A 57,671-nucleotide genomic window follows, 5' to 3' on the forward strand; every position below is an offset into this window, starting at 1 on the left:
CTTCGGGCGAAGCTTTGAATTTAAGCCCCAGTAAACGGCGGCCGTAACTATAACGGTCCTAAGGTAGCGAAATTCCTTGTCGGGTAAGTTCCGACCCGCACGAAAGGCGTAATGATTTGAGCGCTGTCTCAACAATGCCCCCGGTGAAATTGAAATACCAGTGAAGATGCTGGTTACCTGCGCCAGGACGGAAAGACCCCATGGAGCTTTACTCCAGCTTGGTACTGGGATCCGGTGCTGCATGTACAGGATAGGTGGGAGACAGTGAAGGGAGAACGCCAGTTTTCCCGGAGTCAATGTTGGGATACCACCCTTGTGGCATTGGGTTTCTAACCATCCGCCGTAATCCGGCGGTGGGACAATGCCAGGCGGGGAGTTTGACTGGGGCGGTCGCCTCCGAAAGGGTATCGGAGGCGCTCAAAGGTTCCTTCAGGATGGTTGGAAACCATCCGAAGAGTGCAAAGGCAGAAGGGAGCCTGACTGCGAGAGCGACGGCTCGGGCAGGTACGAAAGTAGGACTTAGTGATCCGGTGGTATGAAAGTGGGATTGCCATCGCTCAACGGATAAAAGCTACCCTGGGGATAACAGGCTTATCACTCCCAAGAGTTCACATCGACGGAGTGGTTTGGCACCTCGATGTCGGCTCATCGCATCCTGGGGCTGTAGCAGGTCCCAAGGGTTGGGCTGTTCGCCCATTAAAGCGGTACGCGAGCTGGGTTCAGAACGTCGTGAGACAGTTCGGTCCCTATCCGGCGCGGGCGTAGGATATTTGAGAGGAGCTGTCCTTAGTACGAGAGGACCGGGATGGACCGGCCGCTGGTGGATCTGTTAGGCCGTCAGGCCTATGGCAGAGTAGCCAAGCCGGGACGGGATAAACGCTGAAGGCATCTAAGCGTGAAGCCCCCCTCAAGATGAGATATCCCATCGCAAGAGTAAGACCCCTTGAAGACGACGAGGTAGATAGGGCAGAGGTGGAAGTGCAGTAATGTATGGAGCTGACTGTCACTAATCGGTCGAGGGCTTAACCAGGAAGAGGGAAGGTTTGGATGGATTTCAATATGTGGTTTTGAGGGTATATGAAAACAAAGTACGATTAATTATTAACCGCAGAGAAGATTCTGCGGTTTTTTTATGCATAAGAGCCCGCATCAGAGAACGTTGCTGCCAAAGCAGCATGCGGGCCGCGCGGATTTAAAGAGCTCTGTGCTCCCCGCCTTTGAGAATATAGTCCATATATTCCCTTTTGACATCCGGATAGAGGCGGCTGACAGTGATTTCCATGTCATTTGTCATGTAGAATCCTTTTTTCGTTATTTTTTTAACATGCATAAAATTAACAATAAACGAGGAAGAAACCTTTGCGAATGAGCTGTTTTTTAAAATAGGGGCAGATATCCGGTCAAAGCTTTCGCGAAAGGTAATACTGAGGATATTGGTTCCATCATCCAGATGATACAGGAGGCGATGGGAATGGTATTCGATATATACGATCCGGCTGGTCTTAACGGAATAAAGGCCATCCCGCGTGCGTATCGAAAACGCGCTGTTCTGTGTTTTGTAAAGGCGTGTAAACACCTTATCCAGTACGGGAAACAGACTTTGGCGTCCGATTGGCTTTAGCAGATAATAAAAGGCTTCCACACTGTAAGATTGTACCGCATAATCGGGAGAGGATGTGATATATATGATAACAGCTTTCTCATCCTCCTGACGGATTGCGGCGCCGAGCTCAATGCCGTCTGTTTTTCCTAATATGATGTCAAGAAGATAGATGTCAAATGCATGCCTTTTAATATGCAAAGCCAGTTCTTCCGGGGAGCAGAATGGGGTAAAGGAAAGTTCCAGCTCGGAATGTTCCAGGGCATATTGGCTGATAAGCATTTTTAGCTGGCTAATGGCAACGCCATCGTCGTCACATGCAGCAATTCTGTACATAATTTTCCTCCGGCTTTATTTAGGAATTTGATTGTTGCTGTCGAATATTGTATATAGGACAAATTAAGTGAAATGGAATATAATATAGGTGAAAACCACCCCAAAGTGTTAAAAATAGTGTAAAATAGAGTCATGCTCACCATTGACTAATGTATATATTTTAATGTAAGACCCGTCAGTTGTCAAAAGTATTTTTATAAAAAATCGAAATAATAAAGTCGAAATTTACGGAACGGAGGCGGATAAGGTTTGAAGTGGGAGAAGGGATCGGAGGGTGGCAAAAGCGGAATAGAGAGGGTCAGAGCGGCAAAGAAAAGACGGCAGGACAGACATGGTTTGAGATCCGCTAAAACAGGAAGGATATTCCTGTATCTGCTTGCCGCTGCCGGATGCTGTGTGACTGCGGGACTGGCCTTTGGGAGAGGTACGGTTGAGGCCGCTTCGGAGGGAGCGTTGCTGCCACAGGCGCCTGGGACTGTAAGGGAGAGCGGGGAAGAGGATACTCCTAAAGGGCCCGGAAAAGAGGATGCGTCCACCGGGAGCCGTCTGGGCGGGGAATGGCTTTATATGGGAGATCTGGAGATTGCCGCGTATAGTATGACGGAGAAAAATCTGACATTTTCCGGGAAAAAACCGCGGGACGGAGTTACCCTGGCAGCCGATTTTTCGCAGTTTGAGCTGGGCGATCAGGTCAGGATCGGGGATTCGGTTTATGTGGTAGAGGACAAGGTCGGAGATAACGCGACGGAGGATATTTGCGTTTATTTTGAGAGCAGCCAGGACGCGCGGATGTTTGGCAGGCAGATTCAGCCTGTCTACCGGAAGAGAGCGAATGCGCCGGAGGATACGGAGTCTCTGATAGGGCGGTTCGAGGTGACAGGATATTGTAGCTGTGATATCTGCTGCGGGGAAAAAGAGGAGAAGCTGACAAAGAGCGGGACCGTCCCGCGCGCCGGATATACGGCTGCGGCGGATCCGGATGTTCTGCCCCTGGGAAGTTACATCCGGATCGAGGATACGATTTATCTCGTTGAGGACACAGGGCGCGAAGTGAAAGGCAACGTGATTGATATTTATTTTGATACACATGAGGAAGCTGTAAATTTTGGAAGGCAGAAGCATTATGTGTATGAAGAGAATAATTATGAAGAAAATCGAACCGCTTCGCAAAGCGATAAAAAGAGTGACAAAAAGAAAAAATAGGTGTTGACATTTTGGCCTATTCGAATTATAATATTATTGTTGTGTGAAACAGTATTCCTCGATAGCTCAGTCGGTAGAGCACGCGGCTGTTAACCGCGCTGTCGTAGGTTCGAGTCCTACTCGGGGAGTTTTTTCATTCTATGTTTTGAAAGGTTGCATAATATTGGACCTTTAGCTCAGTTGGTTAGAGCAACCGGCTCATAACCGGTCGGTCCTGGGTTCGAGTCCCCGAAGGTCCACTCTTTCTCAACCGGCAGTAATGAAAGCTTTACATCAGGCAACACAATTGTATATCTGGCCCGATGGCTCAGTTGGTTAGAGCGCCGCCCTGTCACGGCGGAGGTCGTGGGTTCGAGTCCCATTCGGGTCGCTGACATCGGTGCGTCGCAGGACGCGTGGATGAAACGGGGTCTTAGCTCAGCTGGGAGAGCATCTGCCTTACAAGCAGAGGGTCATAGGTTCGAGCCCTATAGGCCCCATTTTTAAAATTTCATACAGGCGGGTATGGTGGAATAGGCAGACACAAGAGACTTAAAATCTCTCGGAGGCAACTCCGTGCCGGTTCAAGTCCGGCTACCCGCATCATAAAAGGATCCATCAGAAGTGATGGATCTGTTTTTATGCGCAGGCCCGCATAAAGAAGTTTGCTGTCAAGAAAGCATGCGGGCCGCGCGGCGGGCAGTGGGGTGTTCTATGAAATCTTTAATACGGATTTTGTCACAATCACGTCGCTGTCATTTCCCAGTATGCCTTTCAGAATCACATCGCCTGCTTTCACCGGGGCAGTCAGCGAAAGCCCCCGGATTGTCTCCATAGCGGCAAAGATCTGATCCTTGGGGATCGGATTTGTCAGGCGCACGCTGGCCAGGGGAAGTTCTCCGTCCTTTACCAGAACGGATGTGGCAATATTTCTCCGGGGATCGGTCAGCTCCTGCCTTACATAAGCCTCGCCTTTGGGGCATGTATGCCCGCTCACAGAGGTCAGGACGCCGTCGTTTATCTCTGCCTGGATTTCGCATCCATTGGGGCAGATAATACAAGTAAATTCTCTTGTCATTCTACACTCACCTCCAGTTTGCTAAGGGAATGGATCCTGTCTGCTTTGACTATGAACTGTATCATCTCTGCAGGGATCGCTTTCTTCATTTTCTGAGAAGCAACCTCCTGCCCGTCCTGGCGGACTACGATGCGGCAGTCCTTTATCATCGTCCGGACACGCAGGGAAAGCTTGAAATCCTGTCTGCCGCTGACTTTCTGGGGGATGGTATGGCCGATGCGGGAATCTGCCGTCACCTCAATGGAGCAGGCGGAAAGCGTTCCGTCCGACACATAGAGGGCCGCGGAGTCTGCCAGCTTTTCCGCTTCCATGGAGACAAAATCAACCAGATCGTGTACATGAAGCACATTGCCGGCGGCAAAAATCCCTTCCGCGCTGGTCTGGAAATGCTCGTCTACCACCGCGCCTTTTGTCCGGGGATCCAGAGCCACGCCTGCGTCAATGGACAGCTCATTTTCCGGTATCAGGCCAACGGAAAGAATCAGGGTATCACAGGCATACTCCTTTTCCGTGCCGGGAATGGGCTTTAGATTTTCATCTACCTGGGACACCGTTACCCCGGTCAGCCGCGTATTCCCGTGTATTTGGGTCACGGTGTGGCTTAAATACAGCGGGATCTGATAATCATTTAAACACTGTTCAATATTCCTGGGAAGGCCGCTGGGAATGGGCTGTACTTCAAAGACTGCCTGTACATGGGCCCCCTCAAGAGTCAGACGCCTCGCCATAATCATACCGATATCGCCGGAGCCGAGAATCACGACCTCTCTGGCAGGCATCCGGTTATAGAGGTTCATGTACGCCTGGGCCACTCCGGCGGTAAACACGCCCGCGGGCCGCTCTCCCGGAAGGCAGAGAGCCCCTCTTGTCCGCTCTCTGCAGCCCATGGCGAGGATGACTGCTTTGGCTTGATATTGCGTCAGGCCGTCTCTGGACACGGCTGTGACGATTTTGTCCGGGGATATATCCAGTACAGTGGTCTCTGTCAGAAAGGGAATCTGACAGGCTTTGACTTCCTCGATAAAACGTGCGGCGTATTCCGGCCCGCTTAAGGTCGTATGAAAGCGGGAAAGGCCGAAGCCGTCATGGATGCACTGGCGGAGAATTCCCCCCAGATGGCGTTCCCGCTCCAGAATCAGGATATCTCGGATCCCCTTTTTATGTAATTCCACGGCTGCCGCGAGTCCGGCCGGTCCGCCGCCTATGATCACCACATCTTTCTTTTCCATGCTTAAGCCTCCTTTCTCACTTTTCCAAAGAGTACCTGGGAACCCTGACGGGCGTACACGATCTCTGTCTCTTTTTTCCCGAGCTCTTCCTCAATCATCTGCTCCAGCCGCATCTGGCAGTAGCCGCCCTGGCAGCGCCCCATCATGGAGCGGGTGCGGTATTTGATTCCCGCCATGGTGCTGACGCCGAGGCAATTGTGAATGGCCTGTAAAATCTCCGCTTTGGTTACCTTTTCACAGCGGCAGATAACCTCGCCGTAATCAGGGTTTTCCTCAATCAGCCTTGCCTTTTCTTCCAAGGACAGGCTCTCAAAGCGCACGATGCCTTTGCGGCAGGGATTAAAGTCCGGTTTTTCACGCAGCGTTTCCCGTTCCTTCATGAGGCTGACCGCATGGCGGGCAATGGGCACGGCTGCTGTCAGACCGGGTGATTCGATCCCCACCAGGTTGACGGCATGGGGGGCCAGATCATCGCGGATCTCAATCTTAAAATCCTGAATCACGCCGTTCTCATCCACCCATTTGGGCAGAATTCCCGAATAATTGCGGATATAATCCGCCTTATGAATGTGCGGCCAGAGCCGGGAAGCGCTGTCAGCCAGATAATCCATATTTTCCTGGGGAACCCCGTAATAGGTAAAATCGCTGACCATTTCGGCATTGGGGCCTACGATCACATTCCCGTCGATGGTATTCGTCACATGAATCCCCATATATGTGTTGCTGGGAACCGGATACACCGGCATGGGCAGGAGCGGGCCGGTGCGTTTGTCCAGAATAATGTAATCCCCCTTAGAACCGATGACATGATAGCCGGTGATCCCCAGCATATCCGAGATTTTCTTACAGCCAAGCCCGGCGGCATTTATGACCCAGCGGCAGGCAAACTCTCCTCCGGATGTGGAGATCAGGTAATGGCCATCCGGGTTTTGCCGGATATCTGTGACCTCGCTGTCAAAGAAATACTCCGCGCCGTTTTGGCACGCGTTCTCTGCCAGCGCGACCGTATACTGGAACGGATCGAGGATTCCGCTCTGCGGGGAGAACATGGCAAATTTTCCAACAACCGCGGGAACCAGCTCGTGAAGCCGCTCTTCATCAATAAGCTCCAGCCCGGACGCGCCGTTTTTCTCCCCCTGCGCCAGCGTGCGCTTTAAGGTTTCCATGTCCTCGTCGGTGTTGCCGACCAGCACCTTACCGCACCGCTGAAACGGAAAGTCCAGCTCCTTTGCCAGCTCGCCCATCATCCGGTTGCCCTCAACGCAAAACATTGCTTTAAGTGAACCGGTATCGTAGGCGAAACCGCCATGGACCACAGCGGAATTGCGGCCGCTGGTTTCGTAACACACGTCTAGATTTTTCTCCAGGACGCCAATCCGCAGATCATATCTGGACAGTTCTCTGGCGATAGCGCTGCCAATGACGCCGCCGCCAATTACTAATACATCATATAAAGGTTTCATCTGTATACACTCCTTTAAAATTCATCCTATGAATATATTCATATAGTAGCACTTATTACGGGATAAATCAATATACAAACGAAAAAATGTATAAGTTATAGGATGAATAAATGAAACTCCACAGAAACACCGCTTCCGCCCGGAGAAAAGCGCAGCGGACGCGGGTTTTCTGTTGAATAGAATCTGTTACGGGCTACGTTACCGGCGGCCTTTTTGTAATATTATTTTGGCCTTCAATATAACGGTTTTCATTATATAGGAGATGAAAATACATAGCCTGCTGCGCATCCACGCCACGTCCTTCCTTAACCGCTTTGAAAATGGCCCGGTGGGACAACAGAGTCTGTTCATATTCGGTGCTTTCCACTTCCCGGGCAAATACAGCGATCCCTTTTCCGATCACAGGCACCAGATTTGACATGACGCTGTTGTGGCTGCAATTGGCAATTTGTTCATGGAAGCGGATATCGGCTTTGGCATAGTCCGCGCGCCTGGCGATCAGCGTTTCTACTTCCAGAAGGAGATCTTCCAGCTTTTGTAGATCCTCCTTTGTGGCGTTTTGCGCGGCAAGGGCGGCGATAGGGGGTTCCAGCATGAGCCGGATCTGGATCAGATCCCTGGTCAGCTTTTCGTGGTTTCCTGCGAGGGAAAATCCAAAGGGGTCGTCGGCGACGCCCTGCTTTTCTGACAGAAAGATTCCGGAGCCCTGGCGGATGACTACGATATTTCTGGATACGAGGATACGGAGGGCCTCCCGCACGGTATTTCTGCCGGCCTGCAGGATTTCGGAAAGTTCTGTCTCGGTGGGAAGCTTGTCCCCTGGCGCGTAGTTTTTTTTACGGATCAGGCCGATCAGCTCCTCAGCCGCCTGTTCGCTTCGGGTGAGAGGGCGGCTGTCTGTGTATTTGTCCATGTTTTGTCCTCTTTCATTCATATTTAATATTATTATGTCATGATACCAGGGTCAAAAGGTCTGAAATCCGATGCAGGCTCGCTTGGAGGAGGATTTTTGAACCTGGGACCCGCCGAAAACATGAAAAAGGAGGCCGAGCGGGGCGGATTTTTCATGTTTTTGAGGATTGCGGGAGCACAAAGTGCGGAGCAATCCGGTATCAAAGGCGTAAAGAGACCTTTTGACCCCGACATCATGTCATATTATATCAAGGAGCTCGTTGCGGTTCACGGCGGCGCTCAACAAAAGCGTCTGTCCCGGAAAGGGACAGACGCTTTTGTTAAATGCGCAGGGCCCATGCGGAGAATATGCCGCCAAAGGGCCGTACGGGCCATGTGAGGCGCAGGGGAAGCTCTTCTCCTGCGGGAATGATTTAGTTAGCGTGCTGAACCAGAGAGCGGAAGAAATTAGCTGCAACGGCTGGATTGCATACAGCGCTGCTTCCGCCCAGAGCGTCGGCCTCGGGGTGGAACTGAACACCCAGGGCAAAGGTGTTGGCCTGATATTCCACGGCCTCGATCACATCGTTCGGCCCGTAGGAAACCACGGTCAGCCCCTGGCCTACGCGGCCGGGATTGGCAACCTGGTGATGCCAGGAGGCCACGTCCATTAAGTAAGAATCGCCTGCAATGTCCTTCATCCATTTGGCATTGTCGCCTATGATGATATCATGACGGGCCCAATTGGGGCGGTTGCGGTGAACTTTATACTCGTCGCCGGTGGTTCCCAGATAACTGGGCAGATCCTGAATCAGGCCCCCGCCGCATACAACGTTGAACATCTGCATACCGCGGCAAATGGCCAGCATAGGCTTGTTGGTGTTTACAGCGGCTTTGATCAGATTATAGTCAGAAGTATCGCGCCAATCGCGGTATTCTGTGTTGTCCTCCAGCAAAGCGCTGTGCTCTTCGCCGTAAAGGTCAGGGTTAATATCCTCTCCGCCGGTAACGACAATACCGTCCACACGCCTCAGAGCGTCCACTGCATTGTCATAGCCGGTAATCTGGGGAAGATGGGTTACAACGCCGCCTACATTGCGGATAATATCCTGGATATCTACATAGTCATCCGGATCGCCGCCCCATGAGATACCGATAACCGGCCTGTCCTGGGCATAGGCTACTAAATTTTCAAAGAAGGTCAGGCAAATATCCACATCGCACAGAGCGGCGGATGGATTGTTCTCATAGACAGCCAGAGCGCAGTCATTCTCCGGATGGAACTGAACGCCCATGCAGTAGGTCTGTCCCTGCTTTTCCACGCCCTCGACGATGTCCAGGCCGTCTACGGTGCTCTTAGCTACCAGGGTAAGGTCTGTTCCCGCCAGATCCTGGGGAGACAGGCCCTGATGGTGCCAGGAGGATACATTATCAAGGGTCGCGCCGCCTACAACATCATAGAGCCAGCGGGACTGGCCGGTCAGGATATCCACAGAGTGGCGGGCATATGTACGGTTGGGGGCCTCAGGAGGCATCCGGTGTACGTCCCCGACACTCCTGCCGTTTGCTGCATAGTAGTTGGGAATATCCTGTATGAAGCCGCTGCCGGAGACGATACTCATCATCTGCATTCCGCGGCATGCGGCAAAGGTCGGAACATCGTTGGCAAAACAGTAGGCCATCAGAGTGTAGTCGGAAATATCCCGCGTGGCATTGATATCCTCGCCGTTGTTGGCCTCAGTCTGGGGCACGGCGTAGAGAGAGGGGCTGATATCCTCGCCGCCGGTAAAGAAGATACCGTCAATCGCCTGCATTACGCTGGCTGCATTGCTCCTGGACAGATCCTTGGCTTTGATCTGGTCAGCATACTGCTGCTTGAGCATACCGGAAGCGTTGAGGAATTCTGCGCTTACTTTGCCTTCCGCATCGTAACCTACCACGTTGCTGACTACCTGATCAAGCTCCACAGGGATACCGCCGGCAGCCCGGATCACAGCCTTGAAGGATTCATAATTCTGAGTATTGCTCTTCCAGGTGATGCCGATATAGGGCTTGCCGATCAGGCCGGAGGCGCCGTTTACCATCTGCTGGAACTGGGAGGCGCTCACTGTGGCCGCTGCATTGTAATTGATGCCGGCCGTCATGCCGGAATCCACAGCCATGGCGGAGTAATCGTCGGCATTGTCAAGAAGTTCCCTGGGAACCTGTACAAGCCGCAGCAGCATAATAGCCGCGTCCAACTGGGTCGCCGGGGCATCCGGATTAAAACAGTTGTTATCCGTGTTATCGATTAGTCCGTTTGCATAAGCAAAATTGATGTATCCCTCATAGGCGCTGCCTTCGGCAACATCCTGGAATACACTGGCTCTTTGCGCTGCCGCTGCCGCCTGCTCCGTCTGTCCGGTAGTGTCAACCAGAAGCTTGACCAGTTCAGCACGGGTCAAGGCGTCGTCGGAAGCATAGGTAGTAATCCCCAGGCTAAATACCATACAGGTCGCGATAATCAGGGAGATTACCCGGCGGAATATGCCTTTTTTCATGTCAGTGCTCCTTTCTTTGTCCTTAAAGGTGTAAGTGTTAGCTGCACAGCCGGCCTGAATGCAGCTCAAGCCCGCGCTGGCGCATCCGTGTACCGCAGCGTCCGCTTCATCCAATGATGCCAGCGCCCGCATTGTCCAGCCGCCCTGCGGGGTGAAAATCCAATCTGCGTCATGTGGTAAAAATGAACGTGCAGTACATGTTAGATGTGCATAGTATATCATTTTTCGGGATTAAAAACAATCATATTAGTATATTTGGCAGATGGTTCATTATATTTCAATAACAGTTCAGAGCGTCTGTTCTGCGGCATAGTACGGCTTTTTGTCCCTACATTCATTATAGATGCTGCGCGTGTTTTCGGAGGCCGGCGAATTCTTGCGAAAAACCGGTTGAATGTTTTCCATGTTTTATGATAAACTTATATGGCATGTATTTTTTACCAATGCCCTGTGGGAGGAAAACATGAAGATAACAGAAAAAAGAGCAGGTGAAAACGCGCGGATCTATGCAAATCGTATGATATTGGATAATATCGTCAATCTGGAGCTTCCGCCGGGCGTCGGGCTCAGTGAGAATGAGCTGTCTGTTCAGTTGAAGCTGTCGCGGACGCCGGTGCGCGAGGCGCTGATCGAGATGGGGCGTATCGGCATGGTGGAGATTATTCCCAAGAAGGGGAGTTTTGTGACCAGGATCGACTATGATTTTATCGAAGAAGCGCGGTTTATGCGGATGTCCCTGGAAAATTCCGTGATGGATCTGGCGTGCAGGGAGGGGATTTCGGCCGGGGCTTTGAGTAAGCTGGAAGAAAATCTGGAACGGCAGAAAAAGGTCGCCCAGCCTCTGGAGGATGTCGCTTTAATGGATTTGGATAACGCATTTCACAGGCTGCTTTTTGATTCGGTCAACAAGGGCCGGGTGTACGCGGTTCTTCAGAGCCAGATGGTGCATTTTGACCGGCTTCGCAATTTGTCGTTAAGGACATTAAAGGTAAAGGCCGGCATTACGGTCAATGACCATGAGAATATTTTATATGCGCTGAAAAAAAGAGATTGTGAGCTGGCGGAGATGGTGATGACCCGCCATCTGACAAGGCATCAGGTGGAAAAGAAGGATTTATGCGCGCTTTATCCGGATTATTTTTTATAGCGGGCTGATCAGGGAACATGTTCCTGATATTTATAGAGGATATTTGAAAATGACAGTGAAACTTTTAAAGGCGGCGTCTTCGCAAAAAGACGCCGCCTTTTCGCCCCGTCCGGCGCGGGCGCGCCTTGCGGGGGCAGATAAAGGATGGTTTTATGAACGGTTACATGGTTACGACAACCTTCATATAGAGGCTGGGATTTTTCTCGATATCGCGGATGGTTTCAGGCGCTTCGCCGATGGTGATGGTTTTGGTGAGGATCTTGGCCATGTCCACTTTCTTTGAGCAGATCATGTCGATCGCTTCCTCAAACTCATTTGCGCTCGTGCGGGCTCCGCGGATATCGATTTCCTTGCGGGTGATGATGTCCGTGGGAAGGGAGGTTTCGGTCTTGGGCCATCCGGTCAGGGTGATGCGCCCGGCGTGGCTGACATAATCCAGGGTGGAGCGGACCGCCGCGTTGGCGCCGCTGCATTCCATTACCTGCTGGGCCATGACGCCGCCGGTGATTTCCCGGATGCGCTCTTCGGGATTTTCCTCTTTGGAGTTGATCACATATTCAATCCCCAGCTTTTTGGCAAAGTCAAGCCGCTCCTGCACCAGGTCAAGAAGGATGGCGTGGGCGCCATAGGCTTCCGCTACCATGCCTGCAACCAGGCCGATGGGGCCGGCGCCGATAATGGCGCAGTATTCGCCGGCTTTCAAGCCGCCGCGGTGAATGCCGTGCAGGGAGATCGTGAGGGGCTCTGCCATAGCGGCGTCCGTCCAGCTCATGTCATCCGGCATTTTGATCAGCATGTCCGCGGGATGACAGAAGTATTCCGCCATACCGCCCTCGCGGTGTACGCCCAGTACCTGCAGGCTGGTGCAGCAGTTGGTGCGGCCGATGCTGCAGGGGTAACAGTCTCCGCAGTAAATATAGGGATCCAGGATAACCTTGTCTCCAACCTTTAACCCTTTCTTGTTGTCTGCCGGGATTTCCTCGATAATTCCGGCCAGCTCGTGGCCGATGGTACGGGGGTAGGTCACCAGGCCGTTGGTTCCGCGGAATGCGCCGATGTCGCTGCCGCAGATACCGGCGCTCATGATGCGGATCAGCGCTTCGCCGGGCTGCGGAACCGGTTTTTCACGCTCCATGATGGAAATTTCCCAGGGTTTTGATAAATATACGGCTTTCATTTTCATTCCTCCTGTGTACTTTCTATTTGAACATTATGCCGTCTGAGTTCTCAAAGGTTCTCAAAGGTCAGGACGATCTTGCGGATGGACGGATCGCGGCTGTCAACGAAGTCAAATGCCTCCTGCGCTTTGGTGAGCGGGAATGTGTGGGACACGGAACCGCTCAGATCAAGTTTTCCGGCCTCAATCAGCTCAATAGCTCTGCCGAACATCTTATTCTGGAGCCTGGAGCCGCGGACATCCAGCTCTTTGGAGGTGATCAGGAACTGGTTGATCTCAATGGGGTCAGTGGAGAAACCCATGACCATCACTCTGCCGGCATTTCCTGTTGCTTTTAATAATGAGAGAAGGGAATCTTTGGCCCCGGAGGCGTCGATGGATACGGTAGAGCCGTGGCCGCCGGTGTATTCCTTCACTTTTTGTTCCAGATCTTCTTTGAGGACATTGATTGTGTAGGCGGCGCCGTTTGCCTTTGCCGCTTCCAGCTTGTTGTCTGCAATGTCCGCAACGATAATGTGGCTGCAGATTTGCCTTGCGATCTTTAAGACCGTGCTTCCCAGTGCGCCGGCTCCCAGAATGAGCAGCATGTCGTCCTCTGCAAGCTGCGCGCGGGAGCACGCCTGAATGGAGATGGTGGTCGGCTCGATCATCACCGCATCCTCATCGCTCAGCGAGTCCGGAAGCAGGTAGCAGTCATTCTCAGGAACGGCGATATATTCGCGGTATCCTCCGTCAATGTGTACGCCGCGTACTTTCAGATTATCACATACATTGCCCCTTCCGATCCGGCAGGGATAGCAGTCGCCGCAGCTTGTTACCTGGTTGATGATCACACGGTCGCCAACCTTTAAATGAGTCACGTTCGTTCCGGTTTCTTCTACCCTGCCTACCATTTCATGGCCGATAATCCGGGGATAGGTGGCGGCGGCGTTGGTACCATGGTAGATACCCACATCGGAACCACAGATGCCGGCGGCGGTCATCCGGACCAGCACATTGTTTACATCATCAATAGCCGGTTTGTCCACATCAATGATTTTTAATTGGTTGGGTTCTGCAATTTGTACAGCTTTCATAGCAAATAACACTCCTTTTCTATATAGAATTAGCAAAACGGAAAACATCTTCCATACAAGACAATCTTGCATTTTTTTTTATAAATGTCAATAATCTGAGGTTAAAAAAAATAAAACTGTGAAAGTGCACAAAAACAATTTTGAATATTTGTGAATTATTCAGTATTTATAAATCTCTGCCTGTATGGTACCATACAAGTATCGTACTAAGCAGCGTCAAAAAAATAATCTAAGGAGGATTACAAGATGAGAAAACTGAAAAGGCTTGCAGCAATTGGTGCGGCGACCGTTCTGGCGGCAGGGCTGCTGGCGGGCTGTGGCGGCGGCGGTTCTTCTGCCCCGGAGACACAGGCGGCAGATAATGGGGACAGCGCGCAGGGCGGCGGAAGCGGAGACGGCGCAGGCGTTGAAAAGATTGACCTGGTATTCAGCCACATCAATGCGGAGACCCACACCTGGCACAAGATGGCAGTAAAGTTTAAAGAGCTGATCGAGGAGAAATCCGGCGGCAATATCACCGTTACGATTTATCCGAACAATCAGCTTGGTTCTGAGATTGAGACGGTACAGTCCGCTATTGCCGGAATGGGCGACTGCGATATTGTACTTACCGGCGAGTCCATGCAGACCTATGTGGAGGAGCTTGGCATCATCGGCATGCCGTATGCGATTACCAGCGACGAGCACATGGAGGCTGTTTTAAACGGCGATGTCGGCAAGGAGCTGGATGAGCTTATGCTTGGCGCGGGGCTCAGGAACTTAGGCGCAATTCGCCGCGGCCCGCGTAACGTAACCGCTAATAAAGAGATTCACACGCCGGATGACCTGCAGGGCTTTATCATCCGTACGCCGGAATCCAGTATGACCATGGCTGCGTTTGAGGCAATGGGCGCAAAGCCGACTCCCATGGCTTTCTCTGAGATCTTTACTTCCTTACAGCAGGGCGTTATCCACGGCCAGGAGAACCCGCTGGCGAACATATATGACGCTTCTCTGTTTGAGGTGCAGGATTACGTGATTGAGACAGAGCATCTGCGCGCATGGGTGTACATGGCTATTTCTGAGGGAAGATTCAGCTCCTTCTCACCGGAGGCGCAGGCTATGATTCAGGAATGTGCAACGGAAGCCATCAACTACGAGCACGAGCTGTTCCTCGAGGAGGAGGCTACTTTGAAATCCACTCTGCAGGAGAAGGGCATGACCTTTATCGAAGTGGATCAGGCTCCCTTCAAAGAGAAAGCGGTTGCAGGGGTTCTGAATGTGCTGACAGATAAGCAGAAAGCGATCTACGAGAAGATCGTGGCTGCAGATCCGCAGGCATAAGATACGTTGTATCCGTATATACAGGTTCTGTGAACTGATGTCGATGCCGGTTTCCTGAGTTTTGGGAGCCGGCATGGATTTTATCAAAACCTGTAAAACCCGTTAGGAGGACGGCACATCGGGGCGTCCTCAGAGATTTAGGAGGAAATATGGACAAGATCATCAAAATATATAAAGAGATCATGACCGGCATAGGTATCGTTGGCCTGGTTGGCTTCATTGCCAGCGTTCTGATCCAGGTTGTATCCAGGACCTTTCTTCCCACGGCCCCCAACTGGACAGAGGAAGCGGCCCGTTTTCTCTTCATCTACATGGTTTCATTTGCCGGGAATGCGGCGGTGCTGAATAACGAATATGTAAATGTGGAGATGCTGGTGGAAAAGCTGCCAAAGTCGCTGCAGAAGATGCTGAATCTGGCGATTGCGGCTGTGCTGTGCGTATTTGCCGGTTTTATATTCATCAAATGCGTGATGGGTCCCAAGGGGCTCCTGGCAGTGACGCCTCCCGCCATGGTTTCCACGGCTCTGACCATTCCCATGCGATATATCTATGCTGCTGAGGTTGTCTTGTTTGGCTGTTATGTGATCAGCTTTATCATGAGAATCTACATGATGTTGACAGAGAAAAAAGAGGGGTAGGATATGGTAGCATTATTATTTATTAGTTTCATCGTATGTCTGGCCTTGGGCGTTCCGGTTGCCTTTAGCCTGGGTATTTCTTCTCTGCTCTATTTTATCGGAAACAATATGTCCCTGTACATGTTCGCACAGCGTTTTTTTGCAGGACTGAATTCATTTACCCTGCTGTGTATCCCGGGCTTCGTGTTTGCCGGCGCGCTGATGAACCAGGGCGGTATTACAGAGCGTCTGATCGGTTTTTGTAATAAGATTGTGGGCCACATCACAGGCGGCCTTTCGATTGCCAATGTAGCTGCATCGATGCTGTTTGCCGGTATTTCCGGAACGGCCCTTGCCGATACGGTAAGCGTGGGAGGAGTGCTTATCCCGGCTATGAAGAAGGAAGGCTATGACGCAGATTTCTCCTGCGCCGTGACGGCTGCCTCATCGTGTATCGGCCCCATCATCCCGCCGTCGGTTCCCATGATCATGGCAGCCACCATGACAGGGCTTTCGGTGTCAAAGATGTTCGTGGCCGGTATGATTCCCGGTATCCTGATGGGCGGCGGCATGATCTTTGTTTCCTGGTACATATCCAAGAAGCGCCATTATCCAAAGGCAGAGAGGCGCGCCACATTGAGGGAAATCCTTTCCTCTGCAAAGGAATCTTTTTTTGCCATCCTGATGACGCTGATCATCCTTTCGAGTATCATCGGCGGTATCGTGACTCCGACGGAGGCGTCTATCCTGGCTGTGGTTTATGGTATTTTGGTAGGATTCTTTATCTACAAGGAGCTGACATTTAAGCGCCTGCTTGACTGCATGAAGTCCACGGTTACCTCCAGCGCGGCTATTATGGTTCTGGTAGGTATGGCGAACGTATTTGCGTATATCCTGACCAAGGAGCAGATCCCGCAGATGGTGGCGGACGGTATGCTCGCCCTGACCCAGAACAAGTACATCATCCTGATTCTGATCAATCTCCTGCTGATCTTTGTGGGGATGTTTATGGAGACTATCGCGGCTATCCTGATCCTGTTCCCGGTTCTTCTGGGACTGGTTACACAGGTGGGCGTACATCCTATCCAGTTCGGCGTTATGTGCGTGCTGAATCTGGTGCTTGGCCTTTGTACTCCTCCGGTAGGCGTGTGCCTGTTTGCCGCTACCAATATCGGGGAGACGAAGCTGACCGGCGTTATCAAGGAGCTGGTTCCGTACCTGATTTCCAATTTTGCCGTGCTGATTCTGGTAACGTTTGTTCCGTTCCTGACAGCCGGAATCGCCGAGATGATTCTGGGCGCGGGCTGATGAGACGGATATTGATGAATGAAATCGCCTTTGGCGGTAAAGACTGATTATAAAGAATAAGGAGGAAGACGCAATGAAAATGACATTCCGCTGGTTTGGGGAGAACAGTGATTCCGTAAAGCTGAGCCAGATCAGGCAGATTCCGGGCATGACCGGCCTGATGGGGTTCCTGGATTACAAGGCGGCAGGCGAAGTGTGGACAGAAGAGGAGATCAAAGCTTACATTGACAAAGTGCATGAAGCGGGCCTGGAGTGCGAGGTGATCGAGAGCGTAAATGTCCATGAGGATATTAAGATGGGCCTGCCCAGCCGCGACAAGTACATCGAGAATTATAATATCACCATCCGCAATCTTGCAAAATACGGGGTAAAGGTTATCGTGTACAATTTCATGCCTGTCTTTGACTGGCTGCGCACAGATCTGGCCCATCCGATTCCGGAGGACGGCTCCAACAGCCTCTATTTTGATGAGAAGGATTTAGGAACCATGGGCCCGGTAGAGATTGTAAGGAAAACCGCGGCGGACAGCAATGGCTTCACCCTTCCGGGCTGGGAGCCGGAGAGACTGGCGGAGCTTGAGAACACCCTGAAGCAGTATGAGGGCATGACGCCGGACAAGCTGCGCGAGAATTATAAATATTTCCTGGACGCCGTGATCCCGGTATGTGAGGAAGTGGGTATCCGCATGGCATGTCACCCGGATGATCCGGCATGGCCGATCTTTGGTCTTCCCCGTATCGCTCACAGCAAGGAGCAGTTTGACTTAATCTGCGGGCTTCACGATTCGCCTGCAAACGCGCTTTGCCTGTGCACGGGTTCTCTTGGATCGAATGAGAACAACAATGTTCCGGAGATTATCCGCCACTTTGGCGAAAAGAACCGTATTGCCGCCCTGCATGTGCGCAACGTGAAGTTCCTTGACGGATATCACCACTTCCGCGAGGCCAGCCACCTGTCCAAGGACGGGGATCTGGATATGTTCGCTATCATGAAGGCGATCTACGATACGTGTCCGGATGCATATGTCCGCCCGGATCACGGAAGAATGATCTGGGATGAGGTGGGCCGTCCGGGATATGGCCTTTACGACCGCGCTCTGGGCGCAACGTACTTAAACGGCCTTTGGGAAGCGATTGACCGGCTGTCCAGATAAACCGTAATGATATGTAAAAATGGAGGCAGACATGAAACTCAGCTTAAATGGAATAAAAGACGCCGCCGCGTGGAAGGCGGCCGGCATATCCCTTCCGTCCTATGACGTGGAGAAGATCGCTGCCGACACCAGAAAAGCGCCCGTGTGGGTACACTTTGGGGCCGGAAATATTTTCCGTATCTTTATCGGCGGCCTGGCAGATAAGCTGCTCGGCCAGGGAGATATGGATAAGGGCATCACCTGTGCGGAAACCTTTGACTTTGACGTGATTGATAAAATATATGATCCGTATGACAACCTGGTTCTCGCGGTTACGCTGAAGGCTGACGCGTCTACGGAAAAGCAGGTGATCGGTTCTCTTACGGAGGCGATCAGGGCGGTTTCCGGGGATCCGGCTCAGTGGAACCGCTTGAAAGAGATTTTTGTAAATCCCGGGCTTCAGATGATTTCCTTTACCATTACGGAAAAGGGATATGCCCTGACAGGGCCTGACGGCAGCTTCTTCCCCTTTATCCAGGCTGATATCGAAAATGGCCCGGAAAAGGCCGGATCAGCTATGGCCGTGGTCTGCGCCCTTCTTCTGGAACGCTATAAGGCCGGAAAGCTGCCTCTGGCAGTCGTGTCCATGGACAACTGCTCCCACAACGGGGAAAAGCTTCAGAGCTCCATTATTGCCATGGCTAAGGAGTGGGAGAAAAAAGGATACGTGGACGCGGGATTTGTGGAGTACCTGTCAGACGAGAGCATTGTGTCCTTCCCCTGGTCCATGATCGACAAGATCACCCCGCGGCCGGCGGATTCCGTGTGTGCGGAGTTAAAGAATCTGGGCATAGAGGATATGGATCCGGTGATCACCTCCAAAAAGACGTATATCGCCCCCTTTGTCAATGCCGAGGGACCGCAGTATCTGGTAATTGAGGATAAGTTCCCCAACGGGCGTCCGCCCCTGGAAAAAGCGGGCGTCTATATGACAGACCGCGATACGGTTAATAAAGTGGAGAGAATGAAGGTTACAACCTGCCTGAATCCGCTCCATACAGCTCTGGCCGTATATGGCTGTGTGCTGGGCTACACGCTGATTGCAGATGAGATGAAGGATCCGGAGCTGAGCCGGCTGGTGCATGAGATCGGCCCGGTGGAAGGCATGCCGGTGGTGACGGATCCGGGTATCCTCTCCCCGCAGGATTTCGTAGATGAGGTTATTAAGGTAAGGATCCCCAATCCCTTTATGCCTGATGCGCCCCAGCGTATCGCCACAGACACCTCCCAGAAGGTGGGCATCCGTTACGGCGAGACGATCAAGGCGTATATGGAGAAATACGGCGACGCCAAAAAGCTGAAAGCCATTCCGCTGGCTATCGCGGGCTGGTGCCGGTATCTTTTGGGCGTGGATGACGAGGGAAAGAAGTTTGAGCTCTCCCCGGATCCCATGGCTCCGGAGCTGGTAAAGAAGCTGGAAGGCGTTGTGGTTGGAAAACCGGAGACGTATCAGGGGCAGTTAAAGGAGATCCTTTCCAATGCCAATATCTTTGGCGTTGACCTGTACGAGGCAGGTATCGGCAGCCTGGTTGAAGACATGTTTGTGGAAGAAATCGCAGGGCCTGGCGCGGTGCGGGCTGTTTTGAAGAAGTATATAACTGCATAAATTGAAAGATACCCCCGTTTCCCCTTGCAGAGAAACGGGGGTTGTTCGATCCGATCATAAATCATCTGCTCACTCTTTTTTATCCGAATTCTTCTGTTCCCGGTTCAATACCTTTGAAAATTTGTTTTCCTTCCTCCAACTGCTCGGCGAGATACCAAATACGTTCCGAAAGGCCCTGGAGAAGTGAAGCTGGTTCGGGTAGCCGACCATTCGGGAAATCTCGTTGATGGGCATTTCGGAAAACTTTAACAGCTCGGCGGCGCGGTTCATGCGGTAGTAGATCAGAAACTGCTGCGGCGTCTGGTTTAAGGAATCCCGGAAAATCTTTCCCAGATAGCTGCGGTTGAGATTGCAGAAAGCGGCAATGTCTTCCACCGTGATGGTATGGCTGTAATTCTGCTCTATGAAGCTGACGGCCTCGCGGATGTAGAAATCCTTGAGCTTTCCCACGGTGATTTCTTTGTGGTTGGCCGAGGACTGGATCAGCAGATCCACAAACAGGTAGAGATGGCCGATTTGGTAGAGAGAGGTGTTTTTCTGGTTCTGTACAAGGGACATGATCTCATCTCTTAAGCGGGCGGCCAGTTCCTTGCGGTTGTAGCGGTAAATGGGTTCGTCAAAGCCTAAGCCTGCTGTCTCAATGAATTCTTTGGCGCGGATTCCGTCAAATTCAATCCATGCATACTCCCAGGGGTCCGTCTCGTCGGCATGATAGGTGTTGATCTGGCCGGGACAGATTAAAAAGCCCTGGTTCCGCCTGAGCTGGTAGGCGTGGGTCACGCCCTGGCTGTCAGTGGAAAGAAGCGTGCCCTTTCCGGAAAGGATAAAGTGGAAGAGATAGTGGTTGCGGGCTGCGGGGCCATAGGAGTGAAGGGGCGCGCAGCGTTCCCATCCGTATTGGTAGAGGGTCATATCAATGTAACGTTCATTTGGAAAGATATTAAAAATCAGATCTGACATGGGAAAGCTCCTTTCTCTGTCAGGGCAGCGGGGGATACCGCCTGTTATGAGGTTTGTGGAACATATCAGGAAAGCGTATGAGCCGCTTATGAAACGTTAAGGAACGGCGCATATACCATTATTGTACCACACCTTACGTTTTTTGTACATATGAGGCATTTTGATATATGGAGGCACATTAGATATATATACCTGATTCGTCAATATTGATATAATCCTAAATAAATCAAGGGGTATTACATAAAATATCCCTAAATTTAACCACAATTGGCCAATGTGGAACAGCTTTTTACCACCTTTTTTGTGATATTTGATGTTTTGTACCTTAAGACATTGATAAAAATGTCACATAGAAAAAATCCATAAAATTAAGGAGGGCGTTTTGTGAAAGCTTTAAAAAAAGCAGCTGTAATTTCGCTGTCAGCAGGCATGGCGCTTGGTTTGACAGCGTGCAGCAGCGGGACATCGATGGATGGGAAAACCCACCTGACATTCCAGATTTGGGATGTGGCTCAGCGCGACGGAATGCAGCAGGTATGCGACGCGTATACAGCGAAAAATCCGGATGTTGTGATTGAAGTGCAGGTTACAAGCTGGAGCGAGTATTGGACGAAGCTTGAGGCTTCGGCTATCAGCAATCAGATGCCGGATATTTTCTGGATGCATACGAATGAGATTTTAAAGTATGCGGACTATGGAAAACTGGCGGATTTGACGGATCTGTATGATGATGAGAGCAAGACGTATTATACGGATCATTTTTCCGAGACTTCGCTGGGCAATATTCAGGGAAGCGACGGCAGATATTACGGCGTTCCCAAGGATAAGGATACAGTCGGGCTGGTTTATAATAAAGAGATGTTTGACGCTGCGGGTGTTGATTATCCCAACGAGGAGTGGACGTGGGATGACTTGACAGAGGCCTCTCAGAAGATTTATGACGCCACCGGAAAGTACGGATATATGGCTTACGGCGACGATCAGCTCGGCTACTGGAACTTTGTGTACCAGAAGGGGGGGTGCATTCTGACAGAGGATAAGGAACGGGGCGGTTTTGACCAGCAGCCGACCATTGATGCAATGAAGTTTTACATAGGGCTTCAGAGCTATGACTGGTGCCCGGATCAGAATTACTTTGCGGAGACGTCTCCCGGAACCGCGTTTTTCTCAGAGCAGGGCGCAATGTTTTTCGAGGGTAACTGGAATGTGCTCAATGAGATGAAGAACTATCCGGAGATGGCCGGAAAGTGGGATGTCGCGGTTCTCCCGAAATGCCCGGATCCGGCAAGCGGAGACGGCCGGGCCACGATTTCCAACGGCCTGTGCTATGCCACAAGCGCTGCGGGCAAGAATCTGGAGATTGTTAAGGATGTCCTCAAATTCATGGGTTCTGAAGAGGGACAGAGGATTCAGGGCGAATCCGGCGCAGCGATCCCGGCGTATGAAGGGCTTGAGGAGACCTGGGTAAAGGTATTTGATCAGTTTGACTATGTGCTGGATGTCGGAAAGTTTGTCGATATGTTCGACTATGCGGTGCAGAGCGTCAACAATGCGCACCGCCCTGTATGGAAGACGCAGGTTACGGACGCGCTGCTTAAGATTTATGCCGGCACGTACACCGTTGACGAGGGCCTTTCCGTGATACAGGAGGCTATCAACACGGCTGGCGACGATGATTAGAAAGGAAGGTATGCGGTATGGCAAATACAGGCACAAGTATGGCAAGTAAGCATGCCCGCGACGAGAGCATGTGGGGATACATTATGGTTGCGCCGACCATCATTGGTCTGATCGTGTTAAACCTGTATCCGTTTTTAAATACACTGATTCTGAGCTTTTCAAAGACAAAACCCTTTGGGCTTTACGAGCTGCGGGGCGTTCAGAACTATATCAAGATGTTCCAGAGCCCGGAGTTCTGGAGGGCGAACTGGAATACGATTTATTTCTGTATTCTGACCGTGCCGGTGGGAATTTTCCTGGCGCTGGCCGTGGCGGTTATGCTGAACGCCAAGATTAAGGGAAGAACCGCGTTCCGCGCGATATTCTTCCTGCCCATGGTTGTGGCCCCGGCGGCGGTGGCCATGGTTTGGAAGTGGATGTTTAACACAGAATATGGTATCATTAATACGCTGCTGGCGCACAAGATTAACTGGGTAACGGATCCGAATGTAATTATGATTACATGTGCAATCATCGCTATCTGGAGCGCGATTGGTTACGACGCGGTTCTTCTTCTGGCAGGGCTTCAGAATATCTCCAAGTCCTACTACGAGGCGGCCAGCTTAGACGGCGCGACGAAGTGGCAGCAGTTCCGCATGATTACCCTGCCCATGGTTTCCCCGACGCTGTTCGTGGTATTAATCATGCGCCTGATGTCTTCCATAAAGGTATACGACCTGATTTACATGATGGTTGAGGAATCGAACCCGGCCTTAACAAGCGCCCAGTCGCTGATGTACTTATTCTACCGTGAATCGTTTGTAACCGGCAACCGCGGTTTTGGATCCGCTGTCGTTATCTGGACCGTAGCCCTGATCGGACTTGTGACGGTGATTCAGTTCTGGGGCCAGAAGAAATGGGTCAATTACGAGGTATAAAAGAAAGGAGGAAAACCATGAAATCATTAGAACAGGCAAGACGGACCAGGACAATCGGGACATATGCATTTTTTATCATCGGTTCCATCATTATGATTTTCCCCTTTGTCTGGATGTTTTTGACAAGCTTTAAGACCGTTTCCGAGAGTATGCAGATTCCTCCGGATATTCTGCCGCATCAGTGGAACGTAAGCAACTTTAAAGAAGCGATGGCCAGCCTTCCCTTTGGCGCGCTTTATAAAAATACCATCCTTCTGATATTCTGGCGCGTGGTGTGTGCGGTTGGTTTCAGCTCCATGGCGGGCTATGCGTTTGCCAAGCTGAATTTTAAGGGCAAAAACGTATTGTTCAGCATTGTGCTGATTCAGATGATGCTGCCGTCCCAGATTTTTATCACGCCGCAGTATCAGATGCTTGCCAAGCTGGGACTTACGAATACGGTGTTTGCCCTGGTCTTCCCCGGTATTGTCAGTGCGTTCGGAACGTTTTTCCTGCGCCAGGCTTATCTGGGAATCCCGGATGAGATATCTGAGGCGGCGCATCTGGACGGATGTAACCAGTGGCAGACCTTTACAAAGGTTATGGTGCCCTTAACCACGTCCTCTATGGCGGCCCTGGCGATTTTTACGGCGGTATTCGCTTACGGCGATTTGATGTGGCCGCTGATTGTCAATACAGATTTAAAGATGATGACCCTGTCCTCCGGACTTGCGACCCTGCGCGGACAGTTCAGCACCAACTTCCCGGTAATGATGGCCGGTTCCCTGATGGCCATGATTCCCATGGTTGTGCTGTACATGATCTTCCAGAGACAGTTTATTGAAGGCGTTGCAACGACGGGAGGCAAATAAACCTTAACAAAAGACAGAGAACTGCGGAGGAATTTGAGAGATGTCGATCAGATATGATGAGAGCAAAAAAACCTTTACCTTACAGACAAAGAACAGCACATATCAGATGAAGGTGAGCGAATACGGCTATTTGCTGCACTTATATTACGGTGACAGGATTGAGGATGAGGATCTGAGCTATCTGCTGAAGCTCCAGGACAGGGGATTTTCTCCCTGTCCGAATGAAGCGGGAAATGACAGAACCTTTTCTCTTGACTTCCTTCCGCAGGAATTTTCCACAGACGGAAACTGCGACTATCGCTCCGGGAGCATTGAGGTTAAAAATGCGGACGGCAGCTATGGCTTTGTTGGTAAGGTTAAGGGACACCGGATTTATTCCGGCAAATATAAACTGGAGGGGATGCCGTCTCTGTTTGGGACAGAGGGGGATACAGTGGATTCGCTGGAGATCCGCCTTCAGGACGAAGCGACTCTGCTCACAGTGATTCTCAGGTACAGTGTGTTTGAGGAAAAGGATATTATCACGAGAAGCACCAGAGTTGTCAATGAAAATCCGGAAACGGTGTACTTAAACCGCGTGATGTCCATGACCATGGATTTTATGGATTCGGATTACGATTTCATCCATCTGGACGGGCGCCACACCATGGAACGCGAAGTGACAAGAATCCCCATCTCCTATGGGATGCAGACCATAGGAAGCTTTCGCGGCGCGTCCAGCCATCAGCATAATCCGTTCGCGATCCTGTGCGACCACGGTGCGAATGAGGATTTCGGAAGGTGCTATGGTTTTTCGTTTATTTACAGCGGCAATTTTGTCTGCAAGGTGGAAAAGGATCAGTATGATCAGACCCGGATCAATATGGGTATTCATTCCAAGCATTTTTCGTATCAATTGAAGTCAGGCGAGTATTTTGAGGCGCCGGAGGCAGCGCTTGCCTATTCCGGCCAGGGCCTTACAAAGCTCTCTCAGCTTTACCACAACGCATACCGGGAAAATCTCTGCCGAAGCTCCTTTGCGGATGCGGTCCGGCCGATTGTGATAAACAGTTGGGAAGCGGCGTACTTTGATTTTGACGACGATAAGCTTCTCCATATCGCCAGGGAGGCTGTGGATATGGGCGTGGAGCTCTTTGTCCTGGACGACGGCTGGTTTGGCAAGCGCGACGACGACTGCTCCAGCCTGGGCGACTGGACCGTGAACCGGGCAAAGTTAAAGAGAGGGCTTAAGGGCCTTTCGGAGGAGATCCACAGGATGGGCCTTCAGTTCGGCCTGTGGATAGAACCGGAGATGGTGTCTGAGGACAGCGATTTGTACAGGCAGCACCCGGACTGGTGCCTGCAGACGCCGAAGCGTCCGCTCGCCAGGGGACGTTATCAGCTCGTCCTGGATTTATCAAGAAAAGACGTATGTGATTATATTATTTCTTCCATTAATACGATTCTGGATGAAACGAAGATTGAGTATGTGAAATGGGATATGAACCGTTTCATCACGGAATCCTGGTCCTCGATTGAGGAGAAGGAAAAGCAGGGGGAGATTTACCACCGCTATATTCTGGGGCTGTATTACCTGATGGATCGGATTATCCTGACGCATCCGGACATCCTGTTCTGCGGCTGCAGCGGCGGCGGCGGGCGGTTTGACCCGGGAATGCTTTACTATCAGCCGCAGATCTGGTGCAGCGATAATACGGACGCCATCTGCAGGCTGAAGATTCAGTACGGAACATCCTTTGCCTACCCGATTTCGTCCATGGAATCGCATGTTTCCGTGTGCCCGAACCATCAGACGGGCCGGACGGTTCCCATCACGACAAGGGGCGTCACGGCAATGGACGGTATCCTGGGCTATGAGCTTGATTCCACAAAACTGACGACGGAGGAGAAGGAAATCTGCAGGAAGCAGATTGAGGATTATAAGAACTTTTATCCTTTGATAGCAAAAGGCGATTATTACAGACTGACCAACCCGTTTGCGTTCCATGAATATACGGCGTGGCAGCATGTGTCAAAGGATCGCAGCCGGTCCCTGGTAAGCCTGGTGCTGACGGATAAGGAAGCGAATGACGCGCAGCGCTATCTGAAGCTTAAAGGGCTTAAGCCAGAGGCGCGCTATACGGTGAGCGGCATGCCGGGCCTCTTTTCCGGGCGGCTTTTGATGAGCGCCGGGATTCCGGTTCCGGGAAGCCTGCTTGAGTATGAGGCGGTTCAGTTTTATGTAGGGGAGACGGGAGGTCAATCATGAATGATGTCGTACTGGAATGGATTATCCCCTATGTGATGCCCGCAAAAAAACGGCTTTTAAAGGCCGTGCTGGTTTCACTGCTGATCGTGCTTCTGGCTGACGCCGTGCTGTTTTACGCATTCCTGCTGCTGCCGGCAATCGTGCTGGGGATTGTGGAGTTTTTCCTGTTCCGGAGCTGGAAGCTGGAATATGAATATGTGTATGTAAACGGTGATTTTACGATTTCCAAAATCATCCGCAAGGAGAAGAGAAAGGACGTCTTCCACTGTGACCGCAAGGACATCCAGTATGTCCGGGAGGGAAAGCTTACGGAGGACGGATGCCGGGTATCGGATTTTTCTTCCGGCTGGGAAAAGGCGGATGTTTACACGCTCCGGACCGGAAACCGCCTGGTATATATTGAACCAAACGAGGAATTTCTGCAGGATCTTCGTCTGTACAGGAAGGCGTAGAATAATAAATTAAAAACAGGAGGATATGATTATGGCAAGCTTATCTTTAAAAAATATATGCAAACAGTATCCCAACGGCTATAAGGCTGTGACGGATTTTAACTTAGAGATCGCGGATAAGGAGTTTATCATTTTCGTAGGCCCGTCCGGGTGCGGCAAGTCAACTACGCTGCGTATGGTGGCCGGACTGGAGGACATCTCCTCCGGAGAGTTTAAGATTGACGGCGTACTGATGAATGATGTGGAGTCCAAGGACAGGGATATCGCCATGGTATTCCAGAATTACGCCCTTTATCCGCATATGACTGTATATGACAACATGGCCTTTGGACTGAAGCTGCGCAAGGTTCCCAAGGATGAGATTGACCGTATGGTGCGCGACGCCGCCAAGATCCTGGATCTGGAGAAGCTCCTGGACCGCAAGCCCAAGGCTTTGTCCGGCGGCCAGAGACAGCGCGTAGCCATGGGCCGCGCCATTGTCCGCAATCCCAAGGTATTCCTCATGGATGAGCCGCTCTCTAACCTGGATGCCAAGCTGCGCGTGCAGATGAGAACCGAGATCTCCAAGCTGCATCAGCGCCTGGGCGCGACGATTATCTATGTAACACATGACCAGACCGAGGCGATGACCCTGGGAACCCGGATCGTGGTTATGAAGGACGGTATTGTGCAGCAGATCGATACGCCGCAGAACCTGTACAACAGGCCCGGAAATCTCTTTGTGGCCGGCTTTATCGGTTCCCCGCAGATGAACTTCTTAAATGCCATCTGCCAGGCGCAGGGCAATGACGTATTCCTGACTGTTGGCGGGACACGTATTAAACTGAATCCGGAGCGCGCGAAAAAGCTTATCGACGGCGGCTACAGCGGCAAGGAAGTGATCATGGGGATTCGTCCTGAGGATGTAAATGACAGCGCGGAGGCGAACTTTGCGAATAAGGCTGTGATCCGCGGAACCGTGAATGTGTATGAGCTTCTGGGCGCGGAGGTCTGCCTGTACTTTGATGTGAATGGGACGCAGATGACGGCAAAGGTGTCTTCCGCTACGCCGATCCGGGCGAATGATACGGTTGATTTTGCACTGAATGCGGATAAGATCCATGTCTTTGATAAAGAGACGGAAGTGACGATTACGAATTAAGTTTTATTATAGAAAATGAGACGCGGGTAAAAGGAAAGCGCTCGTGTATGTGAAAGCCGCCGCAGGGAACGGGGATGGGATCCGTTCCCTGCGGCGGCTGTTGGCGCTATTTTTGGCGATAATGGCTGCGGCATTGCAGGATTTCGATTCTATTGTCAACAATGCGGTATATCAGGCGGTTCGTATCGTCGATTCGGCGGCTCCAGTAGCCATGTAGATTTCCTTTTAATGCTTCAGGTTTTCCAATACCTGAATACCCGTTTCTGTCAATATCGTGCAATAGCTGATTGACGCGTTTGAGTGTCTCTTTATCTTGTGACTGCCAATATAAATAATCCTCCCAGGCAAAATCATCCCATACTTTGATCATCTTCTGCCTCAATCAGTTCATGGATCGTACCGTCTCCGTGTTCCATGCGTATTTTTGCCGCTAACAGGCGCTCTTGATTTTCAGCAGAATAGAAGGGATCCGCGCGGAGCTCAAATGGGATGCCATTACAGCGTACGACTTGTTTTAAAAATATAGTCGTTGCGGCTGATAGGCTGATGCCGATATCGGAAAAAATCAGCTCTGCCTGCTGCTTTAGCGTGTCATCGACACGGATATTTAAATTTGCCATATGTGAGCGTTCCTTTCTTTACGGATAATGGCAGCATGAAATTCGTAAGATGTAAATACAATACACAAAAATCAGGGGAATTTGTTATTATGTCCTGTCCTTCTCAGCCTCAGTTATCCTCCTGCTGGCTCTCCGTCACGGTAAATACCTGGCGCTTTCTCGCCATCTCGTCGCTGGCGAGATACTCATCATAGGTCGTTATCTTATCGATCAGCTTCCCGTTTACAATCTCCATGATCCGGTTGGCGGTCGTCTCGACGATCTGGTGATCGCGCGAGGAGAACAGGATCACGCCCGGGAACTTGATAAGGCCGTTGTTGAGCGCGGTGATGGATTCCATGTCAAGGTGATCCGTGGGCTCGTCAAACATGAGCACATTGGCCCCGGAGATCATCATCTTGGAGAACATGCAGCGGACCTTCTCGCCTCCGGACAGGACGCGCACTTTTTTCACCCCGTCCTCGCCTGCGAAAAGCATCCGGCCCAGGAAGCCGCGTACATAGGTCACGTCCTTGACCGGGGAATACTGGGTCAGCCAGTCCACGATGATATCGTCATTGTCGAATTCGGCGCTGTTGTCCTTGGGGAAATACGCCTGGGAGGTCGTGAGCCCCCATTTGTAGCTGCCCTCGTCCGGCTCCATCTCGCCGGAGAGGATCTTGAAGAGCACGGTCTTGGCCTGCTCGTTGGGGCCGACGAGGGCCACTTTGTCCTGCCGTCCAAGGATAAAGGAGATGTTGTCTAAGACCTTTACGCCGTCGATGGTCTTGGAGAGGTTTTCCACAGTGAGAACCTCGTTTCCGATCTCGCGGTCAGGCCGGAAATCGATATAGGGGTATTTCCGGCTGGAGGGCTTGATCTCATCCAGCTCGATTTTTTCAAGCGCCCTCTTTCTGGAGGTCGCCTGCTTGGACTTTGAGGCGTTGGCGGAGAAGCGCTGGATGAATTCCTGCAGCTCCTTAATCTTTTCCTCTTTCTTTTTATTGGCTTCCTTCATCTGCCGGATCATGAGCTGGCTGGATTCATACCAGAAATCGTAGTTGCCGGCGTAGAGCTGGATTTTGCCGTAATCAATGTCTGCGATATGGGTGCAGACTTTGTTTAAGAAATAACGGTCATGGGATACCACAATCACCGTGTTTTCAAAATTGATAAGGAATTCTTCGAGCCATGCAATGGCGTCCAGATCCAGATGGTTGGTAGGCTCGTCGAGGAGCAGGATGTCGGGGTTGCCGAACAGGGCCTGCGCGAGAAGCACCTTTACCTTCTGCGAACCGTTTAATTCGCTCATCTGCCTGCCGTGAAGTTCTGTATCGATGCCAAGGCCGTTTAAGAGGCTGGCCGCGTCGGATTCGGCCTCCCAGCCGTTCATGGTGGCAAATTCGCCTTCCAGCTCAGCGGCCTTGATGCCGTCCTCCTCGGAGAAATCCTCTTTCATATAAATGGCGTCTTTTTCCTTCATGATCTCGTAAAGTCTGGCATTTCCCATGATGACCGTATCCAGAACCGGAAAAGCGTCATACTTAAAATGGTCCTGCTGCAGGAAGGAAAGGCGCTGGCCCTGGGAGATAACCACTTCGCCGTTGGTCGGCTCAAGCTGACCTGACAGGATCTTAAGAAACGTCGATTTCCCTGCGCCGTTTGCCCCGATCATACCATAACAATTGCCCTCTGTAAATTTAATGCTGACATCCTCAAAGAGTGCTTTTTTGCCTACGCGTAGCGTCACATTACTTGTACTAATCATTTCCGTTCCTTTCCTTAAAAAAAAGAGGCTGCCTTTCGCCCCCCTTTGTCTGCTGCCCTCGTCTTTTCTATTTTACAGGAAATTCCTGATTTTGCAAGTGTTCTTTTCATAAAAATACTGTATTTTAGTCCCTTTTGTGCTATACTCTGTTATGGATCAGGGATTTTGGTTCTTTGATCCGTGCATGATGCTTTAAAATGGAGGTGTGTTATGTCCTTTGAAGATTATACAAAAGCCTGCCGGCTGGGCCGCAAAGCGTATCAGCGGAATCTGATGAAAGGTGTTTACCCTTATCTTCAGGCGCTGGACGAGACGATTTCCCATGTGGATATTATATCAGAGGTGGATTTGGGACTTCAGCAGATCCCTGCGGAGCTGATCGCCGGGACAAGGAACATCGGGCGGCGCGGCGCTTTTGCGCCGAATTATATGCCCCTCCTGGATGTGCAGTCCGAGTTTGCCTCAAAATGGATTGAACTCTGCAAGTCGCATCTGGAGGAAGGGATCCACACGCCGGTTACGGCCTGCGAGTTTATGGGGCGCTTCTATATTATGGAGGGGAATAAACGCGTCAGTGTTTTAAAATATTTTGGATCGCCGACGATCCCTGGTATTGTGACCCGCCTGGTTCCCCGTAGAACGCTGGATGAAGATAACCAGATTTACTATGAGTATATGAATTTTCACCGCCTGTCAGGCGTCAATTATATATTATTCAGCCGCAGGGGCGGCTACCCCGCGCTGTCAGCCGCTGTGGCGGGAAATGCGGCCGCGCCCTGGAGTGAGGAGATGCGGCAGGATTTTTCCGCCGCATATGTGAAATTTTCCACAAACTATAAGGCGAAGGGCGGGCAGAGGCTGCCGATCGAGGCCGGGGACGCGCTGCTCGCCTATATTGAAATCTATGGATACGATTCGCTGAAAGAGGATCCCGGCTCAAAAGTGAAGGAAAATATCGCAAAGAGCTGGGATGAATTTGCCCGTCTGAAGGAACATAAGACCGTGGAACTGGTTATGGATCCCGTCCCGGCCGCGCCTAAGAAGAAGCTGATTGATATCCTGCTTCCACCGTCCGCGAAGCAGACAAAGATTGCGTTTATCCATTCCAAAAACGCGGAGCTGTCGAGCTGGACGTATGCCCATGAGCTGGGTCAGCGCCATGTGGCGGAGGTGTTTGGGGATCGGGTGGAAACATTTTCCTATGAAAATATTACGCCGGGCGAAGACGCGCAGAATGCGATTCAGCGCTCGATCGACAACGGATGCACGATTATTTTCACCACAACGCCCGAATTTATTTCCGCCAGCATCAAAATGGCCAGGGAGTATCCGAATGTGAAAGTCTTAAACTGCTCGCTCAACACATCGCACCACAATATCAGGAGCTATTACGGGCGGATGTATGAGGCGAAATTCCTGTGCGGGATGATCGCCGGGGCGCTGGCTGACAATAACCGGATCGGATATATTGCAGATTACCCGATATATGGGACAACGGCGAATATTAACGCGTTCGCCCTGGGGGCGCGCATGGTCAACCCAAGGGCGAAGGTGTATCTGAGATGGTCTACGAAAAAGGACGGCATAGATATAACTGATTATTTCCGGGAAAATCAGATCTCCTATTTATCCCATCAGGATATGATCGTACCGCGCTACGCCTCCAGGCGGTATGGGCTGTACCGGTTTGACAGCGGCTTTGGGTTCGGCCCGGAGATCAAAGAAACAGCGGAGAGGAAGGCGTCCGGGGAGACGGAGGAGGCCGGCGGACAGACGCCCTTTAACGCGGCTACTCCGCTGTGGAACTGGGGACGTTTTTATGAGAAAATCATTGAGAGCATCATGGCCGGCTCATGGAACAGCGGCGACGTATCGGATGCAAAGGCTTTAAACTACTGGTGGGGGCTTTCCGCAGGGATGGTGGATCTCATTTACACACAGAACCTGTCCTATGCAACGAAACGTCTGGTGGAATTCGTCCGGCGCGGGATTGAGACAGGAACCTTCCACCCATTCTCCGGCCTGCTCTATTCGCAGACCGGGATCGTGCAGAAAGATGAGAACCGGGCGCTTTCACCGGAGGAGATTATCACAATGGACTGGCTGGCTGAAAATGTGGTCGGGGAAATCCCGGATTTTGACTCCCTGACCGGGGCGGCCCAGGCCGTGGTGCGCCTGCAGGGGATAAGGAAGCCGGAAGATGCGGTATAAAAAGGAGTGACAGTTCGGAGGTTGTCTGGACTGTTGAAAAACGGGGGAATTTCAGGGATGAACGGACATGAAAATACTTGCGCTTGCTGATCAGGAATCAAAGGGGTTGTGGGATTATTTTGACAAATCAAAGCTGAAGGGGATTGATCTCATCATATCCTGCGGGGATCTGGCGCCGCAGTATTTATCCTTTTTGGCCACCTTCACCCATGCGCCGGTTCTCTATGTGCACGGCAATCACGACGGCTGCTATGCACAGACGCCGCCCGACGGCTGCGTCTGCATTGAAGATACGATTTACACCCATGAGGGGATCCGCATCATGGGCCTGGGCGGCTCCATGCGCTACAAGAACGGGGCGCATCAGTATACGCAGGCGGAGATGAACTGGCGGGCGGCCAGGCTGTGGCCCAAAATCGCGATACACAGGGGATTTGACATATTGGTTGCGCACTCGCCTGCTTTTGGCTTTCACGACGGAACGGATCTGCCGCATGTGGGGTTTACGGCTTTTAATAAGCTGATGGAACGCTACAACCCGGATTATTTCATACACGGCCATGTTCATGCGACGTATGGTTCCATGTTCCGGAGGGAGGATCTGTATGGAAAGACAAGGGTGATTAATGCGTATGAGCGGCATACGATTGAATATGAGAAGTAGATAAGGCCCGGAGCATGTCTGATTTTTCTGACACGCTCCGGGCCGTCTGCTTATAGTTCCTGTTGTTCTTTTTTTACAAGCTGCTCCCGATAGGAGAGGTAATTCACATAATCAATCAGGCGCCGTTTTGATTTTCTGGAAAAGGATGAGACGCGGCAGAGGAAATCTCCTGCCGTAATATGCTGGATAAAGCGCTCCGAGAGCTCCGGCGGGAGTTTCGGATATGAGATGTTTCCCAGAATATAGTCAGAACTGACATTGTAATATTGGGTCAGCGTATATAGATGATGAAGCGGCAGGTCCGCTTTGGCAGTTTCATAACGGGAATAGATCTGCTGTGTTGTGCAGAGAACCTGGGCTAACTGTTCCTGCGTGATTCCTTCGCGTTCCCGAAGCGTTTTCAGACGCTCGCTGATGATTTTCCTATCAAGCCCGGGATTTTTCATGGCCGCACACCTCCTGAAATTACACATAATTATAGTAAAATAATCTATCATACATATAAAAGATTGTATCCAAATATGGGTAGATTGATGTAAAAATTTTTCAGAATACAATAATTTTGGCGTATAGAATGGCAGGGGGGTGATCGCGGGAAGGACGCCGGTGAATCTCTGAATGATATGTTTCGGTATGGCTGGATTTTAAGGACAGTTCCTAATTATTGTGAGCAGCCTTGTTGATATTGCCACATTAACGGAGAAGTGTATACCTTACATAAAACGGCGCAAAGGACAGACAGAAAAAGACCCATCAGAAAGCCTGACCGGACCTGATGGGCCGAGTGACGATTGCACAGGCAACCGTTAATCTCGCTCAAGTGTAAAATTCGTTAATCTTTAGATAGTTCTTTCTTTTCAATCTGCTCCTGATAGGAAAGATAATTCACATAATCGATGAGGTGCCGCTTCGACTTTTTCGAGAAGGCCGAAATAAGACAGACAAAATCTCCCACCGTAATGTGCTGGATAAATCGCTCTGAAAGCTGCGGCGGTATATTCGGGTGCGAAATGGTTCCCAGAATATAATCGGAGCTGACTTTATAATACTGCGACAGGGTGTAAAGATGGAGCAGCGGCAAAGTGGCTTTAGCGGTTTCATAACGGGAATAGGTCTGCTGCGTTATCTTGAGAAGCTGGGCTAATTGTCCCTGTGTGATATCCTCGCGTTCCCGAAGAATCTTGAGACGTTCGCCGACTATGAATTTATCAAAACCTGAATTTTGCATGTCCGCACACCTCCTTTGCTACATTTAATTGTTGTAAAATACTGTATCATACATGAAAAGGATTGTAGCAAAATACAATTAAATTGATGTAAAAATATTAATTAATACATATAATCCGTGTAAAAGATTGTACCAGTACACGATTTCACAGATACCCGGATATTAAGCGCCTGATAATCGCCGTTATTTTTGCAAGGCTGTACCAGGCAGCCAATTACTGCCCTTGTCCTTGTATTTACCAGAAAAATGGCATATAATCATGATATGAAAATTGTCCGGAAGACGAACAGGAAAGAGGAACACCACATGAACAAGAATGAACGCTGCCTGGCCATTTTGGAGCTGATTCAGAGATACCACAGAGTGGATGTGAAGGATCTGGCGCGGCAGTTTGGCGCGTCTGAGATGACGATTCGGCGTGATTTGAATTTTCTGGCGCAGCAGTATAATATCACGCGCACGCACGGCGGAGCTCTGATGGTAAATCAGACCGTGGTGCGCATGACGTCATTTGATGAAAAGCGTATTTCCAACAAAGCGAGCAAGGAGCGGATTGCGGCGATGGCCGCATCGCTGATCCGCGGCGGGCAGCGCATCTTTATTGACGCAGGGTCCACGACGCGGATTATGCTGAATTACCTGGACAAGGGTTTACGCGCTGTGATTGTGACCAACCATTTAAAAGTAGCGGAAGAAGCGCTCCAGTATGATAATGTATCGGTGATCATGCTGGGCGGAGAAATGATCCGGATCACAAACTGCAGCTCCGGCCCGGTGGCGGAGGAACAGATCCGCAAATATCAGCTCGATACAGCCTTCATCGGGGCTGCGGCGATTGGCACGGACGGACGCCTTTACGACGGCTATTCACCGGAGGCCCGCTTTAAGAGCTCTCTTTTTTCCGTGGCAAAGCGCGTATATCTGCTGGCTGATTCCACAAAATTTAATACATATGACTTAAACGGCTTTGCCTCCCTCTCACAGGTGGACGGCGTGATCACGGATCAGGGCCTTGATGAGGAGGGCAATAACCTTATGAAAAAATATAATACAAGAGTAATCTTTGCGTAACCGTTTCGGCGGCCCGATATCATATTGTCTGTAAATAAGGCCATAACAAACGCTTCCGGTTACAGGAAGCGCTGCGTTATGGCCTTTTTATGCGCACAACCGGCTAACATGTATGATAAATTTTTCTGTATGCATAACTTAAAGCAATCATTGAAAAAATAATAAAATAAAGCTAAACGAACATAAAAACCGGATTAAATCTGAAAAACAAAGAAAATTCCCCTAAAATCAAACATAATCAAACACAAAGAAAAATAAAAACGAACATTAATTATACATAATAACTAAAAAATGCAGGTTAATTTTAGATATATATGGGATTGAAGTACAAAAATAAGTGTGCTAATATGTTCGTACAATCAAAAAACGTTCAAAGATAAAGGAGGAATTGTTTTATGAAAAAAGTTTTGTCCGTTGCTATGGCCGGTATGCTTGCGCTGTCTCTGACGGCTTGCGGTTCTTCTGAAAAGCCTGCCGGGACGCAGGCTCCGGCTCCGACCGAGGCGGTGAAGACGGAGGCGGCTGTGGAGGAAGCTGTCACAGAGGCCGTGAAGGAGGACGCCGCTTCCGAGGGCGGCTACACGATTGGCTTTTCACCGTACACGCTGACCAATGAATATTTTACCGCGGTTCAGACCGGTGTTCAGACAGCTTGTGACGAGCTTGGCTGCGAGATGATTTCCTTTGACCCGCAGAATGATCCGACGAAGCAGGCGTCTCAGATTGAGGATATGATTGCAAGCGGCATCGACGCGCTGGTGTACATACCGTACGATTCCGCCGGAGCGCATACGGTTCTTCAGACCTGCCGGGACGCGGGCGTTAAGGTAATCAATGTGGACAATGTGATCACAGAGGATGATTATGAGCTGGTGGACGGCATTATCGCTTCTGACAATACGCAGCTTGGCTATCTGTCAGGCCAGTGGGTTGCCGAGAATCATCCGGATGGCGCGAATATCCTGATTGTTCATCTGCAGACAGCAGAGTCCTGTATCATCAATGTTGAGGGCTTCTGGTCCGGAATTAAGGATAATGTATCGAATGCGGACGCATTTGTAGAAGTTCAGGTTGTAGAGGGCGAGGGAGCGACGGACGCGGCGTTTAATGTGGTATCGGACGCGCTTCAGGCTCATGATGATATTGATGTGATTTACTGTATCAACGATACCTCTGCCCTGGGAGCGGTTCAGGCTGTGGAGGAAGCCGGAAAGGCCGGTTCCATTGACATTCTCGGCAAGGACGGCGCGCCGATCGGCAAGCACGCGATCAAGGACGGAACCATGGTGCAGTCTTCCGCACAGCGGCCGACCTATATGGGTTACCTGGGCGTTCAGAATGCGGTAAAGGCGTTAAAGGGCGAGGAGTTTGAATTTAATATCGCAATTGAGTCCTACAGCATTGATGCGAGCAACATTGACGATTACGATCTGGATGCATGGGACGCTCTTGACTGATAATTGTATGGTCCGGCCCGGAACATTCCAGGCCGGATTTTTTTTGAAAATGAGGTAGGATAAATGAGTGAAGCAAAGCTCCTTGAAATGAAAAATATCACGAAGTCATTTGCCTCGAATGTGGTGTTAAACGGTGTAAATCTTTCGGTTGGCGGGGGCGAGGCGGTCGCGATTCTGGGTGAGAACGGGGCCGGAAAGTCAACGCTTATCAAGATTCTGGGCGGAATTTACAAGGCGGATTCGGGCGAAATCCGGATAAACGGGGAGACGAAGCACATCACCTCATCCGCGGTGGCGGGGGAAAATGGAATACGGATCATCCATCAGGAGATCATCATGGTTCCCGCGCGCACGATCGCGGCCAATGTATTTCTGGGGCGCGAGCCAAGGGACCGGTTTGGGATGGTGGACGCAAAGCGGATGGAGGAAGAGACGCAGAAGGTGATCGACGATCTGCATTTAAACCTGCGCGCCGGCGAACTGGTGGGCGATCTGTCGATTGGCATGCAGCAGCTTGTGGAGATCATCAAGGCAGTTTCAGCAGAGGCGCGCGTGGTGGTTATGGATGAGCCGACCTCCTCCCTGTCCCAGGGCGAGGTGGAAACACTGTTTGGGATTATACGCCTCCTTCAGGAAAAGAAGGTTGGGATCATTTATATCTCACACAGGCTGGAGGAATTATTTGCCATCACGGATCGCATTGTGGTGCTGCGCGACGGAAAGATGGTCGGGGATGTGCAGACAAAGGGCGCGGATAAAGACGAGCTGATCCGCATGATGGTAGGTCGCGAGCTGACCAGCTATTATACAAAGAGCCGGCGGGAAATCCGCGGCGTTTCCCTTGAGGTGAAACATTTAAAGCACGCGGAGTATTTTAATGACATTAGTTTTTATGCGAGATATGGCGAGATCGTCGGCTTTGCCGGGCTGGTGGGAGCAAGACGCACGGAGCTGATGAAAACGATTTTCGGGGCGTTTCAGAGGGCCGGGGGAGAGATTTTCCTGGACGGAACGCCTGTAAACATCAAAAGGCCCAGGGATGCGATCGATCTGGGGATTGTCTATGTGTCTGAGGATCGCAGAGGCGAGGGCCTGATTCTTAAAAATGATGTGGAATTTAACATGGGCCTTGTCTGTCTGTCAGATTTTGTGAAGGGGATTTCCGTGGATTTTAAGGCGTGGGATACCATGGTCGAGGATTACAGGCAGAAATTCCGCATCCGGCTCACGTCCTCCAAGCAGCTCACAGGCAATTTAAGCGGCGGAAACCAGCAGAAGGTGGTGCTGAGCAAATGGCTGGCCAAAAAGCCGAAGGTCATTATTCTCGACGAGCCGACAAGAGGGATTGATGTGGGATCAAAGGCTGAGATTTACGCGATTATTGATGAGCTGGCTTCGGGCGGAGCGTCGATCATCATGGTATCGTCAGAGCTCCCGGAGATTATTAACATGTGCAACCGGTGCTATGTGATGTGCGAGGGGCGGATCACAGGAGAACTGAGCGAAACGGACTTTACGCAGGAGACGATGATGGCCTTTGCAACAAACCGTGAGACGGGTGACAGAGAATGACATTCAGGAGGTATACAAATGGAAAAATCCAAAGCCGCAAAATCTTCCGGCAGAGCGGCCAGTTTCTTTAAAAGCAATATCGGTACGATCATCGGCCTGATTCTCCTGGTCGGGATTATATCTGTTTCAACGCCGAAATTTATGACCCCGTCGAATATGCTGAACCTGATGAAATCCAACTCCGTGAACGCGATCATAAGCTGCGGCATGCTGCTTGCGATCCTGATGGGGGAGATCGATATTTCCGTTGGTTCAACGGTGGGCCTGACAGGCGTGATTGGGGCTTATATGATAACCAATATGGGCGCTCCGGTGTGGGCGGCCGTGCTGACCTGCCTGGCTGTGGGCGCTCTGGTAGGTACCATTAACGGAGTGGCGATCGCGTATTTCCAGGTCCCGGCCTTTGTGGCTACGCTGGCAATGCAGTGCATCGGAAGGGGGCTTACGCAGATCATCTCGGGCGGCGTTACAATCCGCGTGCGCAACGACGGCTTTACGGCTCTGGGCAATGCGAACCTGGGCGGGGGGATTTCCGTGATTATCGTCTATGCGGCGGTGATTCTGATCGCAACGTGGTTTCTGTTAAACCGTACGCGCTTCGGATACTATGTCTACGCGATCGGCGGAAATAAGACAGCGGCCCAGTATTCGGGCGTGGATGTGAAAAAATATAATATGCTTCCCTATATCCTGATCGGCCTTCTGTGCGGGATCGGCGGACTGGTATGGTGCGCCAGGCTGGGTTCCGCGGCGGCGACGCTGGGAAATGGGTTCGAGATGGATGCCATAGCGGCAGTCGTGATCGGCGGGACAAGCATGTCAGGCGGAGTCGGCACAGTGGGAGGCACATTTATCGGTATTCTGATTATCGGCGTGATCACCAATGGACTGAACCTGATGGAGATCAATTCCTTCTGGCAGAATGTCCTGAAGGGAATCATCATCCTGATCGCGGTTGTGATCGATGTGGCAAGGAAGAGCCGGGCGAAGCGGCAGTAGGGAAAAGGGAATTTTATGGCGTTTGCAGGACTTGATGTGGGAACCAGCGGGAGCAAGCTGCTGGTATATGATTTAGAGGGCCGCGTGGTATTTAGGACCGAAGGCCGGTATGCGGAGCTGGGGGAAAACGGCCGGAGAGAGCTGAACCCAAAGACCGTTCTTGACACGGTTTTTAAGCTTCTCAGAGAGGCGGGGGATTCCTGCCCGGAACCGATCGAGGCGCTGGCGGTTACGTGTCTCGGGGAGTCGGTGGCGTGCCTGGACGATAAAGGGGAGGCGCTCACGAATTCCATGCTCACCGGGGATGTCAGGGGGATCCCGGAGACAGATGAGGTGATCCGCGCGTTCGGCGCCCGCAATATCTTTGAGATTACGGGCCTGCCGCCCAATGAGCTCTACGGGCTTCCGAAATACAGGTGGCTGAACCGGAACACGGACGCGGTAAAACGCGCGGCGGCGATCCTGTTTTATGAGGATTTCGTGACATTTAAGCTGACAGGAGAGCGAAAGGTCAGTTACACATGCGCGGCCCGCAGCATGGCGTTTGACATCCGGAAAATGGACTGGTCAGAGGAGCTTCTCTCCTTTGCGGGCATCCGCAGGGAGCAGATGTCGGATCCGGTGGGGCCGTGCGCGGTGATTGGGACGATTTTGCCGGAGGCGGCAGAGGCGCTTCATCTGAATCCGGGGCTTAAGCTGGTGTCAGGAGGCCATGATCAGTCCTGCGCCGCGCTGGGGAGCGGGCTTGTGGATATGGAGCGGGGCGAATGTGGGATGGGGACATGCGAATTTATGTTTACGATGCTGCCCGGCCCGATGATGACGCCGTATATGATGGAAAATGATTTTACCTGTATTCCGTATATTATTCCCGGAACATATCTGTCGAGCCTGGAGGTCACGACATGCGGCGCGCTCAAAAACTGGGCGCGGGACGGGATTTTTGAGGGAATCAGGAGCCGCTGCGAGGCCGGAGGCAAAAACTTTTTTGCAGTCATGGACGAAGCGGCGGCAAAGGTGAGGACCGATGTGCTGGTGCTCCCGCAGTTCGGTTCTTCCGGGAACCCGGATTTGTCCATGGATGCAAGGGGAACCATAGCGGGGCTTACAATCCACACAAAGCCGATGGAGATTTACCGGGCGGTGCTGGAGAGCTTTGCGTTCCAGATGTATCTGTCATATGGCCGGCTGAAACGGCTGGGAACCAGGATGGAGAGCATTGCCGCCACGGGCGGGGGCGCGGCGTCAGAGCTGACGCTGCAGATACGGGCTGATGTGTTTAATATGGAGGTTTCCTCCATGGAATGCGACGAGGCCGGGACACTGGGATGCATGGTGATGGCAGCCACGGCGGCAGGCGCGTATCCGTCCCTGGAGGACGGGATACGGCGGGCAATCCGCACAAAGCGGGTTTACCGGCCGGATGCGGCCATGCACGCGTGGTATATGGAAAAATTTGACAGATACCGTCAGCTTTATGAGAGGATGTTTGATTTTAAATAAGGGAATTTAGAGGCAGCCCGCCCGCCGGGTCAGGGATGCATGAAGGAGGAATAAAAAAATGAAACTGGTAAACGGATTTGACCTGATGGCTTATGCAAAGAAATACCATTATGTACTTCCGGCTTTTAACACGACGAATCTGGAGATGACGTATGCCATCGCGGCAGGGCTGATGGACGCCGGACTGCCGGGATATATCCAGATCTCTTCCAATAATCTGCGTCTTTCCAATCCGCGCATTATCGCGGAGATCGCCAGGGATGCGGTCCGCAGTTCAGAGATTCCCATCGGCCTCCATCTGGATCACGGAAAATCGTTTGAAGATGTGAAAGCCTGCGTGGACGCCGGGTTTACGTCCATCATGATCGACGCGTCCCACCTTCCGTTTGAGGAGAATGTAAGGGAGAGCCGAAGGGCGGCGGAATACTGTCATTTTTACAATATTCCGGTTGAAGTGGAGCTGGGCGCTCTTAAGGGCAAGGAAGAGGATATTGTAAATGAGGGCGATTGCAAGACAGATCCGGATATGGTAGCGGATTTTGTGGAGCAGACAGGGTGTGATGTGCTGGCCGTGTCCGTGGGGAACGTACACGGGCTGTGCCTGAATCCCCAGATAGACATTCCTCTGCTTGCCAGGATCCATGAAGTATGCCCGGTTCCGCTCGTTCTGCACGGCGGCTCCGGTATTCCGAAGGAAGTGATATGGGAGGCTAAAAAGCACGGGCTCATCAAGATCAATTACGGCTCGGATCTCAGAAAGGAATTCATCCATACCTTTGGGGAGGCGTATGAGGCAGACCATAACGAGCACGATGTGATTCATCTGAGCGTTGCAGCTGTGGAAAACGTCCGGCAGAAGGCAAAAGAGCTGGTGAGTATGATCAATGAACGGTAATGTTTTTTGCAGGACGCCATGGAGGAGAGGCTTAAGCATATACGTGATAAGCATGACAGGTGTGACAGGTTGTAAGGATGGATTGCAGCATGAAACAGACTTTTTTGGGAATTGATGTCGGAACGTCTTCGATGAAGATCGTTCTGATAGATGAGGATAAAAATGTGCTGGCCCGGATCTCGGAGGATTATGAGATACGCCTGTCAGATAAGGGCTGGCGGGAGATCGATCCGGAGAGCTGGTATGAGTGCATGGAACATGGCCTTAACCGGATCTTAAAGTCCCATGACAGGTCATCCGTTGCGGGGATCGGCATAACGGGGCAGATGCACACCCTGGTCGTGATGGGAGAGGATGGGAAACCGGTCCGTCCGGCGATGATGTGGAATGACACCCGCACGCAGGATCTGATACCAGCGCTTAAGGAGAGGATAAAGCATTTTCCGGAGGGCGAGTATCTGTCGCGTATTATTTCGACCGGAAGCCCTGCCGCAAACCTGTACTGGCTTGCCCTGCATGAGCCGGAGAATTTCAAACGGATACATAAATTCCTGATAGGGCCGGATTATCTGGTATACCGGCTGACAGGGGTATACGGCACGGATTACTGCGAGGCTTCGACGTCCTGCCTCTATGAGCTGGAAGGACGGAAATGGTCAGAGGAGATGCGAAAGCTTATCGGGCTTTCAAAGGAAGCATACCCGAATGTGCGCGGGGCGGCAGTCGCGGCCGGAAACCTGACAGAGGAGACAGCGCGCCGCTTTTCGCTGAACAGGGGTACGCAGGTGTTGGTGGGAACCGGGGATAACCCGGCCACGGCGGTTTCCACCGGCTGCCTGGGCCGCGGTTACCCGGTGATCTCACTGGGAACTTCCGGAGTGCTTATGATGCCGGTGGAAAAGCCGCAGGATCAGGACTGCGGGAAAGTGATTCTGTTTTCCTTTGACGATACAGAGTATTCCTATCTGGTGCAGGGAGCGGTACAGTCAAATGGAAATGCGTTTGCATGGGCGGTGCGGATGCTCTGCGGGGGCGAGGATTTCTCCAGAGTAGACAGCCTGGTGGACACGGTGAGCGCCAGGGAGAATGAGATTTTATTTTACCCGCACTTAATGGGGGAAAAAACGCTGTACGCGGATCCGACGCTGCGCGGGGCGTTCATCGGGCTGGGGGGCGAGACAAAAAGTGGGGAGCTCCTTTACGCCGTGATGGAAGGGCTGTGTTTTGCCTTCCGCGAGCTGGCGGAAAAGATGAAATTGCCGCTCAAGCGCTTCGGCAGCGTTAAGGTAGTGGGAGGCGGGGCGCGGAGCGGGATGTGGATGCAGACCATGGCCAATGTTCTGAATATCCGCGTTGAAAAGATGGACGGGATGATCGGATCCGCGTTCGGAATCGCGCTGCTTGCGGCCTGGCGGTGCGTGAACGGCGATCCGGCGGATGCGGCCGGGATTGCGGAAAAGACGGTAAAGGTGGATCAGGTGTTTGAGCCGCAGGAAGAGATGGCGGCGGCTTGTGAGGAAAAGTATCGGAAATATCTGCGGATTCACCGGGCGCTGAAATATATTGATACAGGGAGGGCGTAGGCGGGGCGGCCTTCTAAAGTCAGCCACGGCCTGCACGGATTCGGCGAATTGGACAAAGGGGGGATTTTATGGAACCATATTTTCTGGCAGTAGATTTCGGCGCTTCGGGCGGGCGGCATATCATTGCAGAGCACAGGGACGGGCGCATAGTTCTGCAGGAGATATACCGTTTTGAGAACGGCCCGGTACGACGCGGCGGATTTCTGTGCTGGGATCTCGATTATCTCACTGAGCAGCTTATCATTGGTATGAGACGCTGTTCGGAGCTCGGCCTGTTTCCGGTTTCTGTGGGTATAGATGCCTGGGGGCTGGATTTTGTGCTTTTGGATGAGTCCGGCGCGCGGATTTCGCCGGCTGTAAGCCACCGGGATCCGCGCACGGCTGGCATATACCAGGGGATTTTTGAGCGCGTGCCGGAGGCGGAGCTGTATGCCCGCACCGGAATCCAGATGGCGGAGTTTAATACGCTGTGCCAGCTTGAGGCGCTCAGCCAGAGCTGCCCGGAGCAGCTTTGCCGGGCGGATGCGATGGTGATGCTTCCGGACTATTTTAATTACCTGCTGACCGGAAAGCTGTGCCAGGAATACAGCAATGCCTCTGTGACCCAGCTTACAAAGGCGGGCGAAGCCCGGTGGGATACGGGGCTGATAAAAAGGCTGGGGTATCCGGAGCGGATCTTCCTTCCGATACGCCGGGCGGGCGGAGTGCTTGGAAGGCTGAAAGAGGAGATTGCGGAGCGGATCGGGTTTTCCTGCGAGGTAGCGCTTGTTCCCGGCCATGATACGGCCTCAGCTTTTTTGAGCCTGCCGCCTGAGGGGGCGGGGAAGCTTCCGGCCATCAGCTCAGGGACCTGGTCGCTGATGGGCATGGAGACAGAGGCGCCGGTTCTTACGGAGCAGGCCCGGGTTTCAGGATTTACAAACGAAGCGGGCGGCGGGGAGAAGCCGCTGCTGTTAAAGAACAGCCTGGGGCTGTGGATGATACAGAATATCCGGAAGGAGGCCGCGCCCGGGGACAGCTTTGGGGCGCTGTGCAGGAAGGCGGAAGATGCCCGGATCGATTCGATGGTGGACTGCCAGAGCCAGGTATTTCTTGCCCCATCCTCTATGAGCGGGGCGGTGAGGGATTACTGCAGGAAAGCCGGGGAGCAGGTTCCGGAGACGGCCGGGGAGCTGGCCCGAGTGGTATACAGGAGTTTGGCGGCGTCCTACGGGGCGATATTCAGGCAGATGCAGGAGCTGACGGGGCGGGAGTTCAGAAGGCTTCAGATTATCGGCGGGGGCTCGAAGGCGGATTATCTGAACCGGCTGACGGCAGAGGCGGCCGGGATTCCTGTTTTCGCCGGCCCGGCGGAGGCTGCGGCTTTGGGAAATGCGGTTGTGCAGATGACGGCAATGGGCGTGTTTTCTTCGCTGGATGAGGGGAGGAGATGCGCGGCAGGGTCGAATGGGGCACGGGTGTTTGAGCCGGATGGAAGAGGCGTGTGATGAGCGGGAGGCAGTCCATGGGGGAGCGGCAGTCCATAGGGAGAGTCTATGGGGAGGCGGCTCACAGGTAGGCAGCCCACAGGGGGAACCCGGATTATGGGCGGCGGGAGAGGAGAGATGACGGGATGCGTGTGCTGGATACAACATTTGCCAGGGGCTTTATCCGCATGGCGGATGACGGATGGCGGCAGGGGTGGCATGAGTGCCATGGGGGAAATCTGTCGTACCGGCTGGCAAAGGAGGAGGTAAAGGCAGTTGAGGATGATTTGAGGCGGGAGAGGGGATGGACGCCTCTTTCGGTACAGGCCGGGGAGCTGGCCGGGGATCACTTTCTGGTCACGGGCAGCGGGAAATTTATGCGGAATATGACGCTTTATCCAAGCGATTCTTTTGGGATGATTGAGATCAGTGACGCGGGAGACGCTTACCGTATTGTGTGGGGGCTGACAGGCGGCGGCCTGCCGACGAGCGAGCTGGCGGCGCATCTGATGAACCAGGCGGTTAAGAAGAGGAAGTCAGGCGGGGCCTGCCGTGTGATTTACCACGCCCATCCGGGGAATATCATCGCGCTGTCGTTTGTTCTTCCTATGAAGGATGAAATTTTTACCAGAGAACTCTGGGAAATGGAACCCGAGTGCGCGATGACCTTTCCGGCCGGAATGGGGGTGATCCCGTGGATGGTTCCGGGGACAAGTGAGATCGGGGAGCTCACCTGCCGCATGATGGAGGAGTACGATGTGGTGCTCTGGGCGCAGCATGGGATTTTTACGGCCGGGGAAACTTTTGACAGCGCGTTTGGGCTTACGCATACGGTGGAGAAGGCGGCGGAAATGCTGATGAAGGTGATTTCAGCGGGCGGAAAGCGGAATGTGCCGTCGGCGCAGGATTTCAGGGATATGGCAGAGGTGTTTGGGCTGGATTTGCCGGAGCGGTTTCTTTATGAGAAATGAGAAAGGTTAAATTTTGCAGGGGAGGGCGCATGAAAGGCGCGTTCCCCTGTTTTTCCCGGATTCCGGGCAAAATGGGTATGCTGTTAGTTGGCGGGAATGAATTTTCAAACACGCTCTAGGACACTGGCTACCTGTTACTACAATAATAATGATTAGGGAAAAGGAACGCTCCAAAGGGTTGACAAATTTTGTCCGGGGGGGGGTATAATGCAGATAAATAAAATCAAAAGGAGGATCTGAGCTATGAAAATGCGAAAAGGATTTGCAGGTATCTGCGCTGCGGCCGCATTATCTTTATCCATGACAGTCGGCGCGTTTGCCGGGGAGTGGCAGTTTCAGGAGGGCGGAGAATACTGGCAGTGGAAGTATGTGGAGCAGGACGGAAGCTGCAAAGTCAATGAGTGGAAGGAAATCGACGGAAAATGGTATCATTTTGATTCGGAGGGCTATATTGATGCGGGCGGGCTGTTCTTTTTGCCTTCTATCAATGACAGCAATGTGGGCGACCGGCATTATATGATGTTTTCGGGAGCTTTGGAGACAAACCGCGACTTTGGAATCGGATATGTGGACGGGGAAGGGCGATGGCATGAGACTCTGTCATATTATGATATAGAACAGAAGGAAAATTTTTGCCGCTCATGGGGAATTGATATGGATCTGATTTATAATGGCTGCCGTTCCAATTCTCTGACAACTTATACCTGCTCAACCGAGCTCTTTCCCAAGGACAGCGAGGGCAACCCTGCGTTTGATGTTGTAAAGGATGCTATTATTGTATGCGCGGATTACAAATCGCCAACGAATACGGACTATGACTGGAGCGGATATTCCTATTGGAATATGGGAGATAATTATAGCACATTTACGATTGTGCTGGATGACGGCGCAGGAAGATAAAGCAGCAGCGCATGTCTTTTTGTGTACAGGCCCGGATAAGGAAGTTTTGCCGCCGCTGCGGGCAGAAAAGGCGGCCGTCACTTGGCGGCCGCTTTTCTGATCCCTCTTGTATTCTTTTCCACAATGGGCCTGGCCATCATGACCTGATGGCCGCACCCGACGCATTTCAGGCGGAAATCGGCCCCGACCCGCAAAAGCTCCCACTCATGGCTCCCGCACGGATGGGGCTTTTTAAGCCTGACAATATCTCCAACTTCGAATATCACTCCGTTCATCCGTTACCCCCTGTTTTTTGGAAGAATCCCTGTATCCCTCTGTTTGCAGGTTCTGTCACAGGTTTGCCGCCTCGCCCAGCGCCTTGCCGACGCTGTCGCAGATTACCAGATCCGCGTCGGAATCCCTTGGCGTGACGGAACGGTTGATCAGGACCAGCTTATGTCCCCGGTAATAATCAATAAGACCGGCCGCCGGGTAAACGGTCAGCGAGGTTCCTCCGATGATCAGCATATCGGCCTTTCTGATATGTTCAACAGAGCGCCGGATCACGCTGTCGTCCAGGCCCTCTTCATATAAGACGACATCCGGCTTGATGATGCCGCCGCAGCCGCATTTCGGGATTCCTTGGGAATGGATGATGTCATCCAGATCAAAGGACTTCCCACAGTTCATGCAATAATTGCGCAGCACAGAGCCGTGCAGCTCCAGGACTTCCCTGCTTCCCGCCGCCTGATGAAGCCCGTCTATGTTCTGGGTGATCACAGCCTTTAGTTTCCCCTCCTGCTCAAGCTTTGCAAGCGCGAGATGGGCTCGGTTCGGCTTTGCATCCGGGAACAGCATCTTGTCCCGGTAAAAGCGGTAAAATTCCTCTGTCCGGCTTAAGTAAAAGCTGTGGCTTAAAATCGTTTCCGGCGGGTAATCATACTTCTGGTTATACAGTCCGTCCGTACTTCTGAAATCCGGGATGCTGCTTTCTGTCGATACGCCTGCCCCGCCAAAAAACACGATATAGCTGCTCTCCTCCACCCATGCCTTTAATTTAGCAATCTCATCCATTTGAATACACTCCTTCCCGTTTGTGTTTTACAATGGCTATACGATTTCGTCCAGAAATACGCCGTTTACGACATCCACGGCTGCCATGGCTTCTGTAAGCTCCTGAGAGCGCTCCGGCCAGATCTGCGCCGCATCCCTGTATCCGGTGAGCCAGTTTACCAGCTCGCCTGCCCGGGCTGAAAAACGCTGTGCGTGCAGCGCCGCATCTGGCAGCTCCTCTGTACTCGTTAATTTTTTCACGTCTGCTCCTGTTTCGTCGAGCGTCCATAAAAACGTCCCGTTATTTTCCTCCAGAAGCGGATCCACGGCATCCACTATAAAGGAAATGCGTTCTGCCTCCTTTAAGTGAAAGGAACCCAGGAATGCCTCTATATTCGTCAGCCGTCCCATATTCCATGCTTTTTCCCCGGTTTTGACCGTATACGGATCTTCTGCGTAAAGAAAGCGTTGTTCCTGTTTCTCAAGTCCCCACACGGCCTCAAGGCCGGCCAGCCCGTTTTTATCCTCTAAAAAGGACAGCGTCCCGCCCTCGGATTCCAGTTCCTTTATCAGACGGCTGACATAGGCGCAGTCGCGCTGTGTATACATTTCGTAGCGCGCCGACAGCCATTTCTCCATATAGGCGGCCGCCCGCCCGCAGTCCTCTGATGTATCCCGGCAGGCTGAGCGCGTAATGTGGCGCTGCGCCTCTTCATTTAAATGAAATTCAGGCACGTTTCCGATGAAGACAAAACCAAAGGGCTCATATACCGCGGGATTCACCGGGACCAGGTACGCGAGGGGCTTTCCGGCCTTTTGCTGATCCGTGAGCATCCTCACAAACAGATCGCGGAAATGGCCTTCCCTGCGGTGGGCCTCATCCGTCGCCACGCCGGCCAGATAGTCAAGCTCCCACTGTCTGTCCTTCATTCGGATCCGGTATGGATTATAGTGAACCATGGACAGGATAAAGCCATTGTCTTTTTTTGCCAGAATCCGGTTGTCCTTTGTCTTTTCCTTATAATAATACGCAATAAAGCGCTCCGAGTCTTCCTCAAAGCAGCCCCGCCACAGCGGGATGGTCTCGTTTTTTTCATCGTCTGCGAGATAGCCTGTATAACTTCCGGACTGCGTATTGCCGATCTGCTGCGCCCAGTGATAGCCCTTACTGCCGTCCAAAAGCTGCTCGACAAGATATTTCCTCGCATAATCAGCGGGCATATAGGACATCTTTGCCTGGCGCAGGCCCTCAATACCCATATCGTCCTCACGGTTGACCCAGTCTACATCCGGAAACTCCTCAAGCAGGAAGGTCTGGTTAATAAACTGATACAGGCCGTTGATCTCCGGGTTGGCCTTTTCAATATGAATCACAGCCATATTTTCAATGGGATTAAAGCTTCCGATCGAAAATGCTTCCATTTTCCCGTCAATATAGACTCCGCCCATGCGGATGTACAGATCTGAGCAGTTTTTCAGAATATCGTGAATGCCCCGCACCTCATAGTCTAAGTGCTCTTCCACATCCTCGCCCTTCTGCTCCCGCCATTTATCAAGGAATTCCCATACATCCTGGCTGTCCGAGCAGCACAGGCGGCGGTACTCATAACGCCCTTCGTACTCCCGTTTGAATGCATTCACCCGGTTTTTCTTTTTGTGCAGCTTCTTCCCGGCCAGTGTGCGCATCGCCTCGCCGGTGTAAAGATAATCCTTGGAATCCACCTGCTCCTCTACCAGATACTTGTCCTTTGGCAGATTCAAGTATTTTACCGCATACTCATCCGCCAGGTTAATTACCAGAGGAAAGCCTAATTCCTCGTTAAAATACCGTTCAATGGCGTGAAACGCGTCCGGCAGATCCTCTTCGCGGCAGAGCGGCATCGCAGAAAAGCACTTGCCGTTATTTTCCATCAGCCACAAAAGCGCCCGGTTTTCCCAGACGGCGTAGCGGACGTGATAGTATTCCTTCCAAATAAAGCTTTCCAGGAATACGCTGTCGCACGTATTGTTATGGCGGAGCGCATAAAACGGCATAAGCTCGCTGATGTTGCCAATCTCTATCCTTTTAAACTGTAACTCCATGGTTCCTCCTTGGTTGGTATAGACAATCAATTTGTTTTCATAGTATACCACAGTTTACAAATATTTAACAGGAGGAAAAAGAAAAGCACATTATCTCCTTTAGCGGAAATAATGCGCTTTTTTACTGTGCCTCTGTTGTGTGTTCCATTATTTTTCCCATATGAAACAAGAGCTTCTGATCACGCTCACTAAGCCTGCTGTAGACGTGATAAAGCTCATAAAATTTGTCCGGATCTTTCATGTGCTGTAAGGGATTGCCATCGCCTCTGCGTTTTTCGGATACGCCCAGGAGATAATCACAGGTGACTCCGAAATAAGCGGCAAGACGAACCAGGGTATCGGCTGTCATGGCTGTGCTGTCCTTCTCCAGACGGCTGACCGCCTGCTGGGATATCCCAATCTGATCGCCTAACTGGCTCTGTTTTAACTTTCGTTCAGTACGGAGTAATCGAATATTACTTTCCATCAATTTGTACACCTCTGCTTCATTATAACAGGTATACGTTTGATGTGCACTCAAATTTTGGGTATATCAATATCCATTTTATGGGTAGACTTTCTGCTTTTGGAAATTCCATGGAATAATGCCGAAATCCGCTTTAAAGCGGCGGGAGCAGTGCAGCATGTAAAATACAGCCAGCTCCGCTACGGATATAGCGTTGGCCCCTCCGGCCGTTGTGACAAGGACTTTGTGCTTTTTCGCGGCCTCAAGGTCCACTCCGTCATAGCCGGCCCCGTGGCGGGCTATGATCCTGAGCTTTTTCGCGGCGTCCAGGATACGGGAGGTAATTTTTGCTGTGCGGACAATCATTGCGTCGCAGTCTGCGATATCGGCAATGATATCTTCTTCCGTAAATCCGCGGCCGCGGACAATTTCAAAGCCGTGTTTCAGGAGAAAGTCGTCTCCGTCCGGCAGGATCGGCTGGGGCAATAATACTTTATAGCTCATCATTCATAAGCTCCTTTCAGTGTTTTCGTTTTATGGTTGAGCGCAGTCATTTCACAGCGCTGCATAGTTTGCAAATACCGGCGAATACGCGGCCGGAATGGGGCGTCACGCTTTTTTGGGACGTGCAAAGAGCACGAATCCGACGCCGAGGCAGACGGCGCACATGATGGCGCCCACGCCCATGGTCATACCCAGGCCGGTCATCATCCACACAGGAACCAGACCTGCAAAGGCTTCCTTCCAGCACATAACTGCGCTGTACACGCCATGATTGTCCGGGGCGGAGGACTGGGAATCCGGATCCACGGCGCGTACCAGGGCCAGGCCCGTAGCGGTATTACCTGTGCCGACGCCATAGGCCATCAGGGCCTTTTCAAACCATTCTTCACGGCAGAACAGTTTGCAGCCGCCAAATGCAATCATCAGTGTTACGGAGCTGCAGATGAGTGTGTAGACAACAATCGGGATGATGAAGGTGCTGATCAGCTCCAGATCCAGCGTAGCCATGGCGGTCAGTACAACGACTTCGAGCAGAAAACCGCTCATCTGGTGAATGAATTTCACATCAATGAAATGCTCCAGCTTAACCAGGCGCGCCGCATTCCAGACGATCGCGCCGCCCAGTATGCCTTGGATAACTGTGGGAAGGACGCTGACGCCATCCCAGACGAGGCCCACAAGCTGGATCAGCATCCGTCCGGCAAAGACAGCGGCCAGCAGCCATCCTGCCTGAAGCGCCAGATGATTGATGCTGATCGAGCTGGTAACGGTCTGTCCGATCGGGCTGCGTTTATCCTCCGGCAGAGCGCCGCCATAGTACCACGAGGGCTGTTTTTGCGGGTCCCTGACAAATTTGGACCAGCCCCGGCGCACGCCGACATTGACCATGATCATGCCTGCGAGCATTGCGACGATCAGGCCGAATGTGGCCAGGACCATACCAATGGAAAGGTTTTCGGGGATGCCAAGTTCTGTATAGGTCTGCCCTGCCGCTCCCGCGTTCCCGTGGCCTCCCTGGAAGGCGAATACGCCCATGCTGCCCCAGCCAAGGGGGAGGCCGGGCCACAAGAGGGCGAGCGCCGCGCCCAGGCCGGCGCCCAGGCACATCTGCATTCCGTAAATGGCCTGCTCAACGCAGATATAGTCAAGAAAGCCGACGATTTTTTTCGTATATTTTAAATAGGCCATCATCACCTCTCCCATAAGGGCGCGGGTGTTGTCCTCCTCATTCGACACTACCAGCACGTCTCCCTCGCCGCACAGGTTGAGAGCCGCATGAAGGGCTAAGTTGTCGCCGGCGCGCCCCTTAACCGTATAGGCCGGCCCTGCCATCATCTGGGCTTTTGGCTTACTGACCAGCCTGATGCGGGGATTCATGGCGCAGCTGCGCCCCATGACATCTGCGGTGTTGGAGGCGGGTATGGCCTTAAACTGATTCACAATTTCCGGATCCGGCAGCTCGCGTTTTAAATAAATTCTCTTTCCTACTGACATGTTTGATTTCCTCCTCTTTCTCTGTTCCGGCGGCGGTTCAGACATCCTGAACCCTGACCGGCTTGCGGTTATGTTTTTTTAATCTGCTTCTCCGGAAAAGCTTGCATCTCTTGTGATTCCATAGTAATATAAAATCAATACAAAGTAAAACAGAGAAAATTTTGGTTTTTAACAAAAAAAAATTGTGGAGAATTGCCATGGATATGATCAGCCTGTACTATTTTTCCGAGCTGGCCAGGGAGCTTCATATGACCCGCACCGCCAGCCGCCTCTTTATCTCCCAGCAGACGCTGAGCAACCATATACAGCGGCTGGAGGAGTATTACGGGACGCCGCTCCTGCATCGGAAACCCGCTCTTTCCCTGACCACGGCAGGCGAGCTTGTGCTGGCCTTTGCGGACCGGATCAATCATGAGCATATAAATCTGAAGGATATTTTGTCAGATGTTGCGCAGCAGGAACGCGGAGTGCTGCGCTTCGGGGCCAGCGCCATTCGGCTGAATATCTGCCTGCCAGCCGTTTTGCCGCCGTTTTCGGCCCGCTATCCGAACGTCGATATCCGCATCACAGACACCGTTACCTCCAGGCTGGAGCCTCTGGTGCTGAACCGCTCCATAGATTTTGCCATTATACTGAACGGCACAGAGCAGCCCCGGCTGATCACGCAGCAGCTCATGGACGATCAGGTTTACCTTTGCGTCGCCGATTCGTTGCTGCGGGCCTGCTATGGAGAGCGCGCGGGGGAACTGAAGGAAAAGGCGGTGCATGGCGCATATGTCGAGGATTTTTCCGCATTGCCCTTTTGCATCTTTGACAATCACATGGGCCGCCAGATCGGCCAGTGCTTCGACGCGGCTTTGTGGATCGCGGCTTGCCGGCGGACGCCCCTCAAAAAATTTTCAGCCAAAGAATTCCTCCCCTTCTTGACATCTAAACCGCAATATGCTATCTTAAAAGAGCAACATATTTTAAAATTGAAAAGTGCGTATTATCCCTTATTCAGAGTGATGGAGATGCAAAGGATCTGTGAAGTCACGGCAACCCCGTTTAAGCCGGGGGACAGGAGATGTCCCGGCGGTGAGGAGCGGAAGGTGCCAGCCTGAGCGAGGAGCAGTCAGTACGGCAGGAGAGCCGCCCTGACAGTAAATCGAGCAATAAGAGGATTTGATAGCGAATCATCAAGTCCGTATTGCTACGGACTTTTCTTTTTGTCTTTATACTTAACAAGGAGGAAGAGATGGAGAAATTACTTTTTACTTCAGAGTCAGTGACAGAGGGACATCCGGATAAGATGTGCGATCAGATTTCGGACGCGATTCTGGACGCTATGGTGGCCCAGGATCCGATGAGCCGCGTGGCCTGTGAGACGGCGACGACGACAGGTCTGGTGCTGGTGATGGGCGAAATCACAAGCAAGGCGAATGTGGATATCCAGAAGCTGGTGCGTGAGACAATACGCGAGATTGGATATGACAAGGGCGAGTATGGCTTTAACTGCGATACCTGCGGCGTGATCGTGGCTCTGGATGAGCAGTCAACGGATATTGCTATGGGTGTCGATAAAGCGCTGGAGGCAAAGGAGAACCGGATGTCTGACGCGGAGCTGGCTGCAATCGGAGCCGGCGATCAGGGTATGATGTTCGGCTATGCGACAAATGAGACAGAGGAATATATGCCGTATCCGATTTCCATGGCCCACAAGCTGGCGCTGCGTTTGACCGAGGTCCGCAAGGACGGCACGCTCCCGTACCTTCGTCCGGACGGAAAGACGCAGGTAACGGTGGAGTATGACGAGAACGGCCGTCCGATCCGCCTGGATGCGGTGGTTTTATCCACTCAGCACGACGAGGATGTGAGTCAGGAGCAGATACATAAGGATATTAAGCGCTATGTGTTTGATCCGGTTCTGCCCGCGGATATGGTTGACGGCAACACAAAGTTTTTCATCAACCCCACAGGGCGCTTTGTGATCGGAGGCCCGCACGGGGACAGCGGTCTGACGGGCCGCAAGATTATTGTGGATACGTACGGCGGATACGCGCGTCACGGCGGCGGCGCGTTTTCCGGAAAAGACTGCACGAAGGTGGATCGCTCGGCGGCGTATGCGGCGAGATATGTGGCAAAGAATATCGTGGCGGCGGGGCTGGCAGACAAGTGCGAGATTCAGCTCTCCTATGCGATTGGCGTGGCGCAGCCGACGTCCGTGATGGTGGACACCTTCGGAACCGGTAAGGTAAGCGAGACAAAGCTGGTGGAGATTATCCGTGAAAACTTCGATCTCCGGCCGGCCGGAATTATCAAGATGCTGGATCTGCGCCGTCCGCTTTATAAGCAGACCGCGTCTTACGGGCATTTTGGAAGGAATGATCTGGATCTTCCGTGGGAGAAGATGGATAAGGCGGAGGCTTTGAAGGCATATCTGTAGAATAGGGCGCTGCCTGACGGTCCGCTATATGCCTGATGGCCGGGCGCCGTCTTAGCGGCATGTTTCATCTGCGCGGGTCCTGCGCAAAAAAAGCCTGAAAGGCCGTAAAAATGGTCTTTCAGGCTTTTTTCGCGGACAAAGTTTATAATACTTTTAGAGACGCGGGCTTTAAAATATGATATACTTAACACAATATATAAAAACAGTGAGAAAGCCAGAGGATCCGGTTTCCGGGCGGGTTTTCTCTTATTTTTATAGAGCAGGCGGGCTGTCAGCTCTGTTGTATTGGGAGTGGGATATGAAGATAAGGACACGTCTGGCGATTGCGTTTGTTACGATTACAGTGGTTCCGATTGCCCTCATATATATCACGGCGATTGGCCTCGTGAATTATCAGGGGCGTTCGTTTCAGAAGAATTACGGCCTCAGCGAGCAGATTGATCTGCTGTCGGGAAATTCCACGCAGGTATTTAACCGCCTGACACAGGGGGTGCAGAAGACGATCCAGAAGGCGCTGGACGACAGCCCGGAGCTGTTTGAAGATTCGGTGTATCTGGATTCGCTGAATGCGGAGCTTTTGAAGAAATATTCCTATCTGATCGTCCGCAAGGGCGGGGAGATTATTTTTTCAGGCTCAGAAGACGGGAAGGAGGTCTGCGACCGCCTGCCGCCCTTTGGCGACTATCAGGGGAGTTCGTACGGCGGGGTTTATATGGACGGAGAACAGCAGCACCTGTTAAAGCAGATGGATTTTTCATTTCCGGACGGAGCGCAGGGAAGCCTGTTCATTGTGGCGAATGTGGGGAATTATGTGCCGGAGATCCGGGCGATGATGGGCGAGATGATGTTTGTGGGGATTATGATCATCTGCTTTACGGCCGGTATCCTGATTATGTGGGTGTACCGGGCCATGCTTTCCCCGCTGGGACGGCTGCAGGAGGCCACGAAGAAGGTGCGCGACGGCGATCTGGATTTTACGCTTGAGGTGGACAGCGACGATGAGATCGGCATGCTGTGCCAGGATTTTGAGGAGATGCGCCTGCGCCTGAAGGAATCCCAGGAAGAGAAGATGCAGTATGATAAGGAGAGCAAGGAGCTCTTAAGCAACATTTCTCATGATCTGAAGACGCCGATCACTGCGATCAAGGGCTATGTGGAGGGCATCCAGGACGGCGTGGCCTCGTCCCCGGAGAAGCTGGAAAAGTATATCAAAACGATTTATAATAAGGCCAATGATATGGATCGGCTGATAGACGAGCTCACCTTTTATTCCAAGATAGACACCAATAAGATTCCGTACAATTTTTCCAGAATCAATGTATCGGAGTATTTTGGGGACTGTGTGGAGGAAGTCGGGCTTGACATGGAAACCAGGGGCGTGGAGCTGGGGTATTTCAACTATGTGGACGAGGATGTGGTGGTGATCGCCGACGCAGAGCAGATGAAGCGCGTGATCAACAATATTATCGGGAATTCGCTGAAATATCTTGACAAGAAGAAGGGCATATTAAATATCAGGATCAAGGATGACGGCGATTTCATCCAGATTGTGATAGAGGACAACGGAAAAGGAATCGCGGCAAAGGATCTTCCCTACATTTTTGACCGGTTTTACCGCACGGATTCGTCCAGGAATTCTTCCAAGGGGGGCAGCGGGATCGGACTGTCGATTGTGAAGAAGATTATTGAGGATCACGGCGGAAGGATCTGGGCTACCAGCAAGGAAGGGATCGGCACGGAGATTCATTTCGTGCTTAGAAAACACCAGGAGGTTATTCAGGAATGAGCAGAATACTGATTATTGAAGATGAAGAGAGCATCGCAGAGCTGGAGAAGGATTATCTGGAGCTTTCCGGTTTTGAGGTGGAGATTGAGAATCAGGGAGATACGGGCCTTAAGAGGGGCCTGGAGGAGGATTTTGACCTGCTGATCCTGGATCTGATGCTTCCGGGTGTGGACGGCTTTGAGATTTGCAGGAAGGTCCGCGAGGTGAAAAATACGCCGATTATCATGGTTTCTGCCAAAAAGGACGATATTGACAAGATCCGGGGCCTGGGGCTGGGCGCGGATGATTATATGACCAAGCCCTTCAGCCCCAGCGAGATGGTGGCGAGGGTGAAGGCCCATATGGCCCGCTATGAACGCCTGATCGGCAGCGGTATGCCGGAGAATGAGATCATCGAGATCCGGGGGCTGAAGATCGATAAGACGGCCAGGCGCGTGTATATCAACGGCGAGGAGAAGAATTTTACGACCAAGGAATTTGATCTGCTCACCTTTCTGGCCCAGAATCCGAACCATGTGTTTACAAAAGAGGAGCTGTTCAGCAAGATCTGGGACATGGAGTCCCTGGGGGATATCGCGACCGTGACCGTGCATATCAAGAAGATTCGGGAGAAGATTGAGTTTAATACGGCGAAGCCGCAGTATATTGAGACGATATGGGGAGTGGGGTATCGGTTTAAAGTGTAAGGTGAGGATGAGCATGGAATGGACGATAGGCTTAAAGAGATAGACAGGCTTCTGAAAAAGCAGTGCTGGCTGATTGATGTTCTGCCGGAGCAGGTTCCGGCAGATGCCGGGGGATGCTTTTTTGAGGTGGAGCAATTTTGGCTGGGGGATGGCGAAAGATGTGGGTTTGCGGATCGGTTTGCAGGGGTTATTTTGAAGCTGATGTGTTATTACCGTATTGCAGCGCTGGGTGAGGAGTGGATGGAAAAGCCCTCGCCAGGCGCTGTTTGCGACAGGGTGAAGGGGATTATGGGCAGCGGGAGAGGGACGTTCCATG

49 protein-coding genes, 5 tRNA genes, 1 rRNA gene, 2 pseudogenes and 1 riboswitch (1 of these 58 running past the window's edge) are annotated in these 57,671 nt (G+C 51.9%); of the genes and pseudogenes, 36 read left to right on the plus strand and 21 right to left on the minus strand.

Annotated elements, in window-relative coordinates; genetic code table 11:
• Positions 1-1,030, plus strand: a 23S ribosomal RNA gene (locus tag NFS31_RS16090); the annotation flags it as partial.
• A 162-nt stretch (positions 1,031-1,192) separates the two neighbouring features.
• Here the strand turns inward: NFS31_RS16090 and NFS31_RS16095 are convergent.
• On the minus strand, positions 1,193-1,936 hold the full coding sequence (locus NFS31_RS16095; protein WP_251497158.1) for a LytR/AlgR family response regulator transcription factor: 744 nt from the start codon (positions 1,934-1,936) through the stop codon (positions 1,193-1,195).
• A 249-nt stretch (positions 1,937-2,185) separates the two neighbouring features.
• Between NFS31_RS16095 and NFS31_RS16100 the strand changes: the two genes are divergently transcribed.
• The 6 genes from NFS31_RS16100 to NFS31_RS16125 all read left to right on the plus strand — a co-directional run bounded on the left by NFS31_RS16100 (position 2,186) and on the right by NFS31_RS16125 (position 3,721).
• A complete protein-coding gene (locus NFS31_RS16100) occupies positions 2,186-3,139 on the plus strand; it encodes a 3D domain-containing protein (RefSeq protein ID WP_251497160.1) in 954 nt (317 codons plus the stop codon).
• Positions 3,140-3,194: 55 nt separating this feature from the next.
• Positions 3,195-3,267 (plus strand) — tRNA-Asn (locus NFS31_RS16105).
• A gap of 37 nt (positions 3,268-3,304) precedes the next feature.
• Positions 3,305-3,378 (plus strand) — tRNA-Ile (locus NFS31_RS16110).
• A 57-nt stretch (positions 3,379-3,435) separates the two neighbouring features.
• Positions 3,436-3,509 (plus strand) — tRNA-Asp (locus tag NFS31_RS16115).
• Positions 3,510-3,545: 36 nt separating this feature from the next.
• Positions 3,546-3,618 (plus strand) — tRNA-Val (locus NFS31_RS16120).
• Between the two features lie 19 nt (positions 3,619-3,637).
• Positions 3,638-3,721: transfer RNA gene (locus tag NFS31_RS16125), tRNA-Leu, on the plus strand.
• Positions 3,722-3,830: 109 nt separating this feature from the next.
• On the opposite strand, the gene NFS31_RS16130 is transcribed toward NFS31_RS16125, so the two are convergent.
• The 5 genes from NFS31_RS16130 to NFS31_RS16150 form a co-directional block, all read right to left on the minus strand.
• Entirely contained in the window at positions 3,831-4,196 is a 366-nt protein-coding gene (locus tag NFS31_RS16130; RefSeq protein WP_251497163.1) for a DUF1667 domain-containing protein, read from the minus strand.
• Entirely contained in the window at positions 4,193-5,425 is a 1,233-nt protein-coding gene (locus tag NFS31_RS16135; protein WP_251497166.1) for an NAD(P)/FAD-dependent oxidoreductase, read from the minus strand. The genes NFS31_RS16130 and NFS31_RS16135 overlap by 4 nt, the downstream gene beginning before the upstream one ends.
• Positions 5,426-5,427: 2 nt before the next feature.
• A complete protein-coding gene (locus NFS31_RS16140) occupies positions 5,428-6,888 on the minus strand; it encodes an NAD(P)/FAD-dependent oxidoreductase (RefSeq protein ID WP_251497170.1) in 1,461 nt (486 codons plus the stop codon).
• Between the two features lie 193 nt (positions 6,889-7,081).
• A complete protein-coding gene (locus NFS31_RS16145) occupies positions 7,082-7,801 on the minus strand; it encodes a FadR/GntR family transcriptional regulator (RefSeq protein WP_251497173.1) in 720 nt (239 codons plus the stop codon).
• A gap of 412 nt (positions 7,802-8,213) precedes the next feature.
• Entirely contained in the window at positions 8,214-10,319 is a 2,106-nt protein-coding gene (locus NFS31_RS16150; RefSeq protein WP_251497176.1) for a gamma-glutamyl-gamma-aminobutyrate hydrolase family protein, read from the minus strand.
• Positions 10,320-10,782: 463 nt separating this feature from the next.
• Here NFS31_RS16150 and NFS31_RS16155 point away from each other — a divergent pair, with 463 nt between their 5' ends.
• Entirely contained in the window at positions 10,783-11,466 is a 684-nt protein-coding gene (locus NFS31_RS16155) for a GntR family transcriptional regulator (RefSeq protein WP_251497179.1), read from the plus strand.
• 160 nt (positions 11,467-11,626) lie between these two features.
• Here the strand turns inward: NFS31_RS16155 and NFS31_RS16160 are convergent, their stop codons facing one another.
• Entirely contained in the window at positions 11,627-12,643 is a 1,017-nt protein-coding gene (locus NFS31_RS16160; protein ID WP_251497182.1) for a zinc-binding alcohol dehydrogenase family protein, read from the minus strand.
• A 50-nt stretch (positions 12,644-12,693) separates the two neighbouring features.
• A complete protein-coding gene (locus NFS31_RS16165) occupies positions 12,694-13,719 on the minus strand; it encodes a zinc-binding alcohol dehydrogenase family protein (protein WP_251497185.1) in 1,026 nt (341 codons plus the stop codon).
• Positions 13,720-13,965: 246 nt separating this feature from the next.
• Between NFS31_RS16165 and NFS31_RS16170 the strand changes: the two genes are divergently transcribed.
• The 5 genes from NFS31_RS16170 (at position 13,966) to NFS31_RS16190 (ending at position 19,765) form a co-directional block, all read left to right on the plus strand.
• A complete protein-coding gene (locus tag NFS31_RS16170; protein WP_251497189.1) occupies positions 13,966-15,042 on the plus strand; it encodes a TRAP transporter substrate-binding protein in 1,077 nt (358 codons plus the stop codon).
• Between the two features lie 149 nt (positions 15,043-15,191).
• A complete protein-coding gene (locus tag NFS31_RS16175) occupies positions 15,192-15,680 on the plus strand; it encodes a TRAP transporter small permease (protein ID WP_251497192.1) in 489 nt (162 codons plus the stop codon).
• A 3-nt stretch (positions 15,681-15,683) separates the two neighbouring features.
• The gene (locus tag NFS31_RS16180) at positions 15,684-16,967 is read left to right on the plus strand and encodes a TRAP transporter large permease (RefSeq protein ID WP_251497195.1); all 1,284 of its coding nucleotides are present in this window, start codon (positions 15,684-15,686) and stop codon (positions 16,965-16,967) included.
• A gap of 73 nt (positions 16,968-17,040) precedes the next feature.
• Positions 17,041-18,120, plus strand: a complete 1,080-nt coding sequence (gene uxuA / locus NFS31_RS16185) for a mannonate dehydratase (protein ID WP_251497198.1) — start codon at positions 17,041-17,043, stop codon at positions 18,118-18,120.
• 31 nt (positions 18,121-18,151) lie between these two features.
• Positions 18,152-19,765, plus strand: coding sequence for a mannitol dehydrogenase family protein (locus NFS31_RS16190; protein ID WP_251497201.1), 1,614 nt, complete (start codon positions 18,152-18,154; stop codon positions 19,763-19,765).
• Positions 19,766-19,834: 69 nt separating this feature from the next.
• Here the strand turns inward: NFS31_RS16190 and NFS31_RS16195 are convergent, their stop codons facing one another.
• Positions 19,835-20,725, minus strand: a complete 891-nt coding sequence (locus NFS31_RS16195) for an AraC family transcriptional regulator (protein WP_251497204.1) — start codon at positions 20,723-20,725, stop codon at positions 19,835-19,837.
• A 429-nt stretch (positions 20,726-21,154) separates the two neighbouring features.
• Here NFS31_RS16195 and NFS31_RS16200 point away from each other — a divergent pair, with 429 nt between their 5' ends.
• From NFS31_RS16200 to NFS31_RS16225, 6 genes are read left to right on the plus strand one after another with little or no spacing between them, the layout of a single operon-like run.
• Positions 21,155-22,405 carry an ABC transporter substrate-binding protein gene (locus tag NFS31_RS16200; protein WP_251497303.1) on the plus strand — a complete coding sequence of 417 codons (1,251 nt, stop codon included), beginning with the start codon at positions 21,155-21,157 and terminating at the stop codon, positions 22,403-22,405.
• A gap of 17 nt (positions 22,406-22,422) precedes the next feature.
• Positions 22,423-23,322, plus strand: a complete 900-nt coding sequence (locus tag NFS31_RS16205; protein ID WP_251497207.1) for a carbohydrate ABC transporter permease — start codon at positions 22,423-22,425, stop codon at positions 23,320-23,322.
• Between the two features lie 17 nt (positions 23,323-23,339).
• Positions 23,340-24,173 carry a carbohydrate ABC transporter permease gene (locus NFS31_RS16210; RefSeq protein WP_251497210.1) on the plus strand — a complete coding sequence of 278 codons (834 nt, stop codon included), beginning with the start codon at positions 23,340-23,342 and terminating at the stop codon, positions 24,171-24,173.
• A 40-nt stretch (positions 24,174-24,213) separates the two neighbouring features.
• Positions 24,214-26,421, plus strand: coding sequence for an alpha-galactosidase (locus tag NFS31_RS16215; RefSeq protein ID WP_251497213.1), 2,208 nt, complete (start codon positions 24,214-24,216; stop codon positions 26,419-26,421).
• Complete coding sequence (locus tag NFS31_RS16220; RefSeq protein WP_251497216.1) at positions 26,418-26,873, plus strand: DUF6106 family protein; 456 nt, start codon at positions 26,418-26,420, stop codon at positions 26,871-26,873. The genes NFS31_RS16215 and NFS31_RS16220 overlap by 4 nt, the downstream gene beginning before the upstream one ends.
• A gap of 31 nt (positions 26,874-26,904) precedes the next feature.
• Positions 26,905-28,014 (plus strand): ABC transporter ATP-binding protein, encoded by a 1,110-nt coding sequence (locus tag NFS31_RS16225; RefSeq protein WP_251497219.1) that lies wholly within the window; start codon positions 26,905-26,907, stop codon positions 28,012-28,014.
• Positions 28,015-28,120: 106 nt separating this feature from the next.
• Here NFS31_RS16225 and NFS31_RS16230 read toward each other — a convergent pair whose 3' ends face one another.
• The 3 genes from NFS31_RS16230 to NFS31_RS16240 form a co-directional block, all read right to left on the minus strand.
• Positions 28,121-28,384: a Txe/YoeB family addiction module toxin gene (locus tag NFS31_RS16230; protein ID WP_251497222.1), complete on the minus strand. Its 264-nt coding sequence runs from the start codon at positions 28,382-28,384 to the stop codon at positions 28,121-28,123.
• Positions 28,365-28,634 carry a type II toxin-antitoxin system RelB/DinJ family antitoxin gene (locus NFS31_RS16235; protein WP_251497225.1) on the minus strand — a complete coding sequence of 90 codons (270 nt, stop codon included), beginning with the start codon at positions 28,632-28,634 and terminating at the stop codon, positions 28,365-28,367. Before NFS31_RS16235 ends, NFS31_RS16230 begins: the two co-directional genes overlap by 20 nt.
• A gap of 109 nt (positions 28,635-28,743) precedes the next feature.
• Positions 28,744-30,381: an ABC-F family ATP-binding cassette domain-containing protein gene (locus tag NFS31_RS16240; protein ID WP_251497228.1), complete on the minus strand. Its 1,638-nt coding sequence runs from the start codon at positions 30,379-30,381 to the stop codon at positions 28,744-28,746.
• 210 nt (positions 30,382-30,591) lie between these two features.
• Here NFS31_RS16240 and NFS31_RS16245 point away from each other — a divergent pair, with 210 nt between their 5' ends.
• Both NFS31_RS16245 and NFS31_RS16250 read left to right on the plus strand, forming a co-directional pair.
• Positions 30,592-32,592 carry a BMP family ABC transporter substrate-binding protein gene (locus NFS31_RS16245; protein ID WP_251497231.1) on the plus strand — a complete coding sequence of 667 codons (2,001 nt, stop codon included), beginning with the start codon at positions 30,592-30,594 and terminating at the stop codon, positions 32,590-32,592.
• A gap of 67 nt (positions 32,593-32,659) precedes the next feature.
• Positions 32,660-33,256, plus strand: coding sequence for a metallophosphoesterase family protein (locus NFS31_RS16250; RefSeq protein WP_251497233.1), 597 nt, complete (start codon positions 32,660-32,662; stop codon positions 33,254-33,256).
• A 50-nt stretch (positions 33,257-33,306) separates the two neighbouring features.
• On the opposite strand, the gene NFS31_RS16255 is transcribed toward NFS31_RS16250, so the two are convergent.
• On the minus strand, positions 33,307-33,702 hold the full coding sequence (locus NFS31_RS16255) for a helix-turn-helix domain-containing protein (protein ID WP_251497234.1): 396 nt from the start codon (positions 33,700-33,702) through the stop codon (positions 33,307-33,309).
• 386 nt (positions 33,703-34,088) lie between these two features.
• The gene (locus NFS31_RS16260) at positions 34,089-34,484 is read right to left on the minus strand and encodes a helix-turn-helix domain-containing protein (protein WP_251497236.1); all 396 of its coding nucleotides are present in this window, start codon (positions 34,482-34,484) and stop codon (positions 34,089-34,091) included.
• A gap of 306 nt (positions 34,485-34,790) precedes the next feature.
• On the opposite strand from NFS31_RS16260, the gene NFS31_RS16265 reads away from it, so the two are divergent.
• The 10 genes from NFS31_RS16265 to NFS31_RS16310 all read left to right on the plus strand — a co-directional run bounded on the left by NFS31_RS16265 (position 34,791) and on the right by NFS31_RS16310 (position 46,901).
• A complete protein-coding gene (locus tag NFS31_RS16265) occupies positions 34,791-35,555 on the plus strand; it encodes a DeoR/GlpR family DNA-binding transcription regulator (RefSeq protein ID WP_251497238.1) in 765 nt (254 codons plus the stop codon).
• 395 nt (positions 35,556-35,950) lie between these two features.
• Positions 35,951-37,012: a sugar ABC transporter substrate-binding protein gene (locus NFS31_RS16270; RefSeq protein ID WP_251497240.1), complete on the plus strand. Its 1,062-nt coding sequence runs from the start codon at positions 35,951-35,953 to the stop codon at positions 37,010-37,012.
• Between the two features lie 63 nt (positions 37,013-37,075).
• The gene (locus tag NFS31_RS16275; protein WP_251497242.1) at positions 37,076-38,584 is read left to right on the plus strand and encodes a sugar ABC transporter ATP-binding protein; all 1,509 of its coding nucleotides are present in this window, start codon (positions 37,076-37,078) and stop codon (positions 38,582-38,584) included.
• 18 nt (positions 38,585-38,602) lie between these two features.
• Positions 38,603-39,583 (plus strand): ABC transporter permease, encoded by a 981-nt coding sequence (locus tag NFS31_RS16280; protein WP_251497245.1) that lies wholly within the window; start codon positions 38,603-38,605, stop codon positions 39,581-39,583.
• A gap of 15 nt (positions 39,584-39,598) precedes the next feature.
• Positions 39,599-41,086, plus strand: a complete 1,488-nt coding sequence (locus NFS31_RS16285; RefSeq protein WP_251497248.1) for an FGGY-family carbohydrate kinase — start codon at positions 39,599-39,601, stop codon at positions 41,084-41,086.
• Between the two features lie 58 nt (positions 41,087-41,144).
• Positions 41,145-41,981: a class II aldolase gene (locus NFS31_RS16290; protein WP_160225981.1), complete on the plus strand. Its 837-nt coding sequence runs from the start codon at positions 41,145-41,147 to the stop codon at positions 41,979-41,981.
• A gap of 89 nt (positions 41,982-42,070) precedes the next feature.
• Complete coding sequence (locus tag NFS31_RS16295) at positions 42,071-43,564, plus strand: xylulokinase (RefSeq protein ID WP_251497251.1); 1,494 nt, start codon at positions 42,071-42,073, stop codon at positions 43,562-43,564.
• A 68-nt stretch (positions 43,565-43,632) separates the two neighbouring features.
• Positions 43,633-45,051, plus strand: a complete 1,419-nt coding sequence (locus NFS31_RS16300) for a rhamnulokinase (protein ID WP_251497256.1) — start codon at positions 43,633-43,635, stop codon at positions 45,049-45,051.
• A 125-nt stretch (positions 45,052-45,176) separates the two neighbouring features.
• On the plus strand, positions 45,177-46,001 hold the full coding sequence (gene rhaD / locus NFS31_RS16305; RefSeq protein ID WP_251497259.1) for a rhamnulose-1-phosphate aldolase: 825 nt from the start codon (positions 45,177-45,179) through the stop codon (positions 45,999-46,001).
• Positions 46,002-46,244: 243 nt separating this feature from the next.
• On the plus strand, positions 46,245-46,901 hold the full coding sequence (locus NFS31_RS16310) for a hypothetical protein (RefSeq protein WP_251497262.1): 657 nt from the start codon (positions 46,245-46,247) through the stop codon (positions 46,899-46,901).
• Positions 46,902-46,978: 77 nt separating this feature from the next.
• Here the strand turns inward: NFS31_RS16310 and NFS31_RS16315 are convergent, their stop codons facing one another.
• The 7 genes and pseudogenes from NFS31_RS16315 to NFS31_RS28495 all read right to left on the minus strand — a co-directional run bounded on the left by NFS31_RS16315 (position 46,979) and on the right by NFS31_RS28495 (position 52,458).
• The gene (locus NFS31_RS16315; RefSeq protein ID WP_160225974.1) at positions 46,979-47,176 is read right to left on the minus strand and encodes a DUF951 domain-containing protein; all 198 of its coding nucleotides are present in this window, start codon (positions 47,174-47,176) and stop codon (positions 46,979-46,981) included.
• Positions 47,177-47,231: 55 nt separating this feature from the next.
• Positions 47,232-47,954, minus strand: a complete 723-nt coding sequence (locus tag NFS31_RS16320; RefSeq protein ID WP_251497264.1) for an NAD-dependent protein deacylase — start codon at positions 47,952-47,954, stop codon at positions 47,232-47,234.
• 36 nt (positions 47,955-47,990) lie between these two features.
• On the minus strand, positions 47,991-49,112 hold the full coding sequence (locus NFS31_RS27815; RefSeq protein WP_251497306.1) for a GNAT family N-acetyltransferase: 1,122 nt from the start codon (positions 49,110-49,112) through the stop codon (positions 47,991-47,993).
• Positions 49,113-49,115: 3 nt separating this feature from the next.
• Positions 49,116-50,015 (minus strand): annotated as a pseudogene (locus NFS31_RS27820) (DUF2156 domain-containing protein); the annotation flags it as partial.
• 121 nt (positions 50,016-50,136) lie between these two features.
• A complete protein-coding gene (locus NFS31_RS16335; RefSeq protein WP_251497267.1) occupies positions 50,137-50,481 on the minus strand; it encodes a helix-turn-helix domain-containing protein in 345 nt (114 codons plus the stop codon).
• Positions 50,482-50,559: 78 nt separating this feature from the next.
• Positions 50,560-50,967 (minus strand): Rossmann-fold NAD(P)-binding domain-containing protein, encoded by a 408-nt coding sequence (locus NFS31_RS16340; RefSeq protein WP_251497270.1) that lies wholly within the window; start codon positions 50,965-50,967, stop codon positions 50,560-50,562.
• Positions 50,968-51,069: 102 nt separating this feature from the next.
• The gene (locus tag NFS31_RS28495; protein WP_331482710.1) at positions 51,070-52,458 is read right to left on the minus strand and encodes an RraA family protein; all 1,389 of its coding nucleotides are present in this window, start codon (positions 52,456-52,458) and stop codon (positions 51,070-51,072) included.
• Between the two features lie 248 nt (positions 52,459-52,706).
• On the opposite strand from NFS31_RS28495, the pseudogene NFS31_RS27830 reads away from it, so the two are divergent.
• From NFS31_RS27830 to NFS31_RS16370, 5 genes and pseudogenes are all read left to right on the plus strand, one after another.
• Positions 52,707-53,114: pseudogene (locus NFS31_RS27830) on the plus strand (LysR family transcriptional regulator); the annotation flags it as partial.
• 336 nt (positions 53,115-53,450) lie between these two features.
• A riboswitch (SAM riboswitch) is annotated at positions 53,451-53,619 on the plus strand.
• A gap of 76 nt (positions 53,620-53,695) precedes the next feature.
• Positions 53,696-54,883 carry a methionine adenosyltransferase gene (gene metK, locus NFS31_RS16355; protein WP_251497273.1) on the plus strand — a complete coding sequence of 396 codons (1,188 nt, stop codon included), beginning with the start codon at positions 53,696-53,698 and terminating at the stop codon, positions 54,881-54,883.
• A gap of 298 nt (positions 54,884-55,181) precedes the next feature.
• A complete protein-coding gene (locus NFS31_RS16360) occupies positions 55,182-56,669 on the plus strand; it encodes a sensor histidine kinase (RefSeq protein ID WP_251497277.1) in 1,488 nt (495 codons plus the stop codon).
• Positions 56,666-57,355, plus strand: coding sequence for a response regulator transcription factor (locus NFS31_RS16365; protein ID WP_251497280.1), 690 nt, complete (start codon positions 56,666-56,668; stop codon positions 57,353-57,355). The genes NFS31_RS16360 and NFS31_RS16365 overlap by 4 nt, the downstream gene beginning before the upstream one ends.
• Before the next feature lie 18 nt (positions 57,356-57,373).
• A protein-coding gene (locus tag NFS31_RS16370) for a hypothetical protein (RefSeq protein ID WP_251497283.1) crosses the window boundary here: on the plus strand, positions 57,374-57,671 show its 5' portion. Its footprint extends 155 nt past the window's final position; only the first 298 of its 453 coding nucleotides appear in the window; the start codon lies at positions 57,374-57,376; its stop codon lies beyond the right edge, outside the window.

Source organism: Otoolea muris (assembly GCF_943193115.1).
Lineage (GTDB): Bacteria > Bacillota > Clostridia > Lachnospirales > Lachnospiraceae > Otoolea > Otoolea muris.

Excerpts from the sequence above, each read along its gene's own strand:
- NFS31_RS16160 (WP_251497182.1), bottom strand. The coding sequence starts at position 12,643 with ATGAAAGCCGTATATTTATCAAAACCCTGGGAAATTTCCATCATGGAG.
- NFS31_RS16360 (WP_251497277.1), top strand. The coding sequence starts at position 55,182 with ATGAAGATAAGGACACGTCTGGCGATTGCGTTTGTTACGATTACAGTG.
- NFS31_RS16275 (WP_251497242.1), top strand. The coding sequence starts at position 37,076 with ATGAGTGAAGCAAAGCTCCTTGAAATGAAAAATATCACGAAGTCATTT.
- NFS31_RS16230 (WP_251497222.1), bottom strand. The coding sequence starts at position 28,384 with ATGATCAAAGTATGGGATGATTTTGCCTGGGAGGATTATTTATATTGG.
- NFS31_RS16255 (WP_251497234.1), bottom strand. The coding sequence starts at position 33,702 with ATGAAAAATCCCGGGCTTGATAGGAAAATCATCAGCGAGCGTCTGAAA.
- NFS31_RS16220 (WP_251497216.1), top strand. The coding sequence starts at position 26,418 with ATGAATGATGTCGTACTGGAATGGATTATCCCCTATGTGATGCCCGCA.
- NFS31_RS16340 (WP_251497270.1), bottom strand. The coding sequence starts at position 50,967 with ATGATGAGCTATAAAGTATTATTGCCCCAGCCGATCCTGCCGGACGGA.
- NFS31_RS16140 (WP_251497170.1), bottom strand. The coding sequence starts at position 6,888 with ATGAAACCTTTATATGATGTATTAGTAATTGGCGGCGGCGTCATTGGC.
- uxuA (WP_251497198.1), top strand. The coding sequence starts at position 17,041 with ATGAAAATGACATTCCGCTGGTTTGGGGAGAACAGTGATTCCGTAAAG.
- NFS31_RS28495 (WP_331482710.1), bottom strand. The coding sequence starts at position 52,458 with ATGTCAGTAGGAAAGAGAATTTATTTAAAACGCGAGCTGCCGGATCCG.
- NFS31_RS16130 (WP_251497163.1), bottom strand. The coding sequence starts at position 4,196 with ATGACAAGAGAATTTACTTGTATTATCTGCCCCAATGGATGCGAAATC.
- NFS31_RS16155 (WP_251497179.1), top strand. The coding sequence starts at position 10,783 with ATGAAGATAACAGAAAAAAGAGCAGGTGAAAACGCGCGGATCTATGCA.
- NFS31_RS16095 (WP_251497158.1), bottom strand. The coding sequence starts at position 1,936 with ATGTACAGAATTGCTGCATGTGACGACGATGGCGTTGCCATTAGCCAG.
- NFS31_RS16365 (WP_251497280.1), top strand. The coding sequence starts at position 56,666 with ATGAGCAGAATACTGATTATTGAAGATGAAGAGAGCATCGCAGAGCTG.
- NFS31_RS16245 (WP_251497231.1), top strand. The coding sequence starts at position 30,592 with ATGTCCTTTGAAGATTATACAAAAGCCTGCCGGCTGGGCCGCAAAGCG.
- NFS31_RS16335 (WP_251497267.1), bottom strand. The coding sequence starts at position 50,481 with ATGGAAAGTAATATTCGATTACTCCGTACTGAACGAAAGTTAAAACAG.
- NFS31_RS16265 (WP_251497238.1), top strand. The coding sequence starts at position 34,791 with ATGAACAAGAATGAACGCTGCCTGGCCATTTTGGAGCTGATTCAGAGA.
- NFS31_RS16310 (WP_251497262.1), top strand. The coding sequence starts at position 46,245 with ATGAAAATGCGAAAAGGATTTGCAGGTATCTGCGCTGCGGCCGCATTA.
- NFS31_RS16225 (WP_251497219.1), top strand. The coding sequence starts at position 26,905 with ATGGCAAGCTTATCTTTAAAAAATATATGCAAACAGTATCCCAACGGC.
- NFS31_RS16175 (WP_251497192.1), top strand. The coding sequence starts at position 15,192 with ATGGACAAGATCATCAAAATATATAAAGAGATCATGACCGGCATAGGT.
- NFS31_RS16150 (WP_251497176.1), bottom strand. The coding sequence starts at position 10,319 with ATGAAAAAAGGCATATTCCGCCGGGTAATCTCCCTGATTATCGCGACC.
- NFS31_RS16195 (WP_251497204.1), bottom strand. The coding sequence starts at position 20,725 with ATGTCAGATCTGATTTTTAATATCTTTCCAAATGAACGTTACATTGAT.
- NFS31_RS16135 (WP_251497166.1), bottom strand. The coding sequence starts at position 5,425 with ATGGAAAAGAAAGATGTGGTGATCATAGGCGGCGGACCGGCCGGACTC.
- NFS31_RS16260 (WP_251497236.1), bottom strand. The coding sequence starts at position 34,484 with ATGCAAAATTCAGGTTTTGATAAATTCATAGTCGGCGAACGTCTCAAG.
- NFS31_RS16190 (WP_251497201.1), top strand. The coding sequence starts at position 18,152 with ATGAAACTCAGCTTAAATGGAATAAAAGACGCCGCCGCGTGGAAGGCG.
- NFS31_RS16290 (WP_160225981.1), top strand. The coding sequence starts at position 41,145 with ATGAAACTGGTAAACGGATTTGACCTGATGGCTTATGCAAAGAAATAC.
- NFS31_RS16215 (WP_251497213.1), top strand. The coding sequence starts at position 24,214 with ATGTCGATCAGATATGATGAGAGCAAAAAAACCTTTACCTTACAGACA.
- NFS31_RS16300 (WP_251497256.1), top strand. The coding sequence starts at position 43,633 with ATGGAACCATATTTTCTGGCAGTAGATTTCGGCGCTTCGGGCGGGCGG.
- NFS31_RS16180 (WP_251497195.1), top strand. The coding sequence starts at position 15,684 with ATGGTAGCATTATTATTTATTAGTTTCATCGTATGTCTGGCCTTGGGC.
- NFS31_RS16250 (WP_251497233.1), top strand. The coding sequence starts at position 32,660 with ATGAAAATACTTGCGCTTGCTGATCAGGAATCAAAGGGGTTGTGGGAT.
- NFS31_RS16200 (WP_251497303.1), top strand. The coding sequence starts at position 21,155 with ATGGCGCTTGGTTTGACAGCGTGCAGCAGCGGGACATCGATGGATGGG.
- NFS31_RS16210 (WP_251497210.1), top strand. The coding sequence starts at position 23,340 with ATGAAATCATTAGAACAGGCAAGACGGACCAGGACAATCGGGACATAT.
- NFS31_RS16270 (WP_251497240.1), top strand. The coding sequence starts at position 35,951 with ATGAAAAAAGTTTTGTCCGTTGCTATGGCCGGTATGCTTGCGCTGTCT.
- NFS31_RS16320 (WP_251497264.1), bottom strand. The coding sequence starts at position 47,954 with ATGGATGAGATTGCTAAATTAAAGGCATGGGTGGAGGAGAGCAGCTAT.
- NFS31_RS16165 (WP_251497185.1), bottom strand. The coding sequence starts at position 13,719 with ATGAAAGCTGTACAAATTGCAGAACCCAACCAATTAAAAATCATTGAT.
- NFS31_RS16315 (WP_160225974.1), bottom strand. The coding sequence starts at position 47,176 with ATGAACGGAGTGATATTCGAAGTTGGAGATATTGTCAGGCTTAAAAAG.
- rhaD (WP_251497259.1), top strand. The coding sequence starts at position 45,177 with ATGCGTGTGCTGGATACAACATTTGCCAGGGGCTTTATCCGCATGGCG.
- NFS31_RS16145 (WP_251497173.1), bottom strand. The coding sequence starts at position 7,801 with ATGGACAAATACACAGACAGCCGCCCTCTCACCCGAAGCGAACAGGCG.
- metK (WP_251497273.1), top strand. The coding sequence starts at position 53,696 with ATGGAGAAATTACTTTTTACTTCAGAGTCAGTGACAGAGGGACATCCG.
- NFS31_RS16295 (WP_251497251.1), top strand. The coding sequence starts at position 42,071 with ATGAAACAGACTTTTTTGGGAATTGATGTCGGAACGTCTTCGATGAAG.
- NFS31_RS16240 (WP_251497228.1), bottom strand. The coding sequence starts at position 30,381 with ATGATTAGTACAAGTAATGTGACGCTACGCGTAGGCAAAAAAGCACTC.
- NFS31_RS16235 (WP_251497225.1), bottom strand. The coding sequence starts at position 28,634 with ATGGCAAATTTAAATATCCGTGTCGATGACACGCTAAAGCAGCAGGCA.
- NFS31_RS16280 (WP_251497245.1), top strand. The coding sequence starts at position 38,603 with ATGGAAAAATCCAAAGCCGCAAAATCTTCCGGCAGAGCGGCCAGTTTC.
- NFS31_RS16205 (WP_251497207.1), top strand. The coding sequence starts at position 22,423 with ATGGCAAATACAGGCACAAGTATGGCAAGTAAGCATGCCCGCGACGAG.
- NFS31_RS16170 (WP_251497189.1), top strand. The coding sequence starts at position 13,966 with ATGAGAAAACTGAAAAGGCTTGCAGCAATTGGTGCGGCGACCGTTCTG.
- NFS31_RS16285 (WP_251497248.1), top strand. The coding sequence starts at position 39,599 with ATGGCGTTTGCAGGACTTGATGTGGGAACCAGCGGGAGCAAGCTGCTG.